Origin of the sequence: Stenotrophomonas sp. YIM B06876 (assembly GCF_030711595.1) — a bacterium.
Lineage (GTDB): Bacteria > Pseudomonadota > Gammaproteobacteria > Xanthomonadales > Xanthomonadaceae > Stenotrophomonas.
In genome coordinates this window covers 1-55,845 of record NZ_JAUJUJ010000008.1, presented here as the reverse complement: position 1 = coordinate 55,845, position 55,845 = coordinate 1, and the positions used below count along the sequence as shown (strand labels likewise).

Here is a 55,845-nt window from a genome sequence, read left to right as displayed (position 1 = left end):
GCCGCGCCCGCGCACGGTGCCGCGCTTGACCTTGATCGCCACTTCCTGGGCCTCGTAAGCACGCTCGGCCACCTGTTCCAGGTGCGCATCATTCAACCGCAGATGGATGGCATGGCTGTCGAACACGGTCTGGGCCGCTTCCTCATACAGCGCACGGATCAGTTTTTCAGCTTCAGTCACGGCTTTTTTGGGGCCGGTCAGGCGGAATATGTGGCCGCGATTGGCCACTTCCACGCCCAGCTTCAGTTCGATCTGGCGAAGGTGTTCGTCAAACGGACCGGCCAGGTTGGCCAGGCGCTCGTTGTCGACAGGTTCAAGGGTGAAATCGTGTTGTGCCAAGGCGGTCATTGCATCCGGCGACCGCCAGTCCAACAGACCGGGCCGCAAGCTGGGGGAAGGAACCACAGGGTAGCGCGGGCGCCCTGCGACGGCTACCGCGCGGCGGCCACGGCACCGCAGTGTCCGGGGTGTTTTGCGCCCGGATGCGGCATGCCGTGGAGCGGCCTGTGCGACGGGCATACACCGGAGCAGCTCATGGGATAAACACCGGTGCCAGGCTGTCGTGCGGCATGAGGCGGGAAAAGGGAAACTGCGGGCACGGACCATTGCCGCGGAGGGGGCTTTTCAACCGGGCGGGCTTCACAGCTGCGGTATCGGGTTTCATCCACAGTGGCTGTGGGCAGACGGTGGCCAAAGCTGTGGATAATTGTTCAGGCGTCAATCACTTCAATGCTTTCCGACGGGTGATCATTTTGTGATCAGGATCGATATTCCGCAGGTGCGCGGTTCCCATGACACGGAGGCGTGCCTGTGCGCCTGCATGGACAGTGCCGCCAATGCGCACGGCAGTGCAGCGGCGAGGACGTCCGGACGGTGGTGGCTGGCCGGCATGCTGGCGCTGCTGGCGGGTTGCCAGGCCGCCGGGGAGCCGGCGCTGGGCACGCTGGAGTGGGATCGCATCAGCGTGCCGGCGCCCGCCATGGAGCAGATCGTGGCGGTGCATGTGCGCGAGGGCCAGCGCGTCAGCGCCGGTACCCCGCTGCTGCAACTGGAACCAACCCGCACCGCGGCGCAGCTGCAGGCGCTGCAGGCGCAGTCCCGGCAGGCCGCGCAAGCGCTGGAGGAACTGCAGCGCGGCCCCCGGCCCGAAACCATCGCCCAGGCACGTGCCAATCTGGCCGCCGCGCGCGCGCAGGCCGCCACCGCCGCCGCGTACTATGCCCGGCTGCAACCGCTGGGGCGGCAGCAGCTGGTCGCCGCCGCTGATGTCGACACCGCGCGCGCCGCGGCGGGCAATGCGCAAGGGTTGATGCATGCGGCCGAGCAGGCATTGCTGGTGCTGGAGCATGGCTCCCGTGCCGAAGACATCGCACAGGGCGAAGCGGCGCTGCGCGCGGTGCAGGCGCAGGTGGAAGGGCAAACCGTGACGCTGCAGAAACTGGACCTGGTGGCGCCACGCGCCGGGCGGATCGATGCGCTGCCGTACCGGCTCGGCGATCAAGCCCCGGTCGGTGCACCGCTGGTGGTGATGCTGGTCGGCGAGCGCCCCTATGCGCGCGTCTACCTGCCGCAGTCGTTGCGTTTGAAGGTCAGCGTGGGGCAGGCCGCACGGATCCAGCTGCAGGGACGCGAGGGTACGTTTGCCGGACGGGTGCGCAGCATCCGCAGCGATCCGGATTTCACGCCGTACTACGCGCTCAGTGGCGCCGATGTCTCGCGCTTGAGCTGGTTGGCCGAGATCGAACTGACCGCCGACAACGCCGCCGCGCGCATGGCGCAGTTGCCGGCGGGGGTACCCGTGCAGGTTGTGTTTTGAACCCGGCGATACCTGTCCGGGCTGACGCGGGCGGCGCCGATTCCGCGGGGCTTGCGATCCGCGTGCGCGGGCTGAGCAAGCGCTTCGGTAACCTGGTGGCAGTCGACAGGGTCGACCTCAGCGTGCCGCGCGGGCAGGTCTACGGCTTTCTTGGGCCCAACGGATCGGGCAAGTCGACCACCATCCGCATGCTGTGTGGGCTGCTCACCCCCTGCGCCGGCGAGATCGAGGTGCTCGGCCTGCGCATTCCCGAGCAGGCCGAGGCGTTGCGCCGGCGGATCGGCTACATGACCCAGCGCTTTTCCTTGTTTGAAGACCTCAGCATCCGCGAGAACCTGGAATTCCTCGCCGCGGTGCAGGGCGTGCCGCGTGCTGCCACGGCCCGCCGCATCGATGATCTGGCCGGACAGTTCCACCTGCAGGATTGCCAGACGCAACTGGCCGGCACCCTCAGTGGCGGCCAGCGGCAGCGGCTGGCACTGGCTGCCGCGGTGATCCACCAGCCCGAGCTGCTGTTCCTGGACGAGCCGACCAGTGCGGTCGATCCCGAATCGCGCCGCGATTTCTGGGAAAAGCTCTTCGACCTGGCCGACGCCGGTAGCACCTTGCTGGTCTCCACCCATTACATGGACGAGGCCGAACGCTGCCATCGCCTGGCGATCCTCGACCAGGGCGTGCTGGTCGCCGATGGCACGCCCGCGCAGCTGACTGCCGCACTGCACGGGCGCACGCTGGAGGTCGGCGCCGCGCAGCCGCGGCAGGTGCAGCGCGTGCTGGCCACGCTGGCCGGCGTGCTCAGCGTGGCCCAGATCGGCAACACGTTGCGGGTGCTGCTCGATCGCGGGGGCGGCAGCCTCGACCAGCTGCAGCAGGCACTGCTCAGTGCCGGGCTGGAAGGGCAGGTGACACCGGTACCGGCCAATCTGGAAGACGTGTTCGTGTCGGCCACACGCGGTCGCCAGGCCCAGCGGCACGGCGCAGCGGAGCCAGGCCCATGAACCCGCGCCGGCTGGGTGCGATCGTGCTCAAGGAGTTGCGGCAACTGCGCCGCGATCGCATCACCCTGGCGATGATCATCGGCATCCCGGTGATGCAGCTGGTGCTGTTCGGGTACGCCATCAATCTCAACCTGCGCCACCTGGATACCGGTATCGCCGACCAGGCCGATACCTCGGCCTCGCGCGCGCTGGTGATGGACATGCTGGCCAGCGGCGTGATCGCGCCAAAACTGCGGGTGGATACGCCGCAGCAGCTGATGGCGGCGCTGCGGCGCGGCGAGATCAGCATCGGTGTGGTGATTCCGCCGGATTTCGAGCGGCGCCGGTTCGAAGGGCGCGAGGCGGTGCAGGTGCTGGTCGATGGCAGCGACACGGTGGTGCAAAGCGCGGCGATCCAGCTGGCGCAGGTGCCACTGGACACGACTCCGGTCAGCAATGACCGGCCACTGCGGTCCGGTGCGATCGCCGGCGCGGGCCAGATCAGCGTGGTCGCGTTCTACAATCCGCAGCGGCGCTCGGCGGTGAACATCGTGCCGGGCCTGATCGGCATCATCCTCACCATGACCATGGTGATGTTCACCGCGGTGTCGATCGTGCGCGAGCGCGAACGCGGCAACATGGAACTGTTGATCGCCACACCGCTCGGCCGCAGCGAGCTGATGATCGGCAAGGTGCTGCCCTACGTGGCGATCGGCATTATCCAGACCACGCTGGTGCTGTTGCTGGGGATGTGGCTGTTCGACGTGCCGGTGCGCGGCAGCGTGCTGGATGTGTATCTGGCGGCGCTGCTGCTGATCACCGCCAACCTGGCCCTGGGCCTGTTGATCTCGACCAAGGCGCAGTCGCAGTTCCAGGCGATGCAGATGACGATGTTCGTGTTCCTGCCATCGATCCTGCTGTCCGGTTTCATGTTTCCGTTTGCCGGCATGCCGCGCGTGGTGCAATGGGTGGCCGAGGTGTTGCCGCTGACGCATTTCCTGCGGCTGGTGCGCGGCATCATGCTGCGTGGCGCGCGGTTGTGGGAATTGTGGCCGGAGGTGCTGGCGCTGCTGGCCTTCATCGGGGTGATGATGACGCTGGCGATCCTGCGCTTCCGCAAACGGCTGGACTGAGCGCCGTCATCGCGCCTAGCCGGTGGCTGCAGGCAATGCGCATGGCTGGGCCGGGCCGCCTCGACTGCTGGCGAACCCCGGACCACGCAGCGGAACGGCCAACCGGCAGGCAACCGCGTCGACCGCCGGACTTCTCCACACCGCTTGTGGACCGCGGCTGGGCAAACGTGTGGACAAGTCGCGGCAACCCAGCCGCGCCAATGCTTTCGAAGGTGTGGTGAAAATACCGCCAGCGTCGGCCGGGATGATCCGGCCGACGCGGGCAGGTGCCGGGTCAGGCGGCGACGAGGCGCCCGCGCAGCGAGTTGCTCAGCGCCTCGGTGATCAGCACATCGACGAACTGGCCGACCAGACGCGGGGGGCCGGCGAAGTTCACCGAGCGCATGTTCTCGGTCTTGCCGGTCAGCTCGTTCGGGTCCTTGCGCGAAGGCCCTTCGACCAGCACGCGCTGCACGCTGCCCACCATCGCCTGGGAGATGCCAGCGGCATGCGCATTGATATGCGCCTGCAGCCGCGACAGCCGGGCGTGCTTCTCGGCATCCGGGGTGGTGTCTTCCAGGTCGGCCGCCGGGGTGCCCGGGCGGCGCGAATAGATGAAGGAGAAGCTCTGGTCGAAGCCCACGTCCTCGATCAGTTTCATGGTTTTTTCGAAGTCGGCGTCGGTCTCGCCGGGAAAACCGACGATGAAGTCCGAGCTGATCGAGATGTCCGGGCGCACCGCGCGCAGCTTGCGGATCCTGGCCTTGAACTCCAGCGCGGTGTAGCCGCGCTTCATGGCGCTGAGGATGCGGTCGCTGCCGGCCTGCACCGGCAGGTGCAGATAGTTGGCCAGCTGCGGCACATCGCGATAGGCATCGATCAGCGAATCGGAGAACTCCAGCGGGTGCGAGGTGGTGAAACGGATGCGGCCGATGCCATCGATCTCGGCGATGGTGCGGATCAGCAAGCCCAGGTCGGCGACTTCGCCTTCGCCGTAAGGACCACGATAGGCATTGACGTTCTGCCCGAGCAGGTTGATCTCGCGCACGCCCTGGGCCGCCAGCTGCGCCACTTCCACCAGTACGTCCTCGAACGGACGGCTGACCTCGGTGCCGCGGGTGTAGGGCACCACGCAGAACGAGCAGTATTTGGAACAGCCCTCCATGATCGACACGAATGCCGAAGGGCCGTCGGCGCGCGGCTCGGGCAGGCGGTCGAACTTCTCGATTTCCGGAAAGCTGATGTCCACCTGCGGGTTGCCCGACTCGCGGCGCTGGCGGATCAGTTCCGGCAGCCGGTGCAACGTCTGCGGCCCGAACACCAGGTCCACGTAGGGCGCGCGCTTGACGATGGCTTCGCCTTCCTGCGAGGCCACGCAACCGCCGACGCCGATGATCACCGGCTTGCCGCCGGCCTTGAGCGCCTTCCAGCGGCCCAGCTGGCTGAACACCTTTTCCTGTGCCTTTTCGCGGATCGAACAGGTGTTGACCAGCACCACGTCGGCTTCTTCCGGGTTGTCAGTCAGTTCCAGGCCCTCGGAAGCGGCCAGCACGTCGGCCATTTTCGCCGAGTCGTACTCGTTCATCTGGCAACCGTGGGTCTTGATGTACAGCTTTCCGCGCACGGGGCCGGACGCCCGGGGCTTGGCGCCAGGCAGGGGGATCAGTTCAGCGGGGGTCATTTCAGTGGCCGGCGCGGCAGAGCCGGCCGTGGCCGACAGGGGAGAGGCGGAGGTCCCGGGCATGGTGCTTATTCCAGACGGGTGGGCGGGCAGGCAGCACGGGGCTGCGACGAGGGCGCCATTGTATCGGCGCGCGGGCCGGGCTGCGCGGCGGCTGCGGTGGCGGTCAGGGCGGGGGCGGCGTCAGCAACTTGGCAATTGGCCGCGGTTTCGGGGAAACTTGCGCCCATGAAGGGGATGTTGGGGTTATCGGGACTGTTGCTTGCAACACTGACGGCTGTGCCCGCCAGTGCCGGCACGCTGTACAAGTGCGTCGGTGGCGACGGCATTCCCAGCTATGTCAGCAAGCGGATCGGCGGCGCCAGCTGCAGTGCGCTCAGCAGTTACACGCCGTCCCGGCACACCCCGCCGCGGCGCCCGTCGGCGGCGCCCACGGTGGCCACGGTTATCCCACCGGCTCCCGCGCCGGCTGCGTCGACTCCGCTGGCAGCATCCATCGCCCCGGCAAGTTTGGATGCCGATTCGCTGGCCGCGCCGGTTCCGGCCAGGCCAAGCAAGACCCAGCGGGTGGTCAGCGGGCAGGTCTACAGCTACATGAAAGACGGGGTGCGCCACTACACCAGCACCCGGCCGCAGCAGGTGGCCAGCGTCGGCGGGCTGCGCACCATCCGCTACAGCTTCATCGAGAAGTGCTACGCCTGCGGCGCCAACCCCGGGGTCAACTTCGGATCGGTGCGGCTCAACACCACCGCCTATCAGGGCGAGATCGCCTCGGCCGCCCGCGAGTTCGGCGTCGAGGAAGCGATCGTGCGCGCGATCATCCACGCCGAATCCGCGTTCAATCCCATGGCGCTGAGCCGGGCCGGTGCGCAGGGGCTGATGCAGTTGATGCCGCCGACGGCGCGCCGGTTCGGAGTCAACGACTCCTATGACGCGTCACAGAACATCCGCGGTGGCGTGCAGTATCTGTCGTGGCTGCTCAAGCGCTTCAATGGCAACCTGACGCTCGCCGCGGCCGGCTACAACGCCGGCGAAGGCGCGGTGGATCGTCATGGCGGTGTTCCCCCCTACAGTGAAACCCAGTACTACGTAAAGCGTGTGGCACAGCTTGCAGAGCGCTACCGCGGCATTGCGGGCACCGCGCAGTAACCGTGTTGCCACCGCCCGTGACAAAAGTCGCGCGCTGTAGTGTTATCGCATTGTGCGGCCGTTAAGCGTTCCGCTACACTCGGGGAAGATACAACGCGCACTGGCCCCCACCAGGACGCGGGCAGCCTCAAGCTACCTAATCAATATCGGAGTGCCGGATGGCCAACGATGGGGTAAACGATCCAGTCAACACGGGACGTCGACGGTTTCTCACCGCCACCACGGCAGTAGTCGGGGCGGTCGGGGTCGGTTTCGCGGCAGTGCCTTTCATCAAGTCCTGGAATCCCAGCGCACGCGCCAAGCTGGCGGGTGTTCCGGTGACGGCGGATATCAGCGCCCTGCAGGAAGGGCAGCGACTGATACTGGAGTGGCGGGGGCAGCCGATCTGGATCGTGAAGCGATCCAAGGCCATCCTTGATGCATTGCATGGGCTTGACGGGCGGTTGCGCGACCCCGAATCCGAGGTCAAGGACCAGCAGCCGGCCTATGTGCTCAAGGGTAATCCGGAGTTCCGTGCGATCAAGCCGCAGATATCGGTTCTGGTCGGGCTGTGCACGCATCTGGGCTGTTCCCCCGATATGGTCGCCGAAATCCGTCCCGAGCCCTACGACGCGAACTGGAAGGGAGGCTACTTCTGCCCCTGCCACAAGTCGCGCTTCGACATGTCCGGGCGGGTGTTCAAGGATGTGCCAGCGCCGATCAATCTGCTGGTGCCACCGCATCACTACAAGGACGACAACACCATCGTCATCGGTGTTGATCCGCAGGGGGCAGCATAAGCCATGGCCAACAATATCCTTGCCCGCACTGCCGATGGCCTGATGAACTGGGTCAATGAGCGCGCGCCCGGTTTGATGCCGGTGTACCGCAAGCATGTCAGCGAGTACTACGCGCCGAAGAATTTCAATATCTGGTACTACTTCGGCTCGTTGGCGATGGTGCTTCTGGTCAACCAGATCCTGACCGGCATCTTCCTGACCATGCACTACAAGCCCAGTGCAACCGAGGCGTTCGCATCGATCGAATACATCATGCGCGACGTCGATTGGGGCTGGTTGATCCGCTATATGCATTCCACCGGTGCCTCGCTGTTTTTCATCGTGATCTATCTGCACATGTTCCGTGGACTGATGTACGGCAGCTACCAGAAGCCGCGGGAACTGGTGTGGATCCTGGGCATGCTGATCTACCTTGTGCTGATGGCCGAGGCGTTCATGGGCTACGTGCTGCCCTGGGGACAGATGTCGTTCTGGGGCGCCAAGGTGATCATTTCCCTGTTCGGCGCGATTCCGGTGATCGGCACGGGGCTGACCGAGTGGATCATGGGCGACTACCTGCCCGCCGACGCCACCCTCAACCGCTTTTTCGCCCTGCACGTGATCGCCCTGCCGCTGGTGCTGTTGCTGCTGGTGGTGCTGCACCTGGGTGCGCTGCACGAAGTGGGCTCGAACAACCCCGATGGCGTGGAGATCAAGAAAGGGCCGAAGGGGAATCGCTGGTCGTCCCTGGCGCCGGCCGATGGCATTCCCTTCCATCCGTACTACACGGTCAAGGATCTGGTCGGGGTCGGCGCGCTGCTGGTGATTGCCGCTTTCATCATCTTTTTTGCGCCCGGCTTTGGCGGCCTGTTCCTGGAGCATGACAACTTCACCGAGGCCAACCGTCTGGTCACCCCGGAGCACATCAAGCCGGTCTGGTACTACACACCGTATTACGCGATGTTGCGGGTGATCCCGAACAAGCTGGGCGGGGTGGCCGTGATGTTTTCCGCAATCGCCATCCTGTTCCTGGTGCCTTGGCTGGACCGGGCAAAAGTGCGCTCGATCCGTTATCGCGGCCTGATCTCCAAGGTCATGCTGGGCACGCTGGTGGTCTGCTTTGTGTGGCTGGGGATCATCGGCTCCGGTCCCGGCACCGATATCCATGAAACCTACATCGGCCGTGTACTGACCTTCCTGTACTTTGCCTTCTTCCTCACCATGCCGATTTGGACCAAGCTGGACCAGGTCAAGCCGGTTCCGGGACGGGTGACGACGCATGACTGACAAATGGATTGTGCGGCTGGCCTGCATGGCCGCCCTGATGTTCTCGGGCTCCGTCTCCGCCTCCGGGCAGGGCGCGCTGCAACAGGCAGGTACCGACCTGACCGATCGTGCGTCGTTGCAGCGTGGCGCGCAGGCCTACATGAACTACTGCTCGGGCTGCCATTCGCTCAAATACCTGCGCTATTCGCGCATGGCCGATGACCTCGGGCTGACCGAGGAAGAGGTGATGAACAACCTCAACTTCACCGGTGCGGCCTATGGCGAGCAGATCCAGGTGGCGATGGCGCATGCACCAGCGGACAAATGGTTTGGCAAGATGCCGCCCGATCTGAGCCTGATTGCCCGCGTTCGCGGCAGCGACTGGATCTACACGTATCTGAAGTCGTTCTACCTGGACCAGTCGCGGCCGCTGGGGTGGAACAATACGCTGTTTCCGAATGCCTCCATGCCCAATCCGCTGTGGCAGCTGCAGGGAATGCAGCATGCCGTGTATGGCGCCCCGGACAAGGTCAGCGGGGAGCGCCCGGTGCTGGGTCTGAAGGTGGAGCAGGCGGGCACTGTCAGCGCCCGGCAATATGATCAGACCGTTCGCGACATCACCAATTTTCTGGAGTATGCCGGCGAACCCGCCGCGCTCAAACGCCAGGGAATGGGGGTGTGGGTGGTACTGTTCCTGGCGTTCTTTACCTTGCTGGCCTATCTGTTGAAGAAGGAATACTGGAAGGACGTGCATTGAGTTAAGTGGCCCCGGTGATTTGCAACGCCGGCATTTGTTTCCACGGTGGTCCGTAGCTGTAGTTGGCATCCGTGGTGTCGGATTGCACACTCGGTAACCGTGGCGACCGCCGGTAATGGGCCGGCGGCGCCGTTTGGCTGGCGGATTCCGGCCGTTGGAGAGCCTTTGATGGCGGCGAGTGTGCGTATGCGAAATACCCTGACGTTGTTCTCGGCCAATGATGATGTCCTCTGCCACCGGGTGCGGCTTGTACTGGCCGCCAAAGGCGTGACCTACGACTATGTCGCGGTCGATGCACAGAACCCGCCGGAAGACCTGATCGATCTCAACCCCTACCATTCGGTGCCCACGCTGGTGGAGCGGGAGCTGGTCCTCTATGCCGCTTCGGTGGTCAGTGAATACCTGGATGAGCGTTATCCGCATCCGCCGCTGATGCCGGTGGACCCGCTGTCCAAGGCGCGGCTGCGTCTGGCGATGCTGCGCATCGAGCACGACTGGGTACCGCAGGTGCAGGCGATCCAGCTGGGCAACAAGACCCAGGCCGAAGCCGGGCGCAAGCGTCTGAAGGAGCTTGTGGCGCAGTCGGTGCCGCTGTTCAAGGCCTCCAAGTTCTTCCTCAATCCCGAAATGAGCCTGGCTGATTGTGCAATGGCGCCGATCATCTGGCGGCTGCAGGCACTGGGTATCCCGTTGCCCAAGGATGGCAAGGCGATCGAGGATTACGGCAACCGGATCTTCCGCAATCCCGGCTTCATCCGCAGCCTGACCGATCAGGAAAAGAAGCTGCGCGAGTTGCCGGTCTGATCGGCATCGGCCGGCTGTATGCCGACTTATCGGCCGCTGCCGACCGCTGTGGATGCACGGGGTTGCCGCGTACACTTGTCACATGACTGAAGAAAATTTTCGCATGAGCAGCCATCGCCCGTACCTGCTGCGGGCGCTGGTGGAGTGGATCAACGACAACGGGATGACCCCGCATGTCATGGTGGACGCCGGTGTGGCGGGTGTGCAGGTGCCGGCCAGCGCGGTGAATGACGGTCGCGTGGTGCTCAATATTGCCGAGCGCGCCGTAATGCGGCTGCATATCGACAATGAAACGCTCAGCTTCACCGCGCGTTTTTCCGGGGTCAGTTTTCCGGTAAGCGTGCCGATTGCTGCGATTCTGGCGGTGTACGCGCGCGAAACCGGGCACGGGATGGCGTTGCCGGACGATATTGCCGGTAGCGACAGTCCGCCGGATGACGATATGCCGCCCCCGCCCGGTCCGCCGGATGACATCCCTGTGGCGGGCAAACGTCCACATCTGCGGGTCGTCAAATAGTCTGGAGACACCACTGGAAAGGCGGCCGTTGGCCGCCTTTTCCATGGCTGTTCAAAAGTGCGTGGACACGCTCGTTGTGGCGGCAGGACTCCGTGGAGCAGCCAGCGAAAGGCGTGGCGGTGCGGCAGATTCAGCCGGCGTCGATGCTTTTTTCGATTTGGCTGACCCGCGCGGCGGACGGGCCGGCGAACGAGACCAGCTGGTCGCCGCGCAACACCATCCGGCCGCTGTGGCGATCGGTGCCATCGTGGGAGTACTCGAAGCGGAAGGTGCGCTCGAACCCCAGCCAGCCGTTGGGCATGCGGCAGAGGCGCAGCCCGGTGGCGTGCGCGCTCTGGTCCAGCCACTGCACATCGGCGGCCTGGCAGGCATTGCGCCCCAGTTCGCCGGCACGCTCGGCCGCGGCGCGCGAGGAGTTCCAGAACGCGTAACCGGCAGCGCCGGCAATCATCAGCAGAATAAGGCTAGGCATGCCGCCACTTTAGGGGGCTGGAGCCAAAAGAGGAACCGGGGCGGCGCCGTGAAATTTGTGGGAGGGACGCGACGGTGGGGTCGGGCGCGGCGATCGTGGTGCGTCAGCGCCTTGCCGGGATGTCCGGGGGCCGAACGGGTGTGGCGACTGCCGGCAGCCGCCCGCTCTGCGGATTGGTGGGCGATGTCGTCGGCGCTGGCGTTGGTGCCGGCGCCGGAGTTGTCACACGCAACTTCAACAGCGCCACCCAGTCCTGCCGGTTGAGGTTGCACTCGTCCTCCTGCCCGGGTGAGCAGCGTTGTTCGAGGGTCGCATCGAGCGGGGCGCCGGCCAAGGGCGGCTGGATCCTGCCAGGGCGGTCCAGCGTCAGCATCCGCATGGCGACGGTGTTGGCGACGTTGCCGCCGACCAGATACAGCGTGCGGTCGCCGCCGACATTGGCGGCAACCACCACTTCGCAGTGGGATTTCCAGTTGCCGGCGCCGCCAGTGGCCAATGCCGTGAGCAGGTCGCTGTAACTCAGTGAATTGCTGCGATCGCGAAGGAAGCACAGCAGGTCGCCCGGAGCAGGCTTTTCCGTCATCGGGTCGGTCAGCCGATAGGGGCCGTCCCGGGACGTGTTGCTCTGATAGGCGGCGCGGATGTAATCGATATGGCGCGGGGAGCGGACAAAACCGGGCGTACCGGCACGGGTCATCACCCAGGAGATGAACGCGGCCGACCAGGGGTTGTCGACCAGGAAGCTGCGGCAGTCGCTGTCGGTATAACGCGCGCCGGGAGCCGCAAAACAGCTTTGTGCACCCGGGATGGCGCCCATGGCGGCCAGGGTGCTGCTTTCGCGCCAGTAACCGGCGACGCGTTGCCAGGCGATCAGGCCGTTGTCGGCGAGATTTTCGCTTTCCGCCTCGGTCACGCTGAGGCTGGCGATGCGGCCGTCGCGGTCGATGAACGGCCGGAACCAGAGCCGGTGTTCGTCGCAGGCGGCGCGCACCACCGCCACGGCAACGCTGCTGAGGCCGTATCGCGGCGGGATATCGCAGACTTCCGCCGCGGTTGCGCTGAGGGCCGGGGCCAGCAGCACGAGCAACCACAAGCAGTTTCTGTACGCCATGGCGCGCTCCTCGACGGGGCGGACCAGCGTTGCAGAAACGACCGTGCCCGGGTCGTGAAATCAGTCGGGCGCTGGCCCGAGCTTCAGCGACAGGTCGATCGCCTGGACGTGCTTGGTCAGCCCGCCGATGGAGATGCAGTCCACGCCGTCTTCGGCAATGGCACGCAGGCCGCGCAGATCGACACTGCCGGAGACTTCCAGCGGAATCCGGCCGGCGGTGATACGCACCGCTTCGCGGCGCATGTCCGGTTCGAAATCGTCGATCAGGATCCGCTCGCAGCCGGCTGCCAGTGCCTCGCGCAGCTGCGTGAGGTCTTCGACTTCCACCACGAGGGGCAGCGAGGGGTAGTGCGCGCGTGCCGCGTGTACGGCGGCAGTGAGCGAGCCGGCCGCACGGATGTGGTTTTCCTTCAGCATCACCGTGTCGAACAGGCCGATGCGATGGTTGTCGCCACCGCCACAGCGCACCGCGTACTTCTGTGCCAGGCGCAGGCCGGGCAGGGTCTTGCGCGTGTCGAGGATACGGGTGCCGGTGCCAGCCACGGCGGCGACGTAGTGCGCGGTGGTGGTGGCAGTGCCGGACAGCGTCTGCAGGAAGTTCAACGAGGTGCGCTCGGCGCTGACCAGGCTGCGGCTGCGGCCGCGCAATATGGCCAGCACGGTGCCGGCGCTGACGTGGCCGCCTTCCGCTACGCGCCAGTCGATCCGCACATCCGGATCGAGGGCGCGATGGGTGGCGTCGAACCACGGGCGGCCGGCAATCACCGCGTCCTGCTTGCACAGCAGGTAGGCGCAGTCGGCGGTATCAGGCAACAGGGCAGCGGTAACGTCGCCGCTGCCGATGTCTTCGGCCAAGGCGCGGGCGACATCGGCTTCAATCAGCGCCTGGGCGGGCGCGGTCGGCGGATGCGGCGCCATTACTTTGCCGGAAAGCCGGCGATCTGTGCGGTGGCGACCGCTTCTTCGGCCAGCAGTACCGGGATGCCATCGTCCACCCGGAACAGCTGTTTACGGTCGCGGGTGACCAGCGCCTCGCGCCAGGGCGCGGTGACGGCGACGCCCTCGGCGTTGACGATGCCGCCGGCGGCGATGGCGCGATTGAGCGCTTCAAGCCCGCTGGATTCCAGTTGGAAAAGCGGCTGGCGGGTATCGGGGGAGCACAGCAGGTCGAGCAGTTTGCGATCCATCTGGTCTTGGTCTTGCGTGGAAGATGGCTAGAATACGTCTTTGAGGCAGGTGACGGCCAATGACCCCCAACCAATCCGCGCCGCTTGTCGGCATCGTCATGGGCTCCCGTTCCGACTGGGAAACCATGCAGCACGCCGCCCAGAAGCTCGATGCGCTGGGTATTCCCTATGAAGTGAAAGTGGTTTCGGCGCATCGCACGCCCGATGTGCTGTTCACCTATGCCGAGCAGGCATCGACCCGCGGCTTGCGGGCGATCATCGCCGGTGCCGGTGGCGCGGCCCATCTTCCGGGCATGCTGGCGGCCAAGACCGCGGTGCCGGTGCTGGGCGTGCCGGTGCAGTCCAGGACGCTCAACGGCATGGATTCGCTGCTGTCGATCGTACAGATGCCTGCGGGTATTCCGGTGGCCACGTTTGCCATCGGCAATGCCGGTGCTTCCAATGCGGCGCTGTTCGCTGCCGCGCTGCTGGCCGTTGAGCAACCGGCCATCGGTCAGGCGCTGGCGGCGTTCCGCGCCCGGCAGACCGAAGATGTCATGGCCAGCGACGACCCGCGCCTATGATCACGGTTGGAATCCTGGGCGGTGGCCAGCTCGCGCGCATGCTGGTGTTGGCCGGAGCGCCGCTGGGGCTGCGTTTCGTGGTGTTCGATCCGGCCGCCGATGCCTGCGCCGGACACGTGGCGCCGTTGCAGGTGGGCGAGTTCGATGACCCGCTCGCCCTGGCCGAATTTGCCACCAAGGTGGATGTGGTCACGTTCGATTTCGAGAACGTGCCGGCAGCCGGGGCCCAGTGGTTGGCCGAGCGGGTGCCGGTCTTTCCCGCGCCCGCCGCGTTGGCGCTGGCGCAGGACCGGCTCAGTGAAAAGACCCTGTTCCGGCAGCTGGGAATTCCACTGCCGCCGTTTGCCGATATCCGCAGTCGTGACGAACTGGCCGCCAAAGTGGCCGAGTTCGGTCTGCCGTGCATCGTCAAGACCCGACGGTTGGGCTACGACGGCAAGGGCCAGTTCCGCATCCGTGAGCAGGCCGATATCGATCTGGCGTGGCAGGCGTTAGGTGCGCAGGTCGAGGTGACCGGGCTGATCCTGGAGGGCTTTGTCGCCTTCGAGCAGGAGCTCAGCGTGGTCGCGGTGCGCGGGCGCGATGGTGAATTCCGCGCATGGCCGTTGACCCGGAACTGGCACGTGGACGGCGTGTTGTCGGCCAGTCTGGCGCCGGCCCCGGTTGCTCCCGGCCAGCACGATGTCGCGATCGGTTATGCCCGGCAGGTGGCCGAGCACCTGGACTATGTCGGCGTGTTCGCATTGGAGCTGTTCTGCCGTGACGGCGAGCTGCTGGCCAACGAGATGGCGCCCCGGGTGCACAACTCGGGGCATTGGACCTGCGAAGGCGCCGAAACCTCGCAATTCGAGAATCACCTGCGTGCCGTGCTCGGCTGGCCATTGGGCGATACCCGGATGCTGGGCCATGCCTGCATGCTGAACTGGATCGGGCAGATGCCGGCGGCGATTGCCGTGCTGTCCGAGCCGGCCGGTCACTGGCATGACTACGGCAAGCAGCCGCGGGCGGGGCGCAAGGTCGGCCACGCCACCTTGCGCGAGGATACTGCCGCCGCCCTGGCCGATGCGCTGGAGCGGGTGGGGCAGGGCCTGGGGCGCGCGGAGCAGGTCGCGCCGGTGGTTGCGATACTGCGTTCCTGAACGCGGTTTTGTTTGCGCGGATTGAATGCCGCGTTTGCTAGCGTCCTTCACGGATCCTGTGGAGGCCGCGTCATGTTGGACTGGAATGATTACCGCACAGAGTTGAAGAGCCGGATTGGCGAATTCGGGAAGCTGTCGCCCGACACGGTCAAGGGCTACGTCACGTTGAGCGATGCCGGGGCGCAGACCGGGCATCTGGATGCCAGGACCCGCGAGCTGATCGCGCTGGCGGTGGCGGTGACCACCCGCTGCGACGGCTGCATCACCACGCACGTGGATGCGGCCCTGAAGCACGGCGCCAGTCGCGAGGAAATCGCCGAGGCGTTGGCGGTAGCGGTGGCGCTCAATGCCGGTGCCGCGCTGGTGTATTCGGCCCGTGTGCTGGATGCGGTTGCCGCGCACGGCTGATCTTGCCGGGCGCGAGCGGCCGGCCCGGTCGACTCAGCGCAGCTGGGCGCTGGCGAAATCCCAGTTCACCAGCTTCCAGAAGGCTTCCAGATAGCGCGCGCGCTCGTTCTGGAAGTCGGTGTAATAAGCGTGCTCCCACAGGTCGCAGGCGAGCAGGGCGCGGCTGGCCCCGGTCAACCGGGTGCCGGCGTTGCGGGTTGCCAGCACCGCCAGCGAGCCATCCGGATGCTGGACCAGCCACGCCCAGCCCGAGCCGAACAGCGCCAGCGCGACCCTGTTGAATTCCTCGCGCATCCGCCGGGTGTCGCCGAAGCTGCGGGCGATGCCTTCGGCCAGCGGGCCGCTCGGCTCACCGCCGCCGCGCGGATGCAGGCACTGCCAGAAGAACTCGTGGTTCCAGGCCTGTGCCGCGGCCTCGAACAGCGATCCCTGGCTGTGGCGGACGATGTCGGCAAGCGGCAGGTCGGCCAGTTCGGTATTGGCGATGCGGGCATTGACCGCATCGACATAGCCGCGATGGTGCCGGCCGTGATGCAGGTCGAGACACGCCGCTGACAGATGTGGCTGAAGGGAGGTGCGGGCGTAGGGCAGTTCGAGCAATTCGACGGGCATGGTCCGTATCATTTTGAGGGAAGGGGCACCGCTACTTCGCCGCGCCGGCTTACAATTGGCAGCTGCGGGAAAGTCTATCCGACCCGGGCAGGCTGTTCGTTCGCATCAGCAGGGAGATTTCGAATGCCGGTGATGGAGAAGATCCAGGCCGAAGTGGAGCATCACCCGCTCGTCCTGTTCATGAAAGGTACGCCGCAGTATCCGATGTGCGGTTATTCCAGCCGGGCGGCGCAGGCGCTGCTTGCCGCCGGCGCGACGAACCTGCGCACGGTCAATGTGCTGGAATTTCCGGAAGTGCGGGCCAACCTGCCGCGTTATTCGAATTGGCCGACGTTCCCCCAGTTTTTCATGCATGGCGAGTTCATTGGCGGCTGCGACGTCATTCTGGAGCTGCTCGAATCCGGCGAGCTCAAGCGGATCGTGGCCGAGGCGGGGGAGCCATGAGCGCGCAGCCGGCGGAGGAACTCCCGGAGCCATTGCGTGGCCGGGTGGTATTGATCGCCGGCGCCGCTGGCGGCCTTGGTGCCGCCGCCGCCCGGGCCTGTGCCGCCGCGGGCGCCACCGTGGTGCTGCTCGGTCGCAAGGTGGCCAAGCTCAATCGCGTCTATGACAGCGTGGCCCGGTCGGGTCCCGAGCCGCTGCTGTACCCGCTCGACCTCGAAGGCGCGGTGCCCGACGATTACGCCGCCCTGGCCGGGCGGCTGCAGACCGAGTTGGGGCGGCTGGATGGCGTCTTGCACTGCGCCGCCGAGTTTGCGGGGCTGACCCCGTTCGAGCAGGGGGATCCGGCCGCGTTTGCCCGCGCAATCCACATCAACCTGACCGCCCGCGCCTGGCTCACGCAGGCCTGCCTGCCGTTGCTGCGCCAGCGCGACGATGCGGCGGTGGTATTCGCCCTGGACGATCTGCAGCGTGTCGGCCAAGCCTACTGGGGCGGTTATGGCGTGGCCCAGCATGGGCTGCGCGGGTTGCTGGAGTCGTTGCAGCACGAACTGGTCAACAGCCCGGTACGGGTCTGCGGGGTGCAGCCGGGGCCGATGCGCACCGGGCTGCGCGCACGCGCGTTCGTCGATGACGAGGATATGTCCGCCGCCGACCCGGCCGCCTATGCTGCCGCCTGCGTCAACCTGCTTGCCCCCGCGGGCGCGGCCTGGCGTGGCCGGGTGCGGGATCTGACGGCGTGACGATTCTTTCGGCAGCGCTGCTGCTGTTCCTGATCTTGGACCCGCTGGGCAATATCCCGGTGTTCCTGAGCCTGCTGCGGCCGCTGCCGCCCAGGCGCCAGCGCATCGTGCTGGTGCGCGAACTGGTGATCGCACTCGGCGTGCTGATGGCCTTCCTGTGGGGCGGCAAATACGCACTGGAACTGATGCACCTGCGCCAGGAGTCGGTCGCCATTGCTGGCGGCATCGTGCTGTTCCTGATCGGTATCCGCATGATCTTTCCGCGCCCGGAGGGGTTGATGGGCGCGATACCGGACGGTGAGCCGTTCATCGTGCCGATGGCTATTCCGCTGGTGGCGGGTCCGTCGGGAATGGCGGCGGTGATGCTGATGGGCAGCAATGAACCCGGGCGCCTGGGGGACTGGAGCCTGGCGTTGCTGCTGGCGTGGGGCGCGACAGCGGCAATCCTGATGTCGGCCACCTTGCTGTACCGGCTGTTGGGGATGCGTGCATTGAGTGCGCTGGAACGGCTGATGGGCATGTTGCTGGTGGCTATTTCAGTGCAAATGTTTCTCGATGGAATTACCGCATATCTGCGCCTTTCTTCTTGAGATATGTCATTAGATTCAATGAGATAGCGCTATGTTGCGATGCGGTAATTGCCGTCATGCCGCCGTCACAATCCCTCTATATTGTGTTAACCTACTGTTAACCGTTGCGGCTGAAACCGCGCCGGAAGGTATCCCAGATTCAAGCCGATCAGGCGCCCAGTCGACCCTGGGGCTGATGGATCGCGTTTTTCTCTTTCTCAATCGCTAACTCGTGTCGAGGCTACCCAAAAAATGAACCACCCACGCATCAGGATGTCCAAGCTTGCTCTTGGCCTCGTGGCCGCGCTTGCCGCTGCTCCCGCCTTTGCCCAGAGCACCTCCGCCGGTGTCGGCGGCCAGGTCCTGTCTTCCGCAGGCCAGCCTGTGGCAGGCGCGGAAGTCACCATCACGCACGTCGAGTCCGGCACCGTCAGCCGTGCCACGACCGATGCGGCTGGTCGCTACAACGCCCGCGGTCTGCGCGTGGGTGGTCCGTACAACATCACCATCACCAAGCCGGGTGAAGGCACCAAGACCGAAGAAGGCGTCTACCTGGCGCTGAACCAGTCGGCCACGGTCAATGCCTCGCTGACCGGTGATCTTGCCGCCAAGACGCTCGAGTCGGTGCAGGTCACCGCGATTGGCGGTGGTTCGGAAGTGTTCAGCGCCACCAAGATGGGCTCGGGCACCAGCATCGACCAGGTTGCGATCGAGTCGCTGCCGTCGATGAACGGCAACATCCAGGATTTCATGCGCCTGGATCCGCGTGTGACCTTCATCGACCGCGCGTCCGGTTCCATTTCCGCCGGTGGCCAGAACCCGCGCTTCAACTCGATCTCGATCGACGGCGTGTCCGCCTCCGATACCTTCGGTCTGGAAGGCAACAACATGCCGACCAAGCGCCAGCCGGTGTCGATGGAAGCCATCGAGGCGATCGACATCAAGCTGTCCAGCTATGACGTCAGCTCGCCGTCGGCCTCGGGCGCGACGGTGAACGCGGTGACCAAGTCCGGTACCAACGAGTTCCATGGTTCGGTCTACGGCTACATGCGGGATGGCAACTGGTTCGGCAAGAATCCGGAAGGCAAGAAGTTCGCCGGTTTCGACGACGAGCGCACCTACGGCGTGACCTTCGGTGGCCCGCTGGTCAAGGACAAGCTGTTCTTCTTCGCCAACTATGAAAACTACCTGCAGTCGGCGCCGGGTACCGACCTGAGCGGCACTGCGCTTGGCAAGGCCAATGCGGTCATCACCGATGCCGACATCGCCCGCGCCCAGCAGATCGCCGACAAGTACGGCTTCAATGCCGGCGGCCTGTCCAGCAACGGTGATACCGAGCTGGAAGAGTACGCGCTGAAGATCGACTGGAACATCAACGAAAACCACCGCGCCAACGTGCGTTACAGCAAGCTGGACCAGAACAAGCTGCGCGTGCAGGGCATGGGCACTTCGTCGGTTTCGCTGAGCTCGTACTGGTATCAGCACCAGAAGACGGTCGAGTCCTATGTCGGCCAGGTGTTCAGTGACTGGTCGGACAACTTCTCCACCGAATTCAAGGCGTCGTACCGCGATTTCAGTTCGGTGCGTGTGACCGACAGTACCGCTCCGAGCATCCGCGTGTTCTTTGGCGGCACCGAAGCCTCACCGTCGGGCGATTCGATCTATCTGGGTACCGAAGCCAATACCCAGGGCAACACCCTGATCACCAAGACCTGGGATTACTCCGGTTCGGCGACGTGGACGCTGGGTAACCACGATATCAAGTTCGGCTTCAACTACAGCGACAACGATATCTACAACTATTTCGGCGCCAACTCGTGGGGCACCTACACGTTCTTTGGCCTGGACAACTTCGCAGCCGGCCGTTACAGCAGCTATAACACCAGCGTCGAGACCGCGCCGGGTTCCATTGCCGCCGCCTACGCCAGCACTAATCTGGGTCTGTTCATCCAGGACACCTGGTATGTGAACAACAACCTGACCTTGACCTACGGTGTGCGCGCCGACCGTCCTGACGTCGACAAGGATCCGGCTTACAACGCTGCGGCGTCGGCCTATTTCGGCTACAACAACAGCAAGGTGTTCGACAGCAAGTTCCTGATCCAGCCGCGCGTCGGTTTCAACTACACCTTCGACAGCGACCGTCCGACGCAGATGCGTGGTGGCGTGGGCCTGTTCCAGGGTGATGCGCCGCAGGTGTGGATCAGCAACAGCTTCAGCACCACCGGTTTCAACTACACCTCGTACAACTTCACCAGCTTCAATCCGGCCTATCCGTTCAACCCGGATGGCGTGAACCAGAAGGATTCGTTCCCGGCCACGGGTGGTTCGCTGGGCGCACAGAACGTCAATTTCGTCGCCAACAACTTCAAGCTGCCGTCGGTGTACAAGGCCAACCTCGCGTTCGATCACGAACTGCCGTGGTACGGCCTGGTCGCCTCGGCCGAAGTGGCGTTGACCCGGGTCAAGGACGGCCTGTACTACCAGAGCCTGAATATCGGCAAGGTGCCGGTGCCGGGTGACGGTCCCGTGCCGGCGTTCATCGGCCCCGATGGCCGTGAGATGTATTACAACCCGGGCAAGGTGGGCCCATGGGGCAGCGGCGATGCCCGCTTCGGCCGCAATACCGCGTACAACAACGTTTTCCTGATCGACAACACCGACAGGGGTGGTACCAATCAGGTCACGGTGAGTCTGACCAAGCCGTGGAGCATGGACAGCGACTGGTCGTGGAATCTGGGCTACACCTACACCCGCGCCAAGGAAGTGGGCAGCCTGACCAGCTCCACCGCCAGCTCGGGTTGGGGTTACCAGTACGGCTTCAATGCCAATGACGGCGCTCAGACCACCGCGCGTTACGAAATCCGTGACCGTGTATCGGGCAGCCTGAACTGGAAGCACAACTTCTTCGGCGATTACCAGACCCGCGTAGGCATGGTGTATGAAGGCCGCAGCGGTCGTCCGTTCAGCTATGTCTATGTGAATGACGCCAACGGCGACAGCCGTACCGCCAACGACCTGTTCTACGTGCCGAACCGTGGCGATGTGCTGTTCGGTTCGTATGTCAACGGCAAGTTCGTTGCCGATGCGGCCATGGAGCAGCGCTTCTTCGAATGGCTGGAGGCCAATCCGTCGCTGGCCGGCTACAAGGGTCGCGTGGCTCCGGCCAATGACTTCCGCACCAGCTGGATCAACACCTTCGACGTGCGTATCAGCCAGGACCTGCCGGGCTTCATGAAGGGCCACAAGTCCGAGATCTGGCTTGATATCCAGAACGTGGGCAACCTGCTCAACAAGAAGTGGGGCAACATCTACGATTACGGCTTCTTCGCCGACGCACGCGTCGCCTCGCTGCTGGGCATGGAGGGCGGCAAGTACGTCTACAACTTCAACCGTGCCGATGCGCCGACCATCGCCAACAACGACGCTGACGGCTTCGACACGGGTGTGTCGCAGTGGTCGCTCCAGCTGGGCTTCAAGTACAAGTTCTGATCGGCTGGCTGATCGGTCGTAAACTGGAAACGGTCGGGGCAACCCGGCCGTTTTCCTTTTGTGGAGAGCGGCGCTACAGTCGCTGCTCAAAGAAGAGAGCGGTTATAGATGGAAATGAAGAAGAGCGAGATGGCGGTCCGCGCACTGCCGGTCCAGGATGCGCGGATTTACCCGCGCGGCGGGCTGGATGTGTTGTCGCGGGCGGAGGTGGCGCGTCTGCGCGACGCATCCACCGGCGGTATGCACGAGCTGCTGCGCCGTTGCGCGCTGGCGGTGCTGACCAGTGGCAGCGCCTCGGATGATCCGCGCGCCGCGCGTGATCTCTACCCGGATTTCGATATCCAGGTCACCCAGCAGGACCGCGGGGTGCGCATCGACCTGAGCAACGCGCCGGCAATGGCGTTCGTCGATGGCGAGATCATCCGCGGTATCGCCGAACTGTTGTTTGCCGTGGTCCGCGACCTGGCCTACATGGCCATAGAGCTGGGCCCGGAATACGCCTCGGACCTGGAATCTTCCGATGGCATCACCAACGCGGTGTTCGGCCTGCTGCGCAACGCGCGCATCCTGCAGCCGAGCGAGCCGAATCTGGTGGTGTGCTGGGGCGGGCACTCGATCTCGCGTGACGAATACCTCTACACCAAACAGGTCGGTTACGAGCTGGGATTGCGCGGTCTGGACATCTGCACCGGCTGCGGCCCGGGAGCGATGAAGGGACCAATGAAGGGCGCGACCATCGCCCATGCCAAGCAGCGCAAGACCACCACCCGCTACATCGGCATCACCGAGCCGGGCATCATCGCCGCCGAGTCGCCGAATCCGATCGTCAACCACCTGGTGATCATGCCCGACATCGAAAAGCGCCTTGAGGCGTTCGTTCGTATCGGCCACGGCATCATCGTGTTTCCGGGCGGTGTGGGCACCGCCGAAGAAATCCTCTACCTGCTGGGCATCCTGCTGCGCGAGGAGAACAAGGGGCTTCCGTTCCCGCTGATCCTCAGCGGCCCGACCATTGCCGCACCGTACTTCGAGCAGATCGACCGCTTCATCCGGCTGACCCTGGGTGACGAGGCCGCCAGCCGCTACGAGATCGTGGTGGGCGACCCGGTCGCAGTGGCGCGCAAGATGGCGCAGGGCATCAAGCGGGTCCGCGAATACCGGTTGGCGCAGAAGGATTCGTTCTTCTTCAACTGGTCGGTGGACATCCCGCTGGACTACCAGCAGCCCTTCGTCCCCACCCACGAAGCCATGGCTGCGCTCAACCTGCACCAGGGCCGGCCCGCCGATGCCTTGGCCGCTGATCTGCGGCGCGCGTTCTCCGGCATCGTTGCCGGCAACGTCAAGGAGGATGGCATGCAGCGTATCGAACAGCACGGCCCGTTCCAGATCCACGGCGACCCGGACATGATGCAGGCGCTGGACGAACTGCTCCGCGCGTTCGTGGGCCAGCGTCGCATGAAGATTTCCGGCGAGTACCGGCCCTGTTACCGGGTTGTGACCTGAGGGTTTGGCGGCAGGAGGATGGTCGCGACATAGCGGCCGTCTTCCACGTAGGTTTCCAGTCGGCCCTTCTCGCGGGTCATGGCTTTCAAGCGCGCGCGCACCGATTCCAGTCCGATTTGGTGGCCTTGAGTAAGTGAAGCGGAGGGTGATACGGGATTGGTTATCGCAATTTTCGTGTAGCCATTGTCGTTGGAGACTGAGATTTGCAGCGTGCCACCCAGCGGAAAGGGTTCGATGCCGTGGCGGATGGCGTTTTCGACCAGAGGTTGGATTGAAAGCGAGGGTAGTGTTACAGCGGCGATCAACTCGGGTAAATCCCAGACGACCACCAGTCGCTGTCCAAGGCGTAATGATTCGATTTCAAGGTAGCGCTTTGCAAGCTCCAGTTCCTCCCCAAGGGTGATATTTGAAGGGCTTGCAAGAGCGGCGCGGAAAAGGTCGGCCAAGTCCAGCAGCAGGCGTTCGGCCTGTTCCGGGCGTTGCTGGATAAGTGCCACTCCCGTATTGAGGGTGTTAAAGAGGAAGTGGGGTTGGATCCTCGCCTGCAGTGCCTCAAGTCGCGATCGTTGGGCATGGATGGCGAGCTGTCTGGCGCGGAGGTGGTTCTGGATCGCGGCCAATCCCAAGAGCCCGACCGTCAGCGAGATTCCCAAAAATCTCACAAACAGGGAGTGCCATCCTCCTGCGGGCATCGCCCAGAATTCGTGCAGCAACAGCCACGCCGAGGCGCTGACCAGGCTGCTGGCAACAATCAGCAGTAGCAGGGCCGTATATGCGACATAGATCGGGCGTAGCCGGACAAGCTGCCGTCGCAATAGATACAGCGAGCCAAGTGTCAGCAATGACACCCACTGGATAATCAGCGAGGTCAAGCCGAAATAGGTCAGCCGGTCATTCTCGACCCCAGGTGCCAATGTCAACACCAGCGCCAGGCCTTCCCCGGCAAGCAATATCCAGACAATCACAGAGGCTTGCCAGAGAGCGTCCAGCTGGCTCTGCGGTGGCGGCGTTCTACGCATGTTTCAGATCCCCAAGGGGAGTGTGGCGAGGGCGGCCTATGATGCCTTGTTGAAGCGGCACATGGCGGTTTCGGCCGTTCGAGTCACTCGGCCTGCCGTTTGTCGGCACTACCGTGGTCTTGTGGTGCCGGTGTGCTTATTGTGTGCTGGGATCTACTCTAGGGCTGGATATGCGTCGGGAGTACTTGGGGAAAGAGGTGCCGCACAGCGGTGATACCGGGAAAGTAGAGCGTGGGTTCTCATTGATCGAGCTGGTTGTGACCGTCGCGGTCCTGGCCATTCTTGTGGCAATGGCAGTGCCCAGTTTTACTTCGCTGATCAATTCCAACCGGTTGACCTCACAGGCAAATGACCTGGTGGCGTCATTGCAGTTGGCGCGCTCGGAAGCCGTGCGTCGGAACCGCTCGGTGACGTTGTGCAGGACAACTAACGGAACCGCCTGTGCCGGAGCTGTGGGCAAGTGGGATCGCTGGATTGCGGTGGTACCAACGGCGGCCGGTGCGGTTGAAGTGCTGCGTGACAGCTCCATCAAGCAGCCACTGCAGATCACTTCGGCGGTGGATCGAATTACCTTCCGGCCTGACGGATTGGCACGGGACGCCGGCGGTGCACTGCTGGTAACCAGCTTGAACGTGTGCATGGCTACTTCAACGCCGGCGCAGAACCAGCGTGTACTGGCAGTGGGTTCGGGTAGCCGCATGTCAATCACGAGTGCGTCCGGTGCTGGGGCATGTCCTTAATGAAATGCCGTAATTACAGGAGTCAAGAAATGTCCTTGCAGCGCTCGGTTGCCCCGGGCCGGACCCGCCAGCATGGCGCCGGTCTGCTTGAGGTACTTATTGCGGTGTTGATCATGGGTATCGGAATGTTGGGCGTCGCTGCGATGCAGGCGACTGCATTGCGGAACAGTCAAGGCGCTCTGGAGCGTAGCCAGGCAGTCGTGCAGAGCTACTCCATTCTGGATGCGATGCGCGCCAACCGGGATGCAGTCGTAACCGGTAGCTACAACACCGCCGGACTTGCCTGTGTGGCGCCAGCTGCAGGTTCACTGGCACAGACTGATGTGCGACTTTGGATCACCTCGCTCAAAGCGACGCTGGGGGATGGGGCCGCCACGTGCGGCGGGGTCAACTGCAATGGCACCGACTGCTCCATCACGGTCCAGTGGGACGACAGTCGCTCGTCCGATGGGGCTGCCGCAGGCAGTGCCACCTCGCAGATCATTACCAGGGCCCGGCTATGAAGAAGCGCTCATCCTTTGGTTTGTTTGCTGCTCCGGGCAAGATGCGGGGGCTTACGCTTGTTGAGTTGATGATTGCCCTCCTGCTCGGGCTGCTGGTAGTGGGCGCGGCCATCGGGATATTCCTGTCAAACAAGCGCGCCTACGCCACCACCGAAGGACTCGGTCGGGTGCAGGAGAATGTAAGGACGGCCTTTGAGTTGATGGCGCGTGATATCCGCGAGGCCGGAGGCAATCCTTGCGATGTGGATCTTCCCGTTGCGAACGTGATCATCAATGGTGCCACCCAGTGGTGGACGAACTGGGGCGTGGGCCTGCAAGGGTATGACCAGGGGGCGTTGCCGGGCAGTCTGGCGGGGACTGATGCCATCCAGTTGCTTTCAGCCGGCGATGAATCGGTAACGGTTACCGGGCACGCTGGGACCACCTTTACCGTCGCTGCGCATCCTTATGTGGCGGGCGAAAACTTGATGGTTTGCGATACGCAGCAGATGGCGCTTTTCAAGGCCTCCAGTGTGGCGGGTACGACGATCGGCCACGCGTCATCCGGTGGTAATTGCAGCGACAGCCTGGGAACGGTGCCCGCGGCGTGCGCCGCAGGTGCACCAGCGTATCTCTACAAGGAGAATGCCGTGATCAGCCAGCTGCATGCGTCGCGCTGGTACATCGCAGGCAATGGGCGCGGCGGCACTTCGCTTTATCAGGCCACCAATGGCGCCGCGGGACAGGAGGTCGCAGAGGGTGTCTCCAACCTGCAGCTTACCTATCTGCAACCTGACGCCGACGCTTCCAATTATGTGGCGGCGGATGCCGTCACCAATTGGGGGCAGGTCCGTGCCGTGCGAATTGTCCTTGGGCTGACGGGTACCGAATTACTGGGGACCGATGGGCAGCCTTTGCGCCGGCAGCTTGAGCACGTTGTTACTTTACGGAATCGGAATCTATGAACAGCGCCTTGTTTCGCAAGAGTTGGCGTAGTCAGCGGGGCGTCTCGCTGGTTGTCGTGCTGTTGCTTTTGCTGGTGATGACCTTGCTGGGTCTTGCTGTGCTCAGAAGTACCCTGCTTGAAGAAAAAATGAGCGCCAATCTCTATGACCGCAGCCTGGCCTTTCAAGGCGCGGAATCTGCGCTGAGGCAGGCCGAAGTGTTGGTGAGGGATAACGCGCGGGCTGGCGTGACGATCGGCTATGACTGCTCGCTTCCAGGGCGTTCCTGTCCGGTGGTGCCGGTTAATACCTATAGCGGGAATGTCGCAGGATGTGCAGCCAACGACCAGAACTGCTGGATTGACGGGACTACGCAGCAGGCCATTTCGGCAGGTGCGCCGCAGTATTACATCGAGTATTTCGGCAAGCGCGATAGCACCGACACCTTGAGCCTGGGCTCAAGCGCAAATGCCAACCAGTATGGCGGCGGCGGCGGGGTGCAACTTGAGTCTTTCTATCGGATCACTGCCCGCAGTTCCGATCCTGCGCAGGCTGCGGATCGTGCGCTTGTGGTGCTCAAATCCAACATCGTGGTCAAGTGACTAGGCTGCATTCGCTCACGTCGGCGTCCTCCGAGCTCGCCATGAGGTCTATATGAAAACCAATTCCGCAATAAAAAAGAAACTCCAGGCGAATTTCATGTCCAGGGGGTTCGCATTCCTTGTTGGTGCACTCGCGGGGCTCAGCTCGATGTCCGCCAGCTCGGTGGAGATCGCGCAGGCGCCGCTTTATATTGGCAGCGAAGTTCCAGGTAATCTTGCTCTTGTTCCTTCGGTAGAATACCCGACAATCGATAGCCAGGCGAATATCGGAAATTATGACAATTCCCGAAATTATATGGGCTATTTTGATGCCAAAAAGTGCTATGGCTATAATTATGATAGTGACGAGAGTAAGCGCTATTTTTACCCGGTAAAGGTTGTAAATGGGCGCGACTGCACGGGTGATGGCTTGTGGAGTGGTAACTATCTTAGCTGGGTGGCAACGCAAACAATCGACCCGTTCCGTCTCGCGCTAACCGGTGGTGACCGGGTAAAGGACACGGTGGATGAAACCTGGCTCCAGAAGGCCCGGCATGATGGACAGGGGGAATATAAGGATCGTCGTCTTCCGGGAAGTGGCGATAATGCCGCGCTGGTAAAACAGGTTACTGCTTCGAATTGGAAAAATATCACTGTCAGAATTCAAGGCCTTGGTAATAAGATGAATTTTACCAATACCGGTACTGTGAATAGTGGCACTGTAGTTGACTACAATCCATCAAAGCACCTATTGAATGACAGTGATAGTAAGGTTGTGTACCAAGTTAGTGTGCGTGTAAAAGTTTGTGTTGCTGGTATGCTTGAAGATAATTGCGTTAAATACTCTGGTGGATACAAGCCTGAGGGGTTGGTGCAGGAGTATTCGCAGAAGATTCGTTTCAGTATATTTGGCTACCTTAATGATTCCACTACCGCTCGAGATGGTGGTGTGATGCGTGCGCGACAGAAGTTTGTGGGCCCGAATTCTCACTATCCGGAATTGGGTGTGGTCGCGAATTCTGCGGCTGAATGGAATCCGGTTACTGGGCAGCTTATTGATAATCCGGATGGCGTGGATGCTAAGAATACTGATGCTGCGGTTGTTAATAGTGGTGTCATAAATTATTTGAACAAGTTTGGCCGAATGACTCCGAAGGTTCCGAAGTCATATGATCCGGTAAGTGAGCTCTATTATGCGGCCATCCGCTACTTCAAAAATCTGGGCAATGTTTCGCAGTACTCAAATATGACTGGCAGTGCGGATGCCAAATACCAGTTGGCTGATGGGTTTCCTGTTATAACGGCGTGGGATGATCCCATTCGATATAGCTGCCAGGTAAACGCCATTCTGGGAATTGGCGACGTAAATACGCACGTCGATGGCAATCTTCCGGGTAGTACCTATCGCGGAAATGAGCCAGCTACTCCAGCTTTGGTTGCTGCGGATAAAACCGTTGATGTGTCTGTCATGACCAACAAGGTGTTTGTCATGGAAGGAATTAATAAGAAGGCCTCGGACCAGTTTACCGGGCGGAATAATACGGCATATATTGCCGGTCTGGCCTATGATTCCCATACGAGGGATATTCGCCCGGATGACGCTGCGGTTCCGCAGACAAAAGGAAAGCAGACCGTCTCCACTTATTGGGTGGATGTCCGTGAAAATCAGGTTCTTCTAGGCAAGGCCAGTAACCAGTATTGGCTGGCGGCCAAATATGGTGGCTTCAACGTACCAGCCGGATTTGATCCGGATACCCGTACCGCCGCTCTTCCGGATTCGCTGTGGACAACGACGGGTGACGTGCTGTCCACCGGTGATAAGCGTCCTGACAACTTCTATGTAGCCAGCGAAGCGGACAAGATGGTGGAAAGTCTGACGCTTGCGTTCAAGAACATCATTCAGGAAATGCAGGGCTCCGGCAGCTCGTTCGCCAGCAACACGACCAAGTTGGAGGCCGGGGCAATGACCTATCAGGCCCAATTCTATGGCGGTAGCTGGGGTGGTGAGTTGACCGGGTATAACGTCAATGTTTCTACCGACGATAAAGCGCCCGCACTGACTGCAGCATGGTCAGCCACAAGTCAATTTCCGTTGTGGGGGCCACTCAATAGCACGGTAGTGGGTGGCAAGGCTGCGCGTAAAATATTCTTTGCCAATGGTGCTTCGCTGAATAGCTTTGAAGCCGGAAAGCTTGGTGGCACCCCGCTGGCATCCGCAAGTGCGGACGAAATCAATTATTTGCGTGGCGACCGATCCAAGGAAGCACCCGCGGGCAAGTTTCGTGCGCGCCGCAGTGTCCTGGGTGACATTGTGAATTCACAGCCGGTATATGTGGGCACTCCAAACAGTCGTCTTTATCTTGGCCAGTCATTCTCGGGTGCATCGACCTACGCTTCGTTTGTGGCGGCTAATACCTCCAGCAGCCGCATCCCGGTGGTCTATGTGGGTGCGAACGATGGCATGCTGCACGCGTTTAATGCCAATACCGGTGCGGAGGTGTTTGCTTTCGTGCCCACCGCGTCGATGGGTAAGTTGATCGGTGCCAAGGGATATACCGATCCCGATTATCCGCATAGCTATACGGTGGATGGTGATCTGACTGTTGCCGATGTGTATACGGGCGGGTCCTGGAAGACCGTGTTGGTGGGCAGTCTGGGGCGTGGTGGCCGCGGCCTGTTCGCGCTGAACGTAACCAATCCCACCGCACCTTCACTGTTGTGGGAAAAGAGCGCCACCGATATTCCGGCGTTGGGTAACAACCTTGGGCAGCCGATCATTGCGCAGCTTGCGGATGGTGACTGGAGGGTGCTGGTTGGCAATGGGCCCAACAGTACGGGCCAGCGCGCGCAGCTGGTGATGGTCAGTCTGACGAATGGCGCCGTATCCACCATTGATACTGGGGTGGGGTCGGATAACGGGTTGTCGGGTATCAATGCGTGGTCGTCAAACAACAGCGGCTTTGTCGATACAGTCTATGCTGGCGACAATCTTGGGAATATGTGGAAGTTCACCGGCCTGACCGGTGCGGGTGCCTCCCAGAAGCTGTTCGCTGCGGGGGCTTCGCAGCCCATTACCGCGACTCCGCTGGTGGCCAAGAATCCTGCCACTGCGGAAACGTGGGTATTTTTTGGAACTGGTCGTTATCTGAGCTCCGCCGATATCGCCAGCAAGGCGGTGCAGAGCTGGTATGGGATAATAGATAAGGGTGCCTTGCCTGTCAGTAAGGCCAATCTGCGCAGCACGGCGATTCTTGCTGAAGGGTCTGTCAAAGGCGTCAACGCCAGAGCACTGGAGTCCTATGCTACCGCTGGCTTGAACGGCTGGTATCTGGATCTGGTGTCACCTGGTACTGGTGGTCAGCGCGGTGAGCGTATGGTCGAGCCGAATTTCTTCCAGGGACTGGCGTTGATCGGCACCACCCGCATACCGGACTCGAATGATGTCTGCAGTCCCAGTGGTACCGGCTTTACCATGGCCATTTCGCCGTTTACCGGCGGTCGGCTCGCGCAGACATTCTTTGATGTCAATGGCGATGGGGCGTTTAACAGTGGTGATACTTTGAACGGAGTGCCGGTGTCGGGCATTGGTTATGACAGCAGCCCGAACAACCCGATTTTCCTGGGTGACACCATGTATACCGGCTTGGATGATGGTAGTAGCAAAGTGATCAAGACCAACGCGTCCTCCATGAATGTCCGGCGTGTTTCGTGGCGTGAACTTATCAGGGAGTGACTGAGATGATGATTCCGATGATCAAAGGGGGGCGCGATAGCGACTCCCTGTTGCCGGCGCGGTCCAGGGTGGCTGGGTTTACCTTGATCGAGTTGATGGTCGTGGTGGCGATCGTGGCGATTCTCTCCGCCATCGCGTTACCCAGCTATCAGGCGCATGTAATAAAAACCCGGCGTGCGACTGCTGCTGCATGCTTGCAGGAACGAGCGCAATTCATGGAGCGCTTTTACACGACTAATATGACTTACGCGAATGCCCCAGCGCCGGCACAGTGTGGGCAGGGTGTGGACGATTTTTATGTGATTGCTTTCAGTGCTGCGCCGGCTGCGAAAACTTACGCCATCACTGCGACGCCTACTGCCAAGCAGAAGGATGGAAAGTGCGGGACGCTATCCATTGATGCCAAGGGTGCTCGTGGCAAGACCGGCACGGCGGCTACTGCGGGTGAGTGCTGGTAATGCCAAAGAGGCACTTGCGCTGATCATTCCGCAAGTGAGCGTCACCGAGGCGCCCACTTGTAGAAGGTGCAAAAAAAAAACCTGCCGTAAGGCAGGTTTTTTCATTTGGCGCCCGAAGTTGGACTCGAACCAACGACCCCCTGATTAACAGTCAAGTGCTCTAACCGGCTGAGCTATTCGGGCGAGGTGCGCATTGTATTGGTGCATGTAGGGATGTGCAATAGCCGCAGCGCGGTCATGGATGTTCCCGCCTACGGGCAAGGCGTCGGTTGTGTCGGGCGGGCGAGTCGCGCGCGGCCCGCATTGTTGATGATGATCTGGTTCAACAGCCGTTTTTGCGTGCAGATGCTTACGGTGAGGTTGCTCCCCGAACTCCTCCCGTCCTGCAGATAGCGGACCTGCGGTCGGCCGGTGGTTGAGGTGATGCTGATGCCGGTATTCGTAGCTCTCGATTCCTTCCAGATGATGTCGCTGGCACTGTCGGGGCGCTTGTTTCCGCGGGGGTCGAAAAATACGATCCAGCCGGAGCTCCAGTCGGAGCCGGCAATGCAGGTGCTCATATCGGCGGATGGGCAGACCGAGGTGGTCGCGCGGTGAGTCACCGCGTGGGTGCGCGCCAGATGCAGATGGGTGACGAGCAGGTTGGTGGCGGCGATGCCACGTTGGCGACGGCTGAACTCGCTCAGGGAGGGTGCGGCGATCGCCAGGGTGACCGACAGGATGGCGACGGTGATGAGGGCTTCGATCAGCGTGAACCCGTTGCCCGGGAAGCGGCCGTCAGGTGGCGTCCTTGCCATGATCCTTCCTGGATTTGCCCTGTATCCGGGCACATGGGCATGTTGCGTTCCCGCTTCGGGCCCGCCATTCGGGCGAGGGCGGGTTGGCGGGTAGGGAAGTTCCTTGTCCGGCTGTCATCCGCAGGCTCGCTATACTTGACAACCCCCGCCGTTGACGTCGCCATGACCGACCGTTTCGAGCTCGTTTCCCCGTATTCGCCGGCAGGTGACCAGCCCGCGGCCATCGACAAGCTGGTTGCCAGCTTCGAGGCAGGGGTGGCCAAGCAGACGCTGCTGGGCGTCACCGGGTCCGGCAAGACCTACACGATCGCCAACGTGATCCAGCAGGTACAGAAGCCGACACTGGTGATGGCGCCAAACAAGACGTTGGCCGCGCAGCTGTACGGTGAGTTCAAGGCGTTCTTTCCGCACAACGCGGTGGAGTATTTCGTCAGCTATTACGACTACTACCAGCCCGAGGCCTATGTGCCGTCGTCGGACACCTTCATCGAGAAGGACAGTTCGATCAACGAGCACATCGAACAGATGCGGCTGGCAGCGACCAAGACGCTGTTGTCGCGGCCGGACGCGATTGTGGTGGCAACGGTGTCGGCGATCTATGGCCTTGGCGCTCCGGAGGACTATCTGTCGATGCGGCTGATCCTGTCCAAGGGCGAGCGCATCGATCAACGCGACCTGATCAGGCATCTGACGCAGTTGCAGTACACGCGCAACGAGTACGAGTTGCACCGCGGTACGTTCCGCGTACGTGGCGAAGTGATCGATGTGTTCCCGGCCGAGCTGGACGGTGAGGCGGTGCGCATCGAGCTGTTCGATGGCGAGGTGGAACAGCTGAGCATGTTCGATCCGCTGACCGGCGAAAGCCTGCGCAAGATGATGCGTTACACCATCTACCCCAAGACCCATTACGCCACCACGCGCGAACGCGTGCTGGCCGCGGTGGAAACGATCAAGGTGGAAGCGAAGGAGCGGGTGGAGCAGCTCTATTCGCAGAACAAACTGGTCGAGGCGCAGCGGCTGGCCCAGCGCACCCAGTTCGACCTGGAAATGATGGCCGAGGTCGGCTACTGCAACGGCATCGAGAACTACTCGCGGCACCTGACCGGCAAGGCGCCCGGGGAACCGCCGCCGACCCTGTTCGACTACCTGCCGGCCGATGCATTGCTGGTGGTCGACGAATCGCACGTGACGGTGCCGCAGGTCGGTGCCATGTACAAGGGCGACCGCTCGCGCAAGGAGACGCTGGTGGAGTTCGGTTTCCGCCTGCCTTCCGCGCTGGACAACCGGCCGCTGCGGTTCGAGGAATGGGAGGCGCGCTCGCCGCGCAGCATCTATGTGTCGGCCACACCGGGGCCATACGAGTTGCGTGAATCCGGCGGCGAGATCACCGAGCTGGTGGTGCGGCCCACTGGATTGATCGATCCGGTGGTGGAGATCCGCCCGGTTGGCACCCAGGTCGATGACGTGATGTCCGAGGTGCACGAGCGCATCAAGCTGGGCGACCGCGTGCTGGTCACCACGCTGACCAAGCGCATGGCCGAGAACCTGACCGAATACCTGGGCGAGCACGGCATTCGCGTGCGTTACCTGCATTCGGACGTGGACACGGTGGAGCGGGTGGAGATCATCCGCGATCTGCGTCTGGGCAAGTTCGATGTGCTGGTCGGCATCAACCTGTTGCGCGAGGGTCTGGACATGCCGGAGGTGTCGCTGGTCGCCATTCTGGACGCCGACAAGGAGGGCTTTCTGCGCTCGACCGGCTCGTTGATCCAGACCATCGGTCGCGCGGCACGCAACGTGCGTGGCAAGGCCATCCTGTATGCGGACCGGATAACGCGTTCAATGCAGGCGGCGATCGATGAGACCGACCGCCGTCGCGCCAAACAGGTCGAGTACAACGAAGCGCACGGCATCGTGCCCAAGTCGGTGGCGCGGCCGATCGTGGACATCCTGGAAGGGGCGCGCACGGAGGCGGGCGGTGACAGCCGTTCCGGCAAGGGGCGCGGGCGGCGTGTGGCCGAAGAAACGACGGATTACCGCTCGCTTGGACCGGCGCAGGTCGCCGCCCGGCTCAAGGCGCTGGAGCAGCAGATGTACCAGCACGCGCGTGATCTCGAGTTCGAGGAGGCGGCGCGCATCCGTGACCAGATCCGGCAGCTGAAGGAGGCCAGCCTGGGCTGAGGCGGAAAGATTGCTGAAATTTTGCGAAAGCTATTGTTCTTCGCAAACGGCTGGACTAAGATACGCGCCCCGCAACGCACAATTCATTGCGGGAATACGGGCGGTTAGCTCAGCGGTAGAGCACTACCTTGACATGGTAGGGGTCACAAGTTCGAACCTTGTACCGCCCACCACTTCAGTTCGGAATATCGGGCGGGAAGTGGGTATCGAAAAAGCCGGCCATCGTGCCGGTTTTTTGTTGCCTCGGGAAAAGTGATGGGGCTGCCTGCGTTGGCGTTGTGCGTGTTGCCTTGCCGGCGCCACTTACAGTTATTCGCGATCAGCGAGGGCGCGCGGGTCTTCGTCGCGCCCATAGCCGGCGCATCGACCGGCCGCGGTGGCAGGCGCCCGCGGCGCAGGTAGGCTTCAGGCCGGTTGCGGCGCATTCATGCCTTGATTGGTTTAAGATCATTGCCTCCGCAGCAAGGCAACAAGGTGGCCCGCGCCAAGCGCCGGCCGAGCGTGTGACATGAGCACTACCACCGTCCACCGCTGAGTACTGCCGACGGCCGCTGACAACAGGCGCCCGCGTGGCGCCTTTTTTATTCGCCACGCGCTTCCCCTTCGAATCCATATTCCCTGGCCCATTACGCGGGCCATCAGCCAAAGCACAGACATGATCGCGATCACGCTCCCCGACGGCAGCCGCCGTGAGTTCGAAAACCCCGTCAGTGTCATGGACGTCGCCCAGTCGATCGGCGCCGGCCTGGCCAAGGCCACCATCGCCGGCTCGGTGGACGGTGTGCTGGTGGATGCCGTTGATGTCATCGACCACGATGCCAGCCTGCGCATCATCACCGCCAAGGACGAGGAGGGCGTCGAGATCATTCGCCATTCCTGCGCCCACCTGGTTGGCCATGCGGTCAAGCAGCTGTATCCGGAGGTGAAGATGGTGATCGGCCCGGTCATCGCCGAAGGCTTCTACTACGACATCTACTCCGAACGCCCGTTCACCCCGGAGGACATGGCTGCGATTGAAAAGCGCATGGCCGAGCTGATCGCGCAGGACTACGACGTCATCAAGAAAGTGACGCCGCGCGCGGAGGTCGTCGAGATCTTCCAGGCGCGGGGCGAGGACTACAAGCTGCGCCTGATCGAGGACATGTCCGCCGACATCCAGGCCATGGGCATGTACTACCACCAGGAATACGTGGACATGTGCCGCGGCCCGCACGTGCCCAACACGCGTTTTCTGAAAGCGTTCAAGCTGACCCGCATTTCCGGTGCCTACTGGCGCGGTGATGCCAAGAACGAGCAGCTGCAGCGCATCTACGGCACCGCCTGGGCCGACAAGAAGCAGCTGGAGGCCTACATCAAACGCATCGAAGAAGCCGAAATGCGCGACCACCGCCGCATCGGCAAGCAGCAGGAGTTGTTCCATCTGCAGGAAGAAGCGCCGGGCCTGGTGTTCTGGCACCCCAAGGGCTGGGCGCTGTGGCAGGTGGTCGAGCAGTACATGCGCAAGGTCTATCGCGACAGCGGCTACGGCGAAGTGCGCTGCCCGCAGATCCTGGATGTATCGCTGTGGCAGAAGTCCGGCCATTGGGACAACTACCAGGAAAACATGTTCTTCACCGAGTCGGAAAAGCGCACCTATGCGCTCAAGCCGATGAATTGCCCGGGCCACGTGCAGGTGTTCAACCAGGGCCTGCACAGCTACCGCGACCTGCCGATCCGCTATGGCGAATTCGGCGCCTGCCATCGCAATGAGCCGTCGGGCGCGTTGCACGGCATCCTGCGCGTGCGTGGTTTCACCCAGGACGATGGCCACATCTTCTGCACCGAGAGCCAGATCGAAGCCGAAGTCACCGCGTTCCACCGGCAGGCGCTGGCGGTGTATGCCGCGTTCGGTTTCGACGATATCCAGATCAAGATCGCGCTGCGCCCGGAAAAGCGCCTGGGCGATGACGACACCTGGGACAAGGCCGAAGGCGCGCTGCGCGCGGCGCTGTCCAGCTGCGGCGTCGAGTGGCAGGAGTTGCCGGGCGAGGGGGCGTTCTATGGTCCCAAGATCGAGTACCACCTCAAGGACGCGATCGGTCGTACCTGGCAGCTGGGCACGATGCAGGTCGATTTCATGATGCCCGGCCGCTTGGGCGCCGAGTACGTGGACGAGAACAGCCAGAAGAAGCATCCGGTCATGCTGCACCGCGCAATCGTCGGTTCGATGGAGCGCTTCATCGGTATTTTGATCGAGCATCACGCTGGCGCATTCCCCGCCTGGCTGGCGCCGACCCAGGTGGTGGTGGCCAACATCACCGACGCACAGGCCGATTACGGCGACGATGTGCGCAAAACCCTTGCGGGGCAAGGCTTCCGCGTGATCGCCGATTTGCGTAACGAGAAAATCGGCCGTAAAATCCGCGAGCACACGCTGCAGCGGGTGCCCTATCTGCTGGTGATCGGTGATCGCGAGAAGGAGGAGGGTGCCGTGGCCGTGCGCACGCGGGCGGGTGAGGATCTGGGTACGATGTCTGTCCAGGCCTTCATTGGCCGCTTGCAGGCCGAGCGGACGTTGTAAGCTGCAGCAAGCTAAAGCCCGGCCCTGGTAGAGAGCTCTGCTGGGGCCGGTTCGATTCCACTGGGAGATTGCAACATCAGTACCCCTGACAACAAACAGAACCGCAAGAATCAGGAAATCCGTGTGCCGCGCGTGCGCGTGATCGGTAGCGACGGTGAAATGCTCGGCGTGTTGACGCGCGACGAAGCACTGTCGAAGGCTGAGGAGGAAGGTCTGGATCTGGTCGAGATCCAGCCGCAGGCCGATCCGCCGGTGTGCAAGATCATGGACTTTGGCAAGTTCAAGTTCGAAGCGCAGAAGAAAGCGAACGAAGCCAAGAAGAAGACCAAGCAGGTCGAGATCAAGGAAGTCAAATTCCGTCCGGTCACCGATGACGGGGACTACCAGATCAAGCTGCGCAAGATGCGCGGTTTTCTGGAAGATGGCGACAAGATCAAGGTCAACATCCGCTTCCGTGGCCGTGAGATGAGTCACCAGGAGCTGGGGCGTGAAATGGCGGCCCGCATCGAAAGTGATCTTGGTGAGGACATCGTGATCGAGTCGCGTCCGCGCCTGGAAGGCCGGCAGATGGTCATGATGATTGCGCCGAAAAAGAAGTGAAGTCTGTGCGGCGCCGTGCCGCCGCTTCGCAGCCGCCCGGCGTCCCGCGTCCGGGCCGGCTTCGCGGAAAAGGGTGTTTCAGCGCCTTTTCCATTTCCCTGTTGGCAGCGGTAGCCGCCCCGTGACCTCGGTGATGCCTTTTGGCGCCGATGATTGCAAGGTGGTGTGGCCGCAGGCATAATAGGCGGCCCGGTTTTCCGGGTTTGTTGTTTGAGTTTCAACAGGACCTGCCTCGATCCTCCAGGGATCCGGGGCTTACAAGCAGGCAAGGGCACGGACGGAAAGTGTGGCAATGCCACCGCCCTGGTCAGTAAAAAAAACACCATCAAGGACATAGCAATGCCCAAGATCAAGACCAACCGGGCGGCGGCCAAGCGTTTCCGCAAGACCGCCTCCGGGAAGTACAAGTGCGGCCACGCCAACCGTAGCCACATCCTCACGAAGAAAGCGACCAAGCGGAAGCGGAACCTGCGTCAGACGAATCACGTCCGCGCAGAAGACGCAGGCCGTCTGGACCGTATGCTTCCCTACCTCTGAGGACTGAACCATGGCACGAGTAAAGCGTGGTGTGCAGGCGCGTCGCCGCCACAAGAAAGTATTGGATCTGGCAAAGGGTTATTACAACGCCCGTCGCAAGGTCTTCCGTGTTGCCAAGCAGGCCGTCATCAAGGCACAGCAGTACGCCTACATTGGCCGTAAGCAGAAGAAGCGCAATTTCCGTTCGTTGTGGATCGTCCGTATCAATGCGGCGGCCCGTATCAATGGTCTGAGCTACAGCCGTTTCATGAACGGCATGCTGAAGGCTGGCATTACCCTGGATCGCAAGGTGCTGGCGGATATCGCCGTGCACGATGCGGCCGGTTTTGCCGCGCTGGCTGAGAAAGCCAAGAGCGCTCTGGCGGCATAAGTCCATGCCCCGCCGCTGCCGTTCACGCGCAGCGGTTTGAGGGTGAGGCAATGCATGGGGAAGGGCGCAAGTCCTTCCCCATTCTTTTTTGTATTGGTCGATGCGCGAGCAGCGTGCCGATCAGGCAGCGGTGGCGACGGGTGTCGGCCCGGCGCAGATCGCGATGGCAAACCGACTCGAGGTTCCGTCGATCCATGAGTGACATCCAATCCCTGACGGCCCAGGCGCTGGCCGACGTGGCTGCGGCACAAAGCCCGGAAGTGCTGGAAAACCTGCGCGTTGCCCTGCTGGGCAAAAGCGGCAGCATCACCGCCCAGCTCAAGCAACTGGGAGCGCTGCCAGCCGATGGGCGCAAAGCGGCCGGCGAGGCCATCAACCGTGCCCGCGATGCGGTTTCCACCGCGTTGAGCGAGCGCAAGACGCTGCTGGAAGACGCCGCACTGGATGCGCGCCTGGCGGCCGAATCGATCGATGTCACCCTGCCGGGACGGCAGGGCGAACGCGGCGGCCTGCATCCGGTGACGCGTGCGCTGGAGCGCATCACCGGCATCTTCGGCCGGTTGGGTTACGAATTGTCCGAAGGCCCGGAGATCGAGGACGACTGGCACAACTTCGAAGCGTTGAATTTTCCGCCGCACCATCCGGCGCGCGCGATGCACGACACGTTCTATTTTGGCGATGGCCGCCTGCTGCGTACGCACACCTCCGGGGTGCAGGTGCGCTACATGGGCGAGCACGCGCCGCCGCTGCGGATGATCGCCGCGGGCAAGGTCTATCGCAGTGACAGCGACCAGACCCATTCGCCGATGTTCCACCAGGTTGAAGGCCTGCTGGTGGATGAACATTCGACCTTTGCCGACCTCAAGGGCACGTTGTCCGAGTTCGTGCGTGCGTTCTTCGAGCGCGACTTCGAAATGCGGTTCCGCCCGAGCTATTTCCCGTTCACCGAGCCGTCGGCCGAAGTTGATATCGCCTGGCAGCAGGAGGATGGCAGCACCCGCTGGCTGGAGGTGCTGGGCTGCGGCATGGTCCACCCGAATGTGCTGCGCAACGTCGGCATCGATCCGGAGCGCTACACCGGCTTCGCCTTTGGGCTCGGGGTGGAGCGTTTTGCGATGCTGCGCTATGGGGTGAACGACCTGCGCGCGTTCTTCGAGAACGACGTGCGGTTCCTGCGGCAGTTCGCGTAAGCGGCCGCACGATACATCGGGATGCGTGGCCCCGGGCGCGTGGCGCTGGCGGCGCGGACAATGACAGAAGGCAATGGCGGGCGATCGGCTCGCCCGAGGTGACAATCGATGAAATTCTCCGAAAACTGGCTGCGCAGCCACGTTCCCACCACCGCATCGCGCGATGAGTTGAGTGCGGTCCTGACCGCCATCGGGTTGGAAGTGGAAGAGGTGACCGCGCTGGGCGAGGGCCTGCAGCACGTGGTGGTGGCGCGGATCCTCTCCGCCGAGCGTCATCCCGAAGCCGACCGGCTGCAGATCTGCCAGGTCGATGCCGGGCAGGGCGAGCCGCTGCAGATCGTCTGTGGTGCGCCGAACGCACGCCCGGGGCTGGTTGCGCCGCTGGCGATGATCGGCGCGCAGATCGGCGAGTTGAAGATCAAGCCGGCCAAGCTGCGCGGCGTGGACTCCAACGGCATGCTGTGCTCGGCCAGGGAATTGGGGCTGGACAGCGATGCTTCCGGCTTGTTCGAGCTGCCCGCCGATGCGCCGGTTGGCCAGACGCTGGTCGGATATCTGGGGCTGCCGGACGCCAGTATCGAGATCAAACTGACGCCGAACCGCGCCGACTGCTTCAGCGTGCGTGGCATTGCCTTCGATGTGGCGGCCGCCTGTTCCAGCGAAGTGTTGCCGTTCGCGGCCACGCCAGTGCCGGCGGTGGGCACGCGCGAGTTGCAGATCCAGCTCGATGCCGGTGCCGAAGCGCCGCGTTATCTCGGGCGGGTGATCGAAGGCGTCAACGCCGCCGCCGCGACCCCGCTGTGGATGGCCGAGCGCCTGCGCCGCAGTGGCGTGCGTCCGGTCTCGCTGCTGGTGGACATCACCCAGTACGTGATGCTGGAGCTGGGCCAGCCGATGCACGCCTACGACCTGGCGACGTTGCAGGGTGCGATCGGGGTGCGGCGCTCGCGTGCGAGCGAGACCCTCAAATTGCTGGATGGTCGGGACGTCACTCTGGATGACAGCTTCCTGGTCATCACCGATGCCGATCGTCCTGTGGGCCTGGCCGGCTTGATGGGCGGCTTTGATACCCGCGTCACTGATGACACCACGGCGGTGTTCCTGGAAGCGGCGCATTTCGCGCCGGCGGCGATCATGGGCCGTGGCCGCAAGTTCGGCCTGCATACCGATGCCGGCCACCGCTTCGAGCGCGGGGTGGATCCGGCGCTGCCGCGTGATGCCATTGAATACGCCACCCGGCTGGTGATCGACTTGGCCGGCGGTACGCCTGCGCCAGTGACCGAAGCGGTGCGGGCCGCCGATCTGCCGGTGCCGGCGACCATCCTGCTGCGACGCGCCCGTATCGGCCGGGTGCTGGGGGTTTCGATTGCCGACGCCGAAGTGGAGCGCATTCTGCGGGCGCTGGGCATGCAGGTCGTGGCGTCCGCCGAGGGTTGGCAGGTCACCGCGCCTCCCCGTCGTTTCGATATCGCCATCGAAGAAGACCTGATTGAAGAGTTGGCGCGCATCCATGGCTACGAGAACATTCCGACCACACTGCCGGGTGGGGCCGCGCGGATAGCGATGCCCAGCGAGACCCGGTTGGACGAGGCGAGCGTGCGTCGCCAGCTGGTGGCCCGCGACATGCTGGAGACGATCAATTTCGCTTTCGTCGACGCCGGCCTGCTTGCGCAGTGGGAGTTGGAGCAGTCGCTGGTGACGCTGGCCAACCCGCTGTCGGCCGAACTGGCGGTGATGCGGCCGCAGTTGTTGCCGGGCCTGGTGGCCGGTCTGGGACGCAACGTGGCGCGCCAAGCCGGACGCGTGCGCCTGTTCGAGCTGGGGCGTGTGTTCCAGGCGCAGGCAGGCGATGGCCAGCCTGCGCCGCTGGAGACCCTGCGCGTGGCGGCGGCGGTGTGCGGTGATGCCCAGACCCAGCAATGGGGCGTGACGTCCCGCAAGGTCGATTTCCATGACCTCAAGGGCGACCTGGAATCCCTGGCATTGGCGTCTGCCGCGGTGCTGGAATTCCGTCCGGCGCAGCGCCCGTTCGGCCATCCGGCGCGTTCGGCCGATATCTATCGCGAAGGTCTGTGCATTGGCTGGATCGGCCAGTTGCACCCGCGTCTGGCCAGGGCGCTGGAGATCGATGTCGATGTGCTGGCGTTCGAGCTGGATCTGGCGCCGCTGGTGGCCCGCACGTTGCCGCATTCCGGTGAGCTGTCGCGGTTTCCCTCGGTTCGCCGCGACCTGGCGTTCCTGGTGCCTGAACAGGTCAGCTGGGCGGCGCTGTCCGCGACCATCCGCCAGTCGGTCGGGCCGCTGTTGCGTGATGTCATCCTGTTCGATCGTTATGTCGGCCAGGGCGTCGAGCCGGGTTTCAAGAGTCTCGCTATGGGCTTGATTTTGCAGGACAAGTCGCGCACTCTGACGGACCACGACGTGGACGCCGTGATGACTGGAGTGGTGGCCGCCATCGAGCGTGAACATCGCGCGCGGATTCGAGGTTGAGGCGGAGATACAGGGGGCAGGCATGGCATTGACCAAGGCGGAGATGGCAGACCGGTTGTTCGACGAAGTCGGTCTGAACAAGCGCGAAGCCAAGGAGTTTGTCGACGCGTTCTTCGATGTGTTGCGCGATGCATTGGAACAGGGACGTCAGGTGAAGCTTTCCGGCTTCGGCAATTTCGACCTGCGGCGCAAGAACCAGCGCCCGGGCCGCAATCCCAAGACCGGCGAGGAAATTCCGATTTCCGCCCGTACGGTGGTCACCTTCCGTCCGGGCCAGAAGCTCAAGGAGCGGGTGGAGGCATATGCTGGATCCGGGCAGTAATCGCGAACTTCCGCCGATTCCGGCGAAGCGCTACTTCACCATTGGTGAAGTCAGCGAGCTGTGTGACGTCAAGCCGCATGTGCTGCGTTATTGGGAAACCGAGTTTCCCAGCCTTGAGCCGGCCAAGCGCCGCGGCAACCGCCGTTATTACCAGCGCCACGATGTGCTGATGGTGCGGCAGATCCGCGGTCTGCTCTACGAGCAGGGCTATACCATCGGGGGCGCGCGCCTGCGCCTGGAAGGCGAGGGCGCGAAGGAAGAGTCCGCGCTCAGCAACCAGATCATCCGCCAGGTGCGGATGGAGCTGGAGGAAGTGCTGCAACTGCTGCGACGCTGAGGCGGCAGGCTGCATGCAGGTTCGCGGCGCAATCCGCCAACGGCTGCAGCAATGGTGTCTGTAGTGGAGTGGCGCGATGGCGTTGGAAGCAGTGAGGCAATTGCATCGCCGCTGGTCCATTGCGCGATCAAACCCGTTATAATCACCGGCCGGTCACCATGGTGACCGGAACGCAATTCAAGTTCGGGGCGTAGCGCAGCCTGGTAGCGCATCTGCCTGGGGGGCAGAGGGTCGTCGGTTCAAATCCGGCCGTCCCGACCAACAATTGCAACGGAACAAGGGCTTGCGCAGCGATGCGCGGGCCCTTTTTCATTGCGCCCGGCAGCGCAGCCCCCGTATCTGGTGACTGCTGTCCTGTGCTTTGCCAGGGCGCATGGAGGGTTTTTCGGCGGCCACGCCGGTCGCAAAGAAAAAGGCCGCGCCTGGCGGCGCGACCCTTGTGTATTCCGGCTGTAGTGCGGGGGAACGGATTATTTGTGCTGTTTGCCGGCGCCGGGCGAGTGCTGCTCCTTGTGGCCGTGTTCCTTGCGCTCTACCTGCTGTTGCTGCTGGCCATGTTGTTCGCGCTTGGGATCGTTGGCCGCAGGCTTTTTCGGCTGGCTCGGGGTGTGCTTGGTGTCACTCATTTCGTCCTCCACTGCGATGGACTCACCGCTCCAACAACGTATGCCCCCCGTTGTTACTGCATTGTGTTTTTCGGTCGTGTGCGCTACAGGCACGTCGCGCGTTGCGCAGGCCGTCGTGCCTGGTTTGAAGCGGAGCGGGCTGCTCCACCGCGCAACCTGATCGCATGGCCGGCGGCAACAGGAAAATACCCGTGGCGTGAAATCGACCCGCTGCAGCGCGGCCGGCGGTGGCGGTACTCAGCCGGCGGCGCTGACGGGTGCTTTGGCGTCGCCAACCAGGAGCGGCCAGCGCGCAAGTACGGCGCGGCGGATGCCAGCGGCATCGATGCCGGCTTCCGCCAACAGGTCCTCGCGGCTGGCGTGGTGCTGGAACGCATCGGGCAGGCCCAGGTGCAGTATCGGCATCAGGACCGCTTCGGCGTTGAGCAGCTCCGATACGCCTGAACCCGCGCCGCCGGCGACCACGTTGTCCTCAATGGTGACAAAACCCTCGTGACGCTTGGCCAGATCAAGCAACAGGCTGCGGTCCAGGGGTTTGATGAAGCGCATGTTGACCACGGTCAGGCCCAGCTCGCGACCGACCTGTTCGGCCGCGGCCACGGTGGAGCCAAATGCCAGTAGCGCGATCCGCGAGCCATTGGTGCGCAGTTGCGCCTTGCCGATCGGCAAGGTCTGCAGGTCGCGGCCGGCGTCCACGCCGGTACCACTGCCACGGGGATAGCGGACTGCGGCCGGACCGCCGTGTTGCAGGCCGGTGCTGAGCATCTGCCGGCACTCGGCTTCATCGGCCGGCGCCATGACCAGCATGTTCGGCACGCAGCGCAGGAAGCTGAGATCGAGATTGCCGGCATGGGTGGCGCCATCCGGGCCGACCACGCCAGCGCGGTCGATCGCGAACAGCACGTCCAGATCCTGGATCGCCACGTCATGGACCAGCTGGTCGTAGGCGCGTTGCAGGAAGGTGGAATAGATCGCCACCACCGGTTTTGCGCCCTGGGTCGCCATGCCCGCGGCCAGCGTCACCGCATGCTGCTCGGCGATGGCGACGTCGAAATAACGTTGCGGATATTCCTTGCTGAAGCGCACCAGCCCGGAGCCTTCGCGCATGGCCGGGGTGATGGCCAGCAGCCGGGGTTCGGCGGCAGCGGCGTCGCACAGCCAGTCGCTGAACACGTCGGTATAGGTCGGTTTCTTCGGCGCGCTCTTGGTTGGCAGGCCCTTGCTCGGATCGAACGGGCCGACGGCGTGGTAACCGATCTGGTCATCCTCGGCCGGCTCGTAGCCTTTGCCCTTGGTGGTCATGATGTGCAGCAGGTGCGGTCCCTTCTTGCCCTTGAGGGTCTTGAGCGTGGACAGCAGCAGCGGCAGGTCGTGGCCATCGATGGGGCCGGTGTAATGGAAGCCCATCTGCTCGAACGCGGTGGAGGGCACGAACATGCCCTTCCACTGCTCTTCCCAGCGTTTGACGAAGCGCGCGGGCGGACTGCTGCGCTTGTCGCCAAGAATTTTCTTGCCGCCTTCGCGCAGCGCGTTGAGCGTGCGGCTGGCCGTGGCGCGGCCGAGCATCTTGGTCATGCCGCCGACCGCTTCGGAAATCGACATGTTGTTGTCGTTGAGCACGACCAGCACATCCGGCTCGTCGTCCATGCCGCCGGCGTGTGCCAGCGCTTCGAAGGCCATGCCGGCCGTCATCGCGCCATCGCCGATCACCGCCACGACCTTGCGTTGATCGCCCTGGCGCTGGCGGGCGATGGCCATGCCCACCGCGGCCGAGATCGAGGTCGAAGAGTGGCCGACGCCGAAGGTGTCGTATTCGCTTTCCTCGCGCTTGGGAAACGGCGCCACGCCATCCTTCTGCTTGACCGTATGGATCTGGTCGCGGCGTCCGGTGAGGATCTTGTGCGGATAGGTCTGGTGGCCGACATCCCACACCAGCTGGTCCACCGGCGTGTTGTAGAGATAGTGCAGGGCGACGGTCAATTCGATGACGCCGAGACCGGCGGCGAAATGGCCGCCACTCTTGCCCACCGACTCGATCAGATACGCACGCAGTTCCTCCGCAACCGCGGTCAGATCGGCTTCGTCGAACGTACGCAGGTCATCCGGCGTCTGGATACGCGCGAGGCGTGGATAGCGGGCAGAGTCGATCATTTTCTTCGTGCTTCAGCTGAACCGCTATTTTCGCCGCCATTGCAGGGTGGGGCAAGCAAAGCGGTTCAGCTGTGAGCGCGGAATGAGGAGGGAAATTTTGAATCTGAAGCGCCGGTTCAGGTCAGCAGCTTGGAGCGCTTTGGCAATTGCGCCTTCAGGAAGGCCATCTGGTCGGCGAGGATGTTGCGGTTGGACAGGATCAGGTGTTCGATCCAGCTCGGCCGGTACGGCACGGCCAGCAACGGCATGTTGGCTTGCTGGGGCGTGCGGTTGCTCTTGCGCGAGTTGCAGTGGAAACACGCGCTGACGACGTTTTCCCAGATATCCAGGCCGCCCTTGGACAGCGGCAGCACATGGTCGCGGGTGAGCTGCGGGCGGCTGAACTGCTGGCCGCAATACAGGCACAGTTGCGCATCGCGGTTGAACAGCGCCGGATTGGTCAGGTTGGGAGTGGGGTCGGCCGCGCGTGAGCGCGCATGTCCGCGTGCAGCGATGATCGGATGCAGGTCCAGCCCGCTTCGCAATCCGGTGAGACGGCACAGACCGCCGTGTACATGCAGGCAGGGATCGCCGAGGGTCCAGGCCACCGCGCCGCGGGCGTAAAGACATGCCGCGTCCTGCCAGTTGATCCAGTCCAGCACCCGGCCATGCGCATCCAGGGACAGCAGTCGCACGGTGCCGAGGCGGTGCAGCGGAAATGAAGGCGAAAACTCCGTCGCCGGAGCGGAAACTGCTCCGGTATCGACCAGACCCAGCGGGGTTGTGTCTGTCTCCATCGGGAAAACAGCTTATACCCGAATGTTGGCGGCGTGTGTAACTGCACCGTTCGGGCATGTGGCTGGCGTTTGTAAACCAGCGCGACCGGCACCGGGACGGGCTGGCCCGTCCCGGTGTGGGACTTATTCGCCGAAGTGGGCGTCGCTCATGGCCATCAACGAATCGGCGCCGGCGTCGATGTTGGCAGCGTGGGTCAGGGTACGCGGCAGCACGCGGGCGAAGTAGAAACGGGCGGTTTCGCGTTTGCCCTGTTTGAAGTCTTCGCTGTGTGTTGATGCATCGGCCGCGGCCACGCTGCGGGCCCACCAGTAGGCCAGCACCACGTAACCCGAATAGAACAGGTAGTCGTAGCTGGCCGCGCCCAGTTCCTCGGGATTGGCGGCGGCGCGCTTGAGGGTTGCCATCGTCAGCCTGCGCCATTCCTCGGCTTTGGCCTGCAGCGGTGCCAGGAACTCGGCCACAGCAGTGTTGTCGGCATTGTCCTTGAGGAAGGTTTCGATCTCGGCCAGGAACAGCTTCAGCCCTGCGCCCTGGCTGGAGGCGGTCTTGCGGCCGATCAGGTCCAGCGCCTGGATACCGGTGGTGCCTTCATACAGCGTGGTGATGCGGGCGTCGCGCGCCAGCTGCTCCATGCCGTGTTCGTGGATGTAGCCGTGGCCGCCGAAGCACTGCAGCGCGTTGTACGTGTTCTCGATACCCCATTCGGTCTGGCAGGCCTTGGAAATCGGGGTCAGGAAGCTCACCAGCGTATCGGCGCGCTCGCGCTCGCCGGCATCTTCGGCATGCCCGGCGATGTCGATGAGGGTGGCGGCGTGCAGTGCGAGCAGGCGGCTGCCTTCGACCAGCGATTTGATCGTGAGCAGCATGCGCCGCACGTCCGGGTGGACCAGGATCGGATCGGCCGGTTTGTCCGGATTCTTCGGCCCGCTCAGCGAACGCGATTGCAGACGCTCGCGGGCGTACTTGAGGGCGTTCTGGTAGGCGCGCTCAGACAGTCCGATGCCCTGCAGGCCGACACCGAGGTGGGCAGTGTTCATCATCGTAAACATCGCCTGCAGGCCCTTGTGCGGCTGGCCGACCAGATACCCTTCGGCGCCGTCGAAATTCATCACGCAGGTGACCGAGCCCTTGATGCCCATCTTGTGTTCGATCGAACCGCAGCGCAGCGCATTGCGCGCGCCTACCTTGCCGTCGCGGTCGACCTTGAATTTCGGAGTCACGAACAGCGAGATGCCCTTGGCCCCGGCCGGTGCGTCGGGTAGCTTGGCCAGCACCAGGTGCACGATGTTGTCGGTGAGGTCGTGTTCGCCGGCGGTGATGAAGATCTTGGTGCCGGTGATGGCATAGCTGCCATCGGCATTGGGCTCGGCGCGGGTCTTGAGCAGACCCAGGTCGGTGCCGCAGTGGGGTTCGGTCAGGCACATGGTGCCGGTCCAGCGGCCTTCGATCAGTGGCTTGAGGAAGACCTCCTGCTGCCAGGCTTCGCCATGGTATTTCAGCGCTTCGACCGCGCCATGCGAGAGCAGCGGGAAATTGCCCCAGGCCAGGTTGGCGGCATTGACCATTTCGTTCAGCGGCACCCCCAGCGTATGCGGCAGGCCCTGGCCGCCGTGTTCCGGCGCCGCGGTCAGGCCGGTCCAGCCGCCGTCGACGAACTGCGCATAGGCTTGTTTGAAACCGGGCGGGGTGGTGACTTCGCCACTGGCCTGGTCGAGCACGCAGCCAATCTCGTCGCCGATGCTGTTCAACGGCGCCAGCACGGTGGCACTGAAGCGCCCGGCCTCTTCAAGCACGGCATCCACCACGTCGGCGGTGGCATCGCTGAAGCCAAGACGGGCGAACAGCGGTTCGACCTTGAGCACGTCGTGCAGGGCGAAACGGATGTCGGAAAGGGGAGCTTTGTAGGAACTCATCAACCAAACCTCGAACGATGGGTGCGGCGGCGCTGCGCGCCGCGATGCAGGTGGGAGATCAGCGCAGCACGCCGGGCAGTCCGGGCGCGGGGCTGAGGGTGTTGCGTGACTGCAGCGGGAAGCTGCGCTGCTTGCGCGCTTCGGGGGTGACACTGATCTCGCCCTGCAGCTCATAGGGCAGTGCGCGTGCGCCGGCGAGGGTATCGGCAACAACGAGGCGCGCCGGGGAGGCCGGTTGCAGTTCCACGCGCACCACATCGGCCGATTCCGGACCGATCGACAGTGCCGGCGAGGCGGTCAGCGTGCCGGCCAGCTGGTCGCCGACGGTGATCTTCAGTGCGACGTGATCAAAGCGCATCGGCATCGAACTGTAATTGCGCAGGCGCAGCTCCACGGTCCAGTGGCCGTCATTGCCGACGGTGAGCTGTTGGATGCTGGCGGCCGGTTCGGAGACGCGCTTGACCGTGCTGTTGCCACAGGCGGTCAGCGCAAGCGCGCAAAGGGCGATCAGGGCGTACTGGGTAAATTGGCGCATGCCGCACGGTCCTCGGAACTGGATAGGGGATCGACCTCAGGATACTACGGCGTATGGCGGGAGTAAGGCCGGGGTGGGCGCTCCGCGCGACGGCAGGGCGCAGGCTGCGCCCTGAGGCCATCCCTCAAGGCGGCACGCGGCGGGCTCGCTGCGCTTTTTTCGTCCACTTTGTGGCGGATGCAGCAATGCAGTCCGGCCGTCGCCACAACCGCTGCGCTTGCGCGCAAATGGTTTGAACCGGTGGGCCAGGAGGAATCCGAGGTTCGTGATGTAGGAGGGGGCGTTGAATCCTGCACTGCTGCGGACGGAGTGCGACGCCGCCGACTGTCGCGCCTGTCGCGCCTGTCAGCGGACCGTCAGGCGCTGGCGGCCGTTTTCAACGCAATGGGGCCATCACCTTGAGCGGGGCCAGCTCGTAACCCATGTCCACCGCCCGCTGCTTGAGGCGCTCGAACAGTGCGGCGTCCATGTCCGCGGTGCGCGAGAGGATCCACAGATATTTCCGGTCCGGTCCGCCGATCACCGCCCACTGGTACTCCGGGTCCAGCGCGATTACCCAGTAGTCCGCCCACACCAGCGGAAGCCATGACAGCCAGTCGGGCGCGAAACGCACCTGCAGACGGCCGGGGTGGCCGGTGACCGGGCGCGCCACTCCTGTCGCCTCCAGGCGCTTGCCCTCACCGGTCTTGCAGGCGTTGATGACGCTGATGCGGCCATCGCTGCGCAGGCTGTAGGTGGCGGTGATCCCGGCGATGCATTTTTTCTGGAACGACACCGGCAGGTGGGCGATCTCATGCCACTGCCCGGCGTAACGATCCATGTCCAGATGTTGCACCGAGCTTACTGCCGGTGCGGCAATCGCGGCCGGGGCGAACAGCGCCAGCAGCAGGAACAACAAAGGATGACCGCGCATGTCTGTCTCTCCCCGGAGGTCAGCGCAGGGTAGGCAATGTCGACGCCGCGGAAGTGAAGCTTTTGTTTGCCACCGGCACGGTATCGCGTGCGGAGGTAACGATCGAGACGGGCGGGGTTGTGGTCCGCGCCGATCAAGACCCATGCCGTCAATCCGCTATCGGCAGTCCGTGCCGGTTCCCGCCAGGCAACAATGGAAACAAAAAAGCCCGCATTTCTGCAGGCTTTCTGTAAATGGTGGCCGAGGACGGAATCGAACCGCCGACACGGGGATTTTCAATCCCCTGCTCTACCAACTGAGCTACTCGGCCACTTTTGTCGCTGCGTTGTTGCCAGCGAGGACGCGCATGATACGAAGGTCTTCAGGATTCGGCAAGAGAAAATGCAAAAGAATTTTCGATTGACCGGTTTCCGGGGCGCAGATGCATATCCTGGAATGCCAGCGCTGCCGCAGGCGGGATTCAAAGCGGTGGCCGGGACTTGTCGCTGTGCGGGAACGCAACGGGACACAGGCGTGCGCGGGATGGTTTGTCACCCGGAATTTTCGATTTCTGTTGGCGGATGCCCATCGGACCCGGTAAGATTCCCCCGTCGTACGGGGCGGTAGCTCAGCTGGGAGAGCGTCGCGTTCGCATCGCGAAGGTCGAGGGTTCGATCCCCTTCCGCTCCACCACGACATGCAAAGCGCGTCGCACCCCCAAGGTGTGGCGCGTTTTTGTTTGCGTCGCCGGTACGGCGGAAAATTTCTCCCGTGCAGGCGGCGGTTTCGGGCTGCTGCTTTGCGGGCGTCATTCCCGGGCGCCGCTGAGCGCCACATGTTGGATGCAACGTCCTGGTCAGCCTGCTGCGCCCCAGCTGCGGATGAAGCCGCGCCCCGTCCACCGTCGACGGAGTCCCTTTGGCACGGCAGCAACGGTGCGGGAGATGGCGGGCATGACCTGCACTGCAGTCGTCCCGCCATTGCGACGGGACGATTCCGAGGGCGGGTGGTTATCGCCCGGCAGCATCCATGATCAGTGGCTGCAGGCGGTGTTCCAGTTCCTGTCGGCGCCACTGGCCCAAGGCGGGCGGCCATTGCCCCTGTTCGATCCACGACTCCAGGTGCTTGCGCGAGGCCAGCACGCCCTCGGGCAGTCCAAGCGTGGCGGCATGCGCGGCGACAGCCTCCTGCAGACGTTTCAGCGCGGCCTTGTTGCTGTCGCTGGCCGGTGGCACCAGCGGCGCAGTGGCCTCGTCTTGCAGCGGCGTGATCAATGCCTGCCATAGCTGCGATGCCAGTTTACGCGGGGCTTTCGGGAAGCGCTCGAACTGGCGCTGCATGGCGGCTGGATCGGCCGGCGGGAACTTCGCCAATGTCGTGGCCAGCTCGTTGTCGAGGATCCAGCTGCGCGGCTTGTCGTTCTGCCGGGCCTGTACATCGCGCCAGCGCAGCAGGCGCAACAGGCGATGCTGGGCATCGGCATCCAGGAATTGCGATGCGCGCATGCTGGTGTGCGGCCAACGCTCGCTCTCGTCATTCTCGGCATTGGCCAGCATCCGCTCGCAGTCTTCCTGCAGCCACGCCTGGCGTGACTGCGTTTGCAGGCGTTGTGCAATTTCATCGTGCAGCGCGAACAGGTGCACCACATCGTCGGCCGCGTATTCCAGCTGCGAGGGCGAAAGCGGGCGGCGCATCCAGTCCGAGCGGGTCTCGCCCTTGGGCAAGGCAGTGCCGGTGATCTCGGCCACCAGCTTCTGGTAGCCCATGCCGCTGCCGATTCCGGCCAGCGCCGCGCCGGTCTGGGTGTCGAACAGCGGCCTGGGAACGGCGTTGCAGGCGCACTTGAAGGCGACCAGATCCTCGCTGGCGCTGTGCATCACCTTGAGGATCTCCGGATCGGTCAGCCACGGGCGCAGGGCGTCGGTCATCCCGGGAATCAGCGGGTCGATCAGCAGGATTTCGTCGCCGACCGCCATCTGCACCAGCGCCAGTTGCGGCCAGTAGGTGCGCTCGCGGATGAATTCCGTATCCAGCCCGATCCGGCTGGGACGCTGGCGGTAGCGTTCGTCGAGTTCCGCCGGGTGTGTGATCCAATAAGCCACGTGATATCCGTCAACTGCAGGGTTTGCTCTGGCAGGCGAGAATAGCCTAACGTCGGCCGGGCCACGGTCACGCCAGCCATGTACAACGAAGGGAGGGGCCTTGCGCATTAGCGCTCATCTGCTGCGGACAACCTGGCTGCTGGCGCTTGCCGGCAGTGCCTGCACGCAAGCGCCGTCTCCTTCGCCGCACGCGGCCGATGCGCAGGCGCCGCAGCGCGAGGTGGTGGAGGTGCCGCGACCGGAGCCGCTGCCGGCGCCGCTTCCGGCGCCGCTTCCGGCGCGAGTTGAAAACAGGCCGGCGTGGATCATCCCGCAGGTGCAGCTGCAGCCCGCAGATCTGGGTAAGGCGCGGCGCGATGCGGCCAAAGCGCTGGCGGCAGACCGGTTGTATCAGGGCGCCGAGGACGCCATTCCGCTGTATCTGGCCATTCTTTCGTTGCAGCCACAGGACCGGGAAGCCAGGCAGGGCCTGTTGAAAGCGCGGCAACGCCTGCTGAAAAGCGCCGAGAGGTTGTTGACGCAGCCCGAGGAGCAGCGCCAGGCGCTGCTGCAGGCGGTCGAGCTGGTCCGGGTGGCTGCGACCCTGGCCCCCGACGATGAAGCCAGCAACCGCCTGCAGCAGCGCGTGCAACGTTCGCAGCAGGTATTGGCGTTCAACCGTGCCGGTGAAGAAGACCTGCGCAATGACCGTCTGGGCGAAGACGGCGGCCGTGCCCTGGCGAACTTCCGCGCCGCGCTGGCGCTGGCGCCCGGGTCCAGCCGTGCCACGCAGGGTTTGGCGGCGGTGGAAAGCGGGTTGATCCGCCGCGCCGAACTGACGGCGACGGTGGCTGATTTTCCGATGGCCGTGCAGTGGCTGCAGAAAGCCGCTGCCATCCGTCCGGGCGCGGTAACCGTGGCCGACGCCCGGGTGCGCATCGAGGCGATGCGCGCTGCGCAGGTGGCGGCCTTGCGCGATGGTGGCCTGCGCGATCTGGCCACACCACAGGGTTTGAAACCGGCGCGTGAAAAGCTGGAGCGGGCGTTGCGGATCGCCTTGCCCGGGGATGCGGCGGTGGCGCAATTGCGCGAGCGGATCGATCTGGTCAGCCACTACGGCAGCTTCCGACCGGGGCAGGTGTTCACCGACGCCCTGCGCGAAGGGGGCCGCGGCCCGCAGATGATCGTGGTTCCGCATGGCGGCTTCCAGATGGGCGCGGGCTACGCCGAGCTGGGGGCCAGCGACGCCGAGCGTCCGCAGCATTACGTGCGCTTTGAGCGCGGCTTTGCGATGTCGATCACCGAAGTCACCGTCGCCGAATTCGGCCGCTTCGTTGAAGCCACCCATGCCCGGCCGCGCGCCACCCGGCGCGGGCATTCGGTGGTCTATGACGAGCGCAGCGGCAATTTCGTCCGTCACAGCGGCGTGGATTGGCGCTCGGATTACAACGGCGCCAAGGCCCCGCCCAACAACCCGGTGATACACGTCAGCGTGCGCGACGCCGAGGCGTATGCGGCGTGGCTGTCGGAGCAGACCGGCCGCTATTACCGGCTGCCGAGCGAGGCCGAATTCGAATATGCGATGCGTGCCGGCACCAGTGGGCGCTACCCGTGGGGCGATGCCGGCGTGCCGCCGGAAGGCACCGGCAACTTTACCGGCAGCGAAGATGTGTCCCCCAGTGGCCGCCATTGGAGCAACGCCTTCATCGGCTACGGCGACGGCTACTGGGGCGTGGCGCCGGTGGCCAGCTTCCGCGCCAACCGCTGGGGGCTGCACGACATGGGCGGCAATGTGAGCGAGTGGGTCGCCGACTGCTGGCATGCCAGCTACCGGCGTGCACCGGCCGACGGTGCCGCCTGGTACAACCCCGGCTGCCGGCAGCGGCTGGTACGCGGCGGCAACTGGGCCAACGCCCCCGAGCAGACGCGTGCGGCGTGGCGACTGGCGCAGGATTCGGATGCCACCAGTGCCCGCATCGGCTTCCGCCTGGTGCGCGGCATTTGACATCGCCGCCTCCGGGCGCGCGCTAAGATCGCCGCCGCCGCTCCGGCGCATCTTCGGATCCACACCATGCGACAAGATCCCTCAGGCAGGCAGCGCGGCGCCGGGCAAGCCGGTCGTCGCGGCGGGCTTTTCGGCAATTTCCGCTGGATCATCCTGCTCGGATTTGCGGTGTATGGCGGCTGCTATTACCTGTCCAACCGCAGTGTTGATCCGTATACCGGCCAGAAGGTACTGATCGACAACAGCCTGGACGCCGAGCAGGAAAAAGCGCTGGGTTTGCAGGCTTACCAGCAGATCCTGTCGCAGGAACATCCGCTCGATCCCCATTCTCAGGTGGCGCGCCAGGTGCGCGAGATCGCGCGGCGCCTGATCGCCAAGGTGGACGTGGTGGAAAGCGCGTTGGCCGCCGAACACGGGCAACAGCCCCGGCATTTCTCCCGCGACTTCGACTGGGACGTCAATGTGATCCAGTCCGACCAGGCCAATGCGTTCTGCCTGCCCGGCGGCAAGATGGCGGTCTATACCGGGTTGCTGCCGGTGGCGCAGAACGCCGATGCGGTGGCGGTGGTGATGGGCCACGAAATCGCCCATGCGTTGCTGCGCCACGGTGCGCAGCGCATGGCCCAGCAGAAGCTGACCCAGATCGGGCAGATGGCCGGTGCGGCCAGTGGCATGGATGCCCAGCAGCAACAGATGATGATGGCCGCGATGGGCTACGGCTATCTGCTGCCGTATGCGCGCAGCCATGAAACCCAGGCTGACGAAGTCGGGCTGATGCTGGCGGCGGCCGCGTGTTTCAATCCGCAGGAAGCCGTTCCGCTGTGGGAACGCATGGATTCGGCCAGCGGCGGGCAGGCGCCGCCGGAGTTCTCCTCCACCCATCCCAATCCCGGGACCCGGATCCAGAACCTGCAGGCGTTGATGCCCAAGGCGATGGAGTACCGGCAGCGCTTCTGCCGCGGAGCCGCTGCCGGCGTCTGAGGAGGCCGGCGTGTGCGCGTGAGTGCGGGAAGGACGGGAGCCAGACGATGAAGTGGAGGAGCCGGCAAGGGTGGAGCACCTTGCTGCTGGTGGTGCTGCTTGGCGGCTACGCGTTGTGGACGCACCGGCAGGCGACGCTGGAAGGGCTCCATGGCGAGCCGCAACCGGTGCGCCCGCAGGGGCCGGCGCGGGCGGTGCTGCTGCTGTTTCCTGATTCCGCGCCGCCGGGTCCCTGTACGGGGCTGGCCGAAGCTGCCGAACGGCTGGCGAGGAAATTACTGGAACGCGGGCAGTGGGACGCCTTCCTGCCGCCCTTGCTGGTCGGTGATGGTGCCGGCGCGACGCTGGTACGGCAGGGTGCCGCGAGCGCTCCCCCGGGGGCACTGGTGCGAGAAGCCCCTGCGCCGGGCAGGTCGGCCGATTGCATTACCGGCCCACTGGCGGCGCTGGCCGGCGCGCTGCAGGTGTTGCCGGCCGGGGCCACCGACGTTGCGCTGGGGGAGGCGGCCACCACGCGTTTCCCGCAACCGGCTGCGCCGGGCAAGCGGGCATTGCCGCTGGTCGAATTGCCGGTGCCCGGCAGCCACCGGCTGGTGATCCTGCTGTCCGGCGATGGCGGCTGGCGTGAGCTGGACCAGGGCATTGCCGCCGAGCTCAACCGGCAGGGGGTGTCAGTGCTAGGCTGGAACAGCCTGCGCTATTTCTGGAAACAGAAGACCCCGCAGCAGCTGGCCGATGACCTGGCCTGGGTGTTGGGCCACTACTGCGCGCGCTGGCAGGCTGACGACGTGGCCCTGGTCGGCTACTCGTTTGGCGCCGATGTGCTGCCGTTCGCCTATCCGCGGCTGCCCCCGGCGCAGCGTCGCAGCGTGCGTTTCGTGTCCCTGCTCGGGCTGGCGCACGGCGCCGATTTCAAGGTGCGGGTGGGTGGCTGGTTTGGCTGGGGCAAATCGCGCGAGGTGCCGATCCTGCCGGTCCTGGCCGGCCTGCGGCCGGTGCGGGTGCAGTGCATCTATGGCAAGGAAGAAAAAGACAGCCTGTGCCGCGAACTGCGCGGCCAGATTGCCGAGGTGGTGGAGCGCCCCGGCGGCCACCACTTCGACCGTGACCCGGTCACGCTCGCGCGGATCATCCTGGACGGATGGCGGCAGGCCGCTGCGGCTCAGCCCTGAGCGCAGTCGGTGCGGGACTGTTCAACCCGCAGCTGCAGCACGCCGTCGGCCAGTCTGGCCTGCAGCTGGTCGCCGGGACGGACCTGGACGGCGCTGCGCACCAGGCTGCCATCGTCGCTGCGGGTGAGGATCGAATAGCCGCGCGCGACGGTCGCCAACGGGCTGACCGCTTCCAGTGACCGGGCCAGCGCCCGCAGCCGCAGCGCATCGCGTTGCAGCTGCCGCGCCATTGCCGCCTGCGGCCGCGATGCCAGTGCCAGCAGCCGCTCGTGCAGGGCGGTCAGCCGGCGCTGC

Annotated in this window: 52 protein-coding genes and 5 tRNA genes (1 of these 57 only partly in view); 38 read left to right on the top strand and 19 right to left on the bottom strand. The window is 63.8% G+C overall.

The window, feature by feature from the left end; genetic code table 11:
• On the bottom strand, positions 1-348 hold the beginning of the coding sequence (locus QZH66_RS05585; RefSeq protein ID WP_305804963.1) for a PhoH family protein. Its footprint begins 639 nt before the window's first position; 348 of the gene's 987 nt are visible here — the first part of the coding sequence; it begins with the start codon at positions 346-348; its stop codon lies off the left edge, out of view.
• Between the two features lie 541 nt (positions 349-889).
• Here QZH66_RS05585 and QZH66_RS05580 point away from each other — a divergent pair.
• The 3 genes from QZH66_RS05580 to QZH66_RS05570 are packed head-to-tail and all read left to right on the top strand — an operon-like array spanning position 890 to position 3,926.
• Positions 890-1,816, top strand: coding sequence for an HlyD family secretion protein (locus QZH66_RS05580; protein ID WP_305805001.1), 927 nt, complete (start codon positions 890-892; stop codon positions 1,814-1,816).
• A gap of 56 nt (positions 1,817-1,872) precedes the next feature.
• Positions 1,873-2,814, top strand: a complete 942-nt coding sequence (locus QZH66_RS05575) for an ABC transporter ATP-binding protein (protein ID WP_305805000.1) — start codon at positions 1,873-1,875, stop codon at positions 2,812-2,814.
• Positions 2,811-3,926: an ABC transporter permease gene (locus QZH66_RS05570; protein ID WP_305804962.1), complete on the top strand. Its 1,116-nt coding sequence runs from the start codon at positions 2,811-2,813 to the stop codon at positions 3,924-3,926. The genes QZH66_RS05575 and QZH66_RS05570 overlap by 4 nt, the downstream gene beginning before the upstream one ends.
• Before the next feature lie 274 nt (positions 3,927-4,200).
• On the opposite strand, the gene miaB is transcribed toward QZH66_RS05570, so the two are convergent.
• The gene (miaB, locus tag QZH66_RS05565; protein WP_305804999.1) at positions 4,201-5,586 is read right to left on the bottom strand and encodes a tRNA (N6-isopentenyl adenosine(37)-C2)-methylthiotransferase MiaB; all 1,386 of its coding nucleotides are present in this window, start codon (positions 5,584-5,586) and stop codon (positions 4,201-4,203) included.
• Between the two features lie 228 nt (positions 5,587-5,814).
• Here miaB and QZH66_RS05560 point away from each other — a divergent pair, with 228 nt between their 5' ends.
• The 6 genes from QZH66_RS05560 (at position 5,815) to QZH66_RS05535 (ending at position 10,837) form a co-directional block, all read left to right on the top strand.
• Positions 5,815-6,735: a lytic transglycosylase domain-containing protein gene (locus tag QZH66_RS05560; protein WP_305804961.1), complete on the top strand. Its 921-nt coding sequence runs from the start codon at positions 5,815-5,817 to the stop codon at positions 6,733-6,735.
• A 158-nt stretch (positions 6,736-6,893) separates the two neighbouring features.
• Positions 6,894-7,514: a ubiquinol-cytochrome c reductase iron-sulfur subunit gene (petA, locus tag QZH66_RS05555; RefSeq protein ID WP_305804960.1), complete on the top strand. Its 621-nt coding sequence runs from the start codon at positions 6,894-6,896 to the stop codon at positions 7,512-7,514.
• Positions 7,515-7,517: 3 nt separating this feature from the next.
• Positions 7,518-8,780, top strand: a complete 1,263-nt coding sequence (locus tag QZH66_RS05550; RefSeq protein WP_305804959.1) for a cytochrome bc complex cytochrome b subunit — start codon at positions 7,518-7,520, stop codon at positions 8,778-8,780.
• 25 nt (positions 8,781-8,805) lie between these two features.
• Entirely contained in the window at positions 8,806-9,516 is a 711-nt protein-coding gene (locus QZH66_RS05545; RefSeq protein WP_305804998.1) for a cytochrome c1, read from the top strand.
• Between the two features lie 168 nt (positions 9,517-9,684).
• Complete coding sequence (locus tag QZH66_RS05540) at positions 9,685-10,320, top strand: glutathione S-transferase N-terminal domain-containing protein (protein ID WP_305804958.1); 636 nt, start codon at positions 9,685-9,687, stop codon at positions 10,318-10,320.
• An 82-nt stretch (positions 10,321-10,402) separates the two neighbouring features.
• A complete protein-coding gene (locus QZH66_RS05535) occupies positions 10,403-10,837 on the top strand; it encodes a ClpXP protease specificity-enhancing factor (protein ID WP_305804997.1) in 435 nt (144 codons plus the stop codon).
• A 130-nt stretch (positions 10,838-10,967) separates the two neighbouring features.
• Here QZH66_RS05535 and QZH66_RS05530 read toward each other — a convergent pair whose 3' ends face one another.
• From QZH66_RS05530 to QZH66_RS05515, 4 genes are all read right to left on the bottom strand, one after another.
• Positions 10,968-11,309: a DUF3301 domain-containing protein gene (locus QZH66_RS05530; protein WP_305804957.1), complete on the bottom strand. Its 342-nt coding sequence runs from the start codon at positions 11,307-11,309 to the stop codon at positions 10,968-10,970.
• A gap of 103 nt (positions 11,310-11,412) precedes the next feature.
• Positions 11,413-12,420, bottom strand: a complete 1,008-nt coding sequence (locus QZH66_RS05525) for a DUF2272 domain-containing protein (protein WP_305804956.1) — start codon at positions 12,418-12,420, stop codon at positions 11,413-11,415.
• A gap of 60 nt (positions 12,421-12,480) precedes the next feature.
• A complete protein-coding gene (gene nadC, locus QZH66_RS05520; RefSeq protein ID WP_305804955.1) occupies positions 12,481-13,338 on the bottom strand; it encodes a carboxylating nicotinate-nucleotide diphosphorylase in 858 nt (285 codons plus the stop codon).
• A complete protein-coding gene (locus tag QZH66_RS05515) occupies positions 13,338-13,607 on the bottom strand; it encodes a Trm112 family protein (RefSeq protein WP_305804954.1) in 270 nt (89 codons plus the stop codon). The genes nadC and QZH66_RS05515 overlap by 1 nt, the downstream gene beginning before the upstream one ends.
• 59 nt (positions 13,608-13,666) lie before the next feature.
• Here QZH66_RS05515 and purE point away from each other — a divergent pair, with 59 nt between their 5' ends.
• The 3 genes from purE (at position 13,667) to QZH66_RS05500 (ending at position 15,717) form a co-directional block, all read left to right on the top strand.
• Entirely contained in the window at positions 13,667-14,170 is a 504-nt protein-coding gene (gene purE, locus QZH66_RS05510) for a 5-(carboxyamino)imidazole ribonucleotide mutase (protein ID WP_305804953.1), read from the top strand.
• Positions 14,167-15,309 (top strand): 5-(carboxyamino)imidazole ribonucleotide synthase, encoded by a 1,143-nt coding sequence (locus QZH66_RS05505; protein WP_305804952.1) that lies wholly within the window; start codon positions 14,167-14,169, stop codon positions 15,307-15,309. The genes purE and QZH66_RS05505 overlap by 4 nt, the downstream gene beginning before the upstream one ends.
• A 72-nt stretch (positions 15,310-15,381) precedes the next feature.
• Positions 15,382-15,717, top strand: coding sequence for a carboxymuconolactone decarboxylase family protein (locus QZH66_RS05500; protein WP_305804951.1), 336 nt, complete (start codon positions 15,382-15,384; stop codon positions 15,715-15,717).
• A 33-nt stretch (positions 15,718-15,750) separates the two neighbouring features.
• Here QZH66_RS05500 and QZH66_RS05495 read toward each other — a convergent pair whose 3' ends face one another.
• Complete coding sequence (locus tag QZH66_RS05495; RefSeq protein ID WP_305804950.1) at positions 15,751-16,329, bottom strand: superoxide dismutase; 579 nt, start codon at positions 16,327-16,329, stop codon at positions 15,751-15,753.
• A gap of 123 nt (positions 16,330-16,452) precedes the next feature.
• On the opposite strand from QZH66_RS05495, the gene grxD reads away from it, so the two are divergent.
• The 5 genes from grxD (at position 16,453) to ppnN (ending at position 23,077) form a co-directional block, all read left to right on the top strand.
• Positions 16,453-16,773, top strand: coding sequence for a Grx4 family monothiol glutaredoxin (grxD, locus tag QZH66_RS05490; RefSeq protein WP_305804949.1), 321 nt, complete (start codon positions 16,453-16,455; stop codon positions 16,771-16,773).
• A complete protein-coding gene (locus QZH66_RS05485) occupies positions 16,770-17,513 on the top strand; it encodes an SDR family NAD(P)-dependent oxidoreductase (RefSeq protein ID WP_305804948.1) in 744 nt (247 codons plus the stop codon). The genes grxD and QZH66_RS05485 overlap by 4 nt, the downstream gene beginning before the upstream one ends.
• On the top strand, positions 17,510-18,103 hold the full coding sequence (locus QZH66_RS05480; protein WP_305804947.1) for a YhgN family NAAT transporter: 594 nt from the start codon (positions 17,510-17,512) through the stop codon (positions 18,101-18,103). The genes QZH66_RS05485 and QZH66_RS05480 overlap by 4 nt, the downstream gene beginning before the upstream one ends.
• A gap of 252 nt (positions 18,104-18,355) precedes the next feature.
• On the top strand, positions 18,356-21,574 hold the full coding sequence (locus QZH66_RS05475; RefSeq protein ID WP_305804946.1) for a TonB-dependent receptor: 3,219 nt from the start codon (positions 18,356-18,358) through the stop codon (positions 21,572-21,574).
• Between the two features lie 114 nt (positions 21,575-21,688).
• On the top strand, positions 21,689-23,077 hold the full coding sequence (ppnN, locus tag QZH66_RS05470) for a nucleotide 5'-monophosphate nucleosidase PpnN (RefSeq protein ID WP_305804996.1): 1,389 nt from the start codon (positions 21,689-21,691) through the stop codon (positions 23,075-23,077).
• On the opposite strand, the gene QZH66_RS05465 is transcribed toward ppnN, so the two are convergent.
• The gene (locus QZH66_RS05465; protein WP_305804945.1) at positions 23,059-24,096 is read right to left on the bottom strand and encodes a histidine kinase; all 1,038 of its coding nucleotides are present in this window, start codon (positions 24,094-24,096) and stop codon (positions 23,059-23,061) included. The genes ppnN and QZH66_RS05465 overlap by 19 nt on opposite strands.
• Positions 24,097-24,338: 242 nt before the next feature.
• Between QZH66_RS05465 and QZH66_RS05460 the strand changes: the two genes are divergently transcribed.
• Genes QZH66_RS05460 through QZH66_RS05435 form a run of 6 tightly spaced genes read left to right on the top strand, consistent with a single transcriptional unit; the run spans position 24,339 to position 31,034 of the window.
• Positions 24,339-24,836 (top strand): GspH/FimT family pseudopilin, encoded by a 498-nt coding sequence (locus QZH66_RS05460; protein WP_305804944.1) that lies wholly within the window; start codon positions 24,339-24,341, stop codon positions 24,834-24,836.
• A 29-nt stretch (positions 24,837-24,865) separates the two neighbouring features.
• Positions 24,866-25,339 (top strand): type IV pilus modification protein PilV, encoded by a 474-nt coding sequence (gene pilV, locus QZH66_RS05455; RefSeq protein WP_305804943.1) that lies wholly within the window; start codon positions 24,866-24,868, stop codon positions 25,337-25,339.
• Positions 25,336-26,283 carry a PilW family protein gene (locus tag QZH66_RS05450; protein WP_305804942.1) on the top strand — a complete coding sequence of 316 codons (948 nt, stop codon included), beginning with the start codon at positions 25,336-25,338 and terminating at the stop codon, positions 26,281-26,283. Before pilV ends, QZH66_RS05450 begins: the two co-directional genes overlap by 4 nt.
• Entirely contained in the window at positions 26,280-26,864 is a 585-nt protein-coding gene (locus QZH66_RS05445) for a PilX N-terminal domain-containing pilus assembly protein (RefSeq protein WP_305804941.1), read from the top strand. The genes QZH66_RS05450 and QZH66_RS05445 overlap by 4 nt, the downstream gene beginning before the upstream one ends.
• A gap of 52 nt (positions 26,865-26,916) precedes the next feature.
• Complete coding sequence (locus QZH66_RS05440) at positions 26,917-30,576, top strand: PilC/PilY family type IV pilus protein (RefSeq protein WP_305804940.1); 3,660 nt, start codon at positions 26,917-26,919, stop codon at positions 30,574-30,576.
• 8 nt (positions 30,577-30,584) lie between these two features.
• Positions 30,585-31,034: a type IV pilin protein gene (locus QZH66_RS05435; RefSeq protein ID WP_345783826.1), complete on the top strand. Its 450-nt coding sequence runs from the start codon at positions 30,585-30,587 to the stop codon at positions 31,032-31,034.
• A gap of 106 nt (positions 31,035-31,140) precedes the next feature.
• On the opposite strand, the gene QZH66_RS05430 is transcribed toward QZH66_RS05435, so the two are convergent.
• Positions 31,141-31,217: transfer RNA gene (locus tag QZH66_RS05430), tRNA-Asn, on the bottom strand.
• A 68-nt stretch (positions 31,218-31,285) separates the two neighbouring features.
• Positions 31,286-31,831, bottom strand: a complete 546-nt coding sequence (locus QZH66_RS05425) for a GspH/FimT family pseudopilin (RefSeq protein WP_305804939.1) — start codon at positions 31,829-31,831, stop codon at positions 31,286-31,288.
• Positions 31,832-31,993: 162 nt separating this feature from the next.
• On the opposite strand from QZH66_RS05425, the gene uvrB reads away from it, so the two are divergent.
• The 11 genes from uvrB to QZH66_RS05370 all read left to right on the top strand — a co-directional run bounded on the left by uvrB (position 31,994) and on the right by QZH66_RS05370 (position 42,679).
• Positions 31,994-34,012, top strand: coding sequence for an excinuclease ABC subunit UvrB (gene uvrB / locus QZH66_RS05420; RefSeq protein ID WP_305804938.1), 2,019 nt, complete (start codon positions 31,994-31,996; stop codon positions 34,010-34,012).
• A 98-nt stretch (positions 34,013-34,110) separates the two neighbouring features.
• Positions 34,111-34,185, top strand: a tRNA-Val gene (locus tag QZH66_RS05415).
• Positions 34,186-34,667: 482 nt separating this feature from the next.
• Positions 34,668-36,572 (top strand): threonine--tRNA ligase, encoded by a 1,905-nt coding sequence (gene thrS, locus QZH66_RS05410; protein WP_305804937.1) that lies wholly within the window; start codon positions 34,668-34,670, stop codon positions 36,570-36,572.
• Between the two features lie 60 nt (positions 36,573-36,632).
• Positions 36,633-37,172, top strand: a complete 540-nt coding sequence (gene infC / locus QZH66_RS05405; protein WP_345783828.1) for a translation initiation factor IF-3 — start codon at positions 36,633-36,635, stop codon at positions 37,170-37,172.
• A 339-nt stretch (positions 37,173-37,511) separates the two neighbouring features.
• Positions 37,512-37,709 carry a 50S ribosomal protein L35 gene (gene rpmI, locus QZH66_RS05400; RefSeq protein WP_002811096.1) on the top strand — a complete coding sequence of 66 codons (198 nt, stop codon included), beginning with the start codon at positions 37,512-37,514 and terminating at the stop codon, positions 37,707-37,709.
• A 10-nt stretch (positions 37,710-37,719) separates the two neighbouring features.
• On the top strand, positions 37,720-38,079 hold the full coding sequence (gene rplT, locus QZH66_RS05395; RefSeq protein ID WP_305804936.1) for a 50S ribosomal protein L20: 360 nt from the start codon (positions 37,720-37,722) through the stop codon (positions 38,077-38,079).
• Between the two features lie 194 nt (positions 38,080-38,273).
• Positions 38,274-39,269, top strand: coding sequence for a phenylalanine--tRNA ligase subunit alpha (pheS, locus tag QZH66_RS05390; protein WP_305804935.1), 996 nt, complete (start codon positions 38,274-38,276; stop codon positions 39,267-39,269).
• Positions 39,270-39,377: 108 nt separating this feature from the next.
• Positions 39,378-41,759: a phenylalanine--tRNA ligase subunit beta gene (gene pheT, locus QZH66_RS05385; RefSeq protein WP_305804934.1), complete on the top strand. Its 2,382-nt coding sequence runs from the start codon at positions 39,378-39,380 to the stop codon at positions 41,757-41,759.
• 22 nt (positions 41,760-41,781) lie between these two features.
• Positions 41,782-42,081, top strand: a complete 300-nt coding sequence (locus QZH66_RS05380; protein ID WP_054657702.1) for an integration host factor subunit alpha — start codon at positions 41,782-41,784, stop codon at positions 42,079-42,081.
• Positions 42,062-42,418, top strand: a complete 357-nt coding sequence (locus tag QZH66_RS05375; protein WP_305804933.1) for a MerR family transcriptional regulator — start codon at positions 42,062-42,064, stop codon at positions 42,416-42,418. The genes QZH66_RS05380 and QZH66_RS05375 overlap by 20 nt, the downstream gene beginning before the upstream one ends.
• 184 nt (positions 42,419-42,602) lie before the next feature.
• Positions 42,603-42,679, top strand: a tRNA-Pro gene (locus QZH66_RS05370).
• Positions 42,680-42,888: 209 nt separating this feature from the next.
• On the opposite strand, the gene QZH66_RS05365 is transcribed toward QZH66_RS05370, so the two are convergent.
• From QZH66_RS05365 to QZH66_RS05335, 7 genes are all read right to left on the bottom strand, one after another.
• Complete coding sequence (locus QZH66_RS05365; RefSeq protein ID WP_305804932.1) at positions 42,889-43,044, bottom strand: hypothetical protein; 156 nt, start codon at positions 43,042-43,044, stop codon at positions 42,889-42,891.
• A gap of 237 nt (positions 43,045-43,281) precedes the next feature.
• Positions 43,282-45,195, bottom strand: coding sequence for a 1-deoxy-D-xylulose-5-phosphate synthase (gene dxs, locus QZH66_RS05360; protein WP_305804931.1), 1,914 nt, complete (start codon positions 45,193-45,195; stop codon positions 43,282-43,284).
• A 116-nt stretch (positions 45,196-45,311) separates the two neighbouring features.
• Positions 45,312-45,971 (bottom strand): HNH endonuclease, encoded by a 660-nt coding sequence (locus QZH66_RS05355; protein WP_305804930.1) that lies wholly within the window; start codon positions 45,969-45,971, stop codon positions 45,312-45,314.
• Positions 45,972-46,094: 123 nt separating this feature from the next.
• The gene (locus QZH66_RS05350) at positions 46,095-47,885 is read right to left on the bottom strand and encodes an acyl-CoA dehydrogenase C-terminal domain-containing protein (protein WP_305804929.1); all 1,791 of its coding nucleotides are present in this window, start codon (positions 47,883-47,885) and stop codon (positions 46,095-46,097) included.
• Between the two features lie 58 nt (positions 47,886-47,943).
• Positions 47,944-48,420 (bottom strand): LEA type 2 family protein, encoded by a 477-nt coding sequence (locus QZH66_RS05345; RefSeq protein WP_305804928.1) that lies wholly within the window; start codon positions 48,418-48,420, stop codon positions 47,944-47,946.
• A gap of 376 nt (positions 48,421-48,796) precedes the next feature.
• Entirely contained in the window at positions 48,797-49,333 is a 537-nt protein-coding gene (locus tag QZH66_RS05340; protein WP_305804927.1) for a lipocalin family protein, read from the bottom strand.
• A 234-nt stretch (positions 49,334-49,567) separates the two neighbouring features.
• Positions 49,568-49,643: transfer RNA gene (locus QZH66_RS05335), tRNA-Phe, on the bottom strand.
• Between the two features lie 286 nt (positions 49,644-49,929).
• Here QZH66_RS05335 and QZH66_RS05330 point away from each other — a divergent pair.
• Positions 49,930-50,005, top strand: a tRNA-Ala gene (locus tag QZH66_RS05330).
• A gap of 317 nt (positions 50,006-50,322) precedes the next feature.
• On the opposite strand, the gene rnd is transcribed toward QZH66_RS05330, so the two are convergent.
• Positions 50,323-51,414, bottom strand: a complete 1,092-nt coding sequence (rnd, locus tag QZH66_RS05325; RefSeq protein ID WP_305804926.1) for a ribonuclease D — start codon at positions 51,412-51,414, stop codon at positions 50,323-50,325.
• A 100-nt stretch (positions 51,415-51,514) separates the two neighbouring features.
• Between rnd and QZH66_RS05320 the strand changes: the two genes are divergently transcribed.
• The 3 genes from QZH66_RS05320 to QZH66_RS05310 all read left to right on the top strand — a co-directional run bounded on the left by QZH66_RS05320 (position 51,515) and on the right by QZH66_RS05310 (position 55,551).
• Positions 51,515-53,398, top strand: coding sequence for a formylglycine-generating enzyme family protein (locus QZH66_RS05320; protein ID WP_305804925.1), 1,884 nt, complete (start codon positions 51,515-51,517; stop codon positions 53,396-53,398).
• A gap of 66 nt (positions 53,399-53,464) precedes the next feature.
• The gene (locus QZH66_RS05315; protein ID WP_305804924.1) at positions 53,465-54,379 is read left to right on the top strand and encodes a M48 family metallopeptidase; all 915 of its coding nucleotides are present in this window, start codon (positions 53,465-53,467) and stop codon (positions 54,377-54,379) included.
• A 47-nt stretch (positions 54,380-54,426) separates the two neighbouring features.
• The gene (locus QZH66_RS05310; RefSeq protein ID WP_305804923.1) at positions 54,427-55,551 is read left to right on the top strand and encodes an AcvB/VirJ family lysyl-phosphatidylglycerol hydrolase; all 1,125 of its coding nucleotides are present in this window, start codon (positions 54,427-54,429) and stop codon (positions 55,549-55,551) included.
• Here the strand turns inward: QZH66_RS05310 and QZH66_RS05305 are convergent.
• Positions 55,542-55,845, bottom strand: a 304-nt coding sequence (locus QZH66_RS05305) for an exodeoxyribonuclease VII large subunit (RefSeq protein ID WP_305804922.1), incomplete at its 5' end; no start/stop codon positions are given. The genes QZH66_RS05310 and QZH66_RS05305 overlap by 10 nt on opposite strands.

Bases quoted from the DNA above. Each gene is read 5' to 3' on its own strand.
- QZH66_RS05580 (WP_305805001.1), top strand. From the start codon at position 890: ATGCTGGCGCTGCTGGCGGGTTGCCAGGCCGCCGGGGAGCCGGCGCTG.
- QZH66_RS05570 (WP_305804962.1), top strand. From the start codon at position 2,811: ATGAACCCGCGCCGGCTGGGTGCGATCGTGCTCAAGGAGTTGCGGCAA.
- miaB (WP_305804999.1), bottom strand. From the start codon at position 5,586: ATGACCCCCGCTGAACTGATCCCCCTGCCTGGCGCCAAGCCCCGGGCG.
- QZH66_RS05560 (WP_305804961.1), top strand. From the start codon at position 5,815: ATGAAGGGGATGTTGGGGTTATCGGGACTGTTGCTTGCAACACTGACG.
- petA (WP_305804960.1), top strand. From the start codon at position 6,894: ATGGCCAACGATGGGGTAAACGATCCAGTCAACACGGGACGTCGACGG.
- QZH66_RS05550 (WP_305804959.1), top strand. From the start codon at position 7,518: ATGGCCAACAATATCCTTGCCCGCACTGCCGATGGCCTGATGAACTGG.
- QZH66_RS05545 (WP_305804998.1), top strand. From the start codon at position 8,806: ATGGCCGCCCTGATGTTCTCGGGCTCCGTCTCCGCCTCCGGGCAGGGC.
- QZH66_RS05540 (WP_305804958.1), top strand. From the start codon at position 9,685: ATGGCGGCGAGTGTGCGTATGCGAAATACCCTGACGTTGTTCTCGGCC.
- QZH66_RS05535 (WP_305804997.1), top strand. From the start codon at position 10,403: ATGACTGAAGAAAATTTTCGCATGAGCAGCCATCGCCCGTACCTGCTG.
- QZH66_RS05530 (WP_305804957.1), bottom strand. From the start codon at position 11,309: ATGCCTAGCCTTATTCTGCTGATGATTGCCGGCGCTGCCGGTTACGCG.
- QZH66_RS05525 (WP_305804956.1), bottom strand. From the start codon at position 12,420: ATGGCGTACAGAAACTGCTTGTGGTTGCTCGTGCTGCTGGCCCCGGCC.
- nadC (WP_305804955.1), bottom strand. From the start codon at position 13,338: ATGGCGCCGCATCCGCCGACCGCGCCCGCCCAGGCGCTGATTGAAGCC.
- QZH66_RS05515 (WP_305804954.1), bottom strand. From the start codon at position 13,607: ATGGATCGCAAACTGCTCGACCTGCTGTGCTCCCCCGATACCCGCCAG.
- purE (WP_305804953.1), top strand. From the start codon at position 13,667: ATGACCCCCAACCAATCCGCGCCGCTTGTCGGCATCGTCATGGGCTCC.
- QZH66_RS05505 (WP_305804952.1), top strand. From the start codon at position 14,167: ATGATCACGGTTGGAATCCTGGGCGGTGGCCAGCTCGCGCGCATGCTG.
- QZH66_RS05500 (WP_305804951.1), top strand. From the start codon at position 15,382: ATGTTGGACTGGAATGATTACCGCACAGAGTTGAAGAGCCGGATTGGC.
- QZH66_RS05495 (WP_305804950.1), bottom strand. From the start codon at position 16,329: ATGCCCGTCGAATTGCTCGAACTGCCCTACGCCCGCACCTCCCTTCAG.
- grxD (WP_305804949.1), top strand. From the start codon at position 16,453: ATGCCGGTGATGGAGAAGATCCAGGCCGAAGTGGAGCATCACCCGCTC.
- QZH66_RS05485 (WP_305804948.1), top strand. From the start codon at position 16,770: ATGAGCGCGCAGCCGGCGGAGGAACTCCCGGAGCCATTGCGTGGCCGG.
- QZH66_RS05475 (WP_305804946.1), top strand. From the start codon at position 18,356: ATGTCCAAGCTTGCTCTTGGCCTCGTGGCCGCGCTTGCCGCTGCTCCC.
- ppnN (WP_305804996.1), top strand. From the start codon at position 21,689: ATGAAGAAGAGCGAGATGGCGGTCCGCGCACTGCCGGTCCAGGATGCG.
- QZH66_RS05465 (WP_305804945.1), bottom strand. From the start codon at position 24,096: ATGCGTAGAACGCCGCCACCGCAGAGCCAGCTGGACGCTCTCTGGCAA.
- pilV (WP_305804943.1), top strand. From the start codon at position 24,866: ATGTCCTTGCAGCGCTCGGTTGCCCCGGGCCGGACCCGCCAGCATGGC.
- QZH66_RS05450 (WP_305804942.1), top strand. From the start codon at position 25,336: ATGAAGAAGCGCTCATCCTTTGGTTTGTTTGCTGCTCCGGGCAAGATG.
- QZH66_RS05445 (WP_305804941.1), top strand. From the start codon at position 26,280: ATGAACAGCGCCTTGTTTCGCAAGAGTTGGCGTAGTCAGCGGGGCGTC.
- QZH66_RS05440 (WP_305804940.1), top strand. From the start codon at position 26,917: ATGAAAACCAATTCCGCAATAAAAAAGAAACTCCAGGCGAATTTCATG.
- QZH66_RS05435 (WP_345783826.1), top strand. From the start codon at position 30,585: ATGATTCCGATGATCAAAGGGGGGCGCGATAGCGACTCCCTGTTGCCG.
- QZH66_RS05425 (WP_305804939.1), bottom strand. From the start codon at position 31,831: ATGGCAAGGACGCCACCTGACGGCCGCTTCCCGGGCAACGGGTTCACG.
- uvrB (WP_305804938.1), top strand. From the start codon at position 31,994: ATGACCGACCGTTTCGAGCTCGTTTCCCCGTATTCGCCGGCAGGTGAC.
- thrS (WP_305804937.1), top strand. From the start codon at position 34,668: ATGATCGCGATCACGCTCCCCGACGGCAGCCGCCGTGAGTTCGAAAAC.
- rpmI (WP_002811096.1), top strand. From the start codon at position 37,512: ATGCCCAAGATCAAGACCAACCGGGCGGCGGCCAAGCGTTTCCGCAAG.
- rplT (WP_305804936.1), top strand. From the start codon at position 37,720: ATGGCACGAGTAAAGCGTGGTGTGCAGGCGCGTCGCCGCCACAAGAAA.
- pheS (WP_305804935.1), top strand. From the start codon at position 38,274: ATGAGTGACATCCAATCCCTGACGGCCCAGGCGCTGGCCGACGTGGCT.
- pheT (WP_305804934.1), top strand. From the start codon at position 39,378: ATGAAATTCTCCGAAAACTGGCTGCGCAGCCACGTTCCCACCACCGCA.
- QZH66_RS05380 (WP_054657702.1), top strand. From the start codon at position 41,782: ATGGCATTGACCAAGGCGGAGATGGCAGACCGGTTGTTCGACGAAGTC.
- QZH66_RS05375 (WP_305804933.1), top strand. From the start codon at position 42,062: ATGCTGGATCCGGGCAGTAATCGCGAACTTCCGCCGATTCCGGCGAAG.
- QZH66_RS05365 (WP_305804932.1), bottom strand. From the start codon at position 43,044: ATGAGTGACACCAAGCACACCCCGAGCCAGCCGAAAAAGCCTGCGGCC.
- dxs (WP_305804931.1), bottom strand. From the start codon at position 45,195: ATGATCGACTCTGCCCGCTATCCACGCCTCGCGCGTATCCAGACGCCG.
- QZH66_RS05355 (WP_305804930.1), bottom strand. From the start codon at position 45,971: ATGGAGACAGACACAACCCCGCTGGGTCTGGTCGATACCGGAGCAGTT.
- QZH66_RS05350 (WP_305804929.1), bottom strand. From the start codon at position 47,885: ATGAGTTCCTACAAAGCTCCCCTTTCCGACATCCGTTTCGCCCTGCAC.
- QZH66_RS05345 (WP_305804928.1), bottom strand. From the start codon at position 48,420: ATGCGCCAATTTACCCAGTACGCCCTGATCGCCCTTTGCGCGCTTGCG.
- QZH66_RS05340 (WP_305804927.1), bottom strand. From the start codon at position 49,333: ATGCGCGGTCATCCTTTGTTGTTCCTGCTGCTGGCGCTGTTCGCCCCG.
- QZH66_RS05315 (WP_305804924.1), top strand. From the start codon at position 53,465: ATGCGACAAGATCCCTCAGGCAGGCAGCGCGGCGCCGGGCAAGCCGGT.
- QZH66_RS05310 (WP_305804923.1), top strand. From the start codon at position 54,427: ATGAAGTGGAGGAGCCGGCAAGGGTGGAGCACCTTGCTGCTGGTGGTG.